Genomic DNA, 56489 nt, shown 5'->3' on the forward strand with positions numbered 1-56489 from the left:
TTTGGTATAGTAGATGCAGAAAGGAGATAGGATGAAGTTACGAATCGAGATTGATAGTGAATTAACTGAGACAGAGATTGTCATCAAGGCTGCAGCCCTGACAGATGAAATAGCTGACTTGCAACGACTCTTGCAAGAAACCAAGGCTCCTAGGTTGATCTTTTACAAGGGGACGGGTGAGTATTACTTAGACTTGGCAGAAATCCTCTTCTTTGAGACGGAAGGTAGCAAGATTTACGCCCATACCCAGAAAGAGGCCTACGAGGTTCGACTTAAACTCTATGAGTTAGAGTCCATTCTGCCCCGCTATTTCAGTCGGGTATCCAAGTCGACTATTGCCAATATTCGGCAAGTCTACTCGGTGGACAAGTCCTTCTCAGGGACAGGCACTATTTCCTTTTATCAAACCCACAAGGAGGTTCACGTGTCACGGCACTACCAATCCCTCCTAAAAGAAAATCTAAGAAACATGAGGTAAGAACATGAAAAAGAAAGCATTTGGTATTGTGTTGCTAGTATTGGCAGCTTTAGTATTGTTACAGGGGAATTTTGGAATCCCTTCTCTTGGGGGGCACATTTGGCCCTTGATTGGTATTGGATTTTTTGCCTATCAATCAGTTGAGGCAATTCTTCGTCGTCATTTCACTTCAGCCTCCTTTACAGCCCTAGTAGCCTTCATGATTGCTAATCATTTTTATGACATTTTACCGATTCCCAATCAATCATTGTTCTGGGCGGGAGTGCTAATCGTTCTCGGAGTTGGCATGTTGACTAATTCGAACAAAACATGGAACGAGAAAAAATGGTGGTATGACGCTGAAAAGACCATTCTAACAGAAAAGGAAGTTTCCTTTGGTAGTGGAACTTTTTACAAACAGGACCAAGACTTGGTAGAAGACCAGTTTGAAGTTAGCTGTGGAAATGCTAAGATTTATTATGACAATGCAGAGATGTTAGGCGATAGTGCAACCTTGAAGGTAGAAGTTAGTTTAGGGAATGCAGTTATCTATGTGCCCCAACACTGGAGAGTGGACCTGAAGGTGGAGACTTCTTGTGGAGTAGCTAAGGCAGATGCTCCTGTAGCCCCAACCAGCAAAACCTTGATTATCCGTGGAGACGTAGCTTTCGGGAAACTTGGTGTCGTCTACGTCAAATAAAAAAAGTCTTCCAATTCCCTTGCCAAAATGGAGAAAGTGTGATAACATAGTACGGTATGTGGTGCTAGCACATCCGCTATATTAGATCTAATAGGAGGAAAACACAATGGCTAAAGTATGTTACTTTACAGGTCGTAAGACTGTATCAGGAAACAACCGTTCACACGCGATGAACCAAACTAAACGTGCCGTAAAACCAAACCTTCAAAAAGTTACTGTTCTTATCGATGGTAAACCTAAAAAAGTTTGGGCTTCAGCTCGTGCTTTGAAATCAGGAAAAGTAGAACGCGTTTAATAAACATGAAAAGACCTACAGGGTCTTTTTCTTTTGCTCGAAAGCTGAAATCATTTGAAAAATCAAGCAAATATCCGCCGATACATCATTCTGCTTTTACAGTTGGGCTGAAATATGATAAAATAGAGTATCAACTATTTGAGGTAAAAAAAATGACTGTAAAAATTAATACAAAAGATGGTCAAGTCGAACTGACAGATGATGTGATCGCTACTGTCGTAGGTGGTGCAGCAACTGAAATTTTTGGTGTAGTCGGTATGGCTAGTAAAAATGCCCTCAAAGATAATTTCCAAGCCCTTCTTGGTAAGGAAAATTATTCAAAAGGTGTAGTCGTTAAAGCAGCTGAAGACGGTAGTATTGCAGTTGATGTATATACTGTATTGAGCTACGGTACAAAAATCAGTGAAGTTTCAAAAAACATCCAAGAACGTGTTCGCTTTAGCCTAGAGAACCAACTTGGAATCACTGCTCAAACTGTGAATGTCTACATTCAAAATATCAAAGTTGTAGGAGAATAATCGTGTCAAATATTACTACAAGCTTATTTCAAGAAATGGTACAGGCTGCTTCAACTCGTTTGAACAAGCAAGCCGAATATGTCAATTCATTGAACGTCTTCCCAGTTCCAGACGGAGATACAGGAACAAACATGGGAATGACGATCGAAAATGGTGCTAAAGAAGTCGCAGACAAACCAGCTTCAACAGTTGGTGAGGCTGCAAGTATCTTGGCTAAAGGTCTTTTGATGGGTGCGCGTGGAAACTCAGGAGTTATCACTTCACAGCTCTTCCGTGGGTTCTCACAAGCCATCAAGACAAAAGAAGAGTTAACAGGGAAAGACCTAGCTCTTGCCTTCCAATCAGGTGTTGAAGTAGCCTACAAGGCTGTTATGAAGCCAGTTGAAGGAACAATCTTGACTGTATCACGTGGAGCTGCCATCGGTGCTAAGAAAAAAGCAGAACAGACAGATGACGCAGTTGAAGTTATGCGTGCAGCCTTGGAAGGAGCTAAAGCAGCCCTTGCGAAGACTCCAGAAATGCTTCCAGTATTGAAGGAAGTTGGCGTTGTGGACTCAGGTGGTCAAGGTTTGGTCTTCATCTATGAAGGATTCCTTTCAGCTCTTACTGGTGAATACAGTGCGTCTGAAGACTTTGTAGCGACTCCAGCCAATATGGGTGAGATGATCAATGCAGAACACCACAAATCTGTAGCTGGACATGTGGCAACTGAAGACATTACCTTTGGTTACTGTACTGAGATCATGGTTGCCCTTAAACAAGGTCCGACTTATGCTAAAGAGTTTGATTACGAAGAGTTCCGTAACTACTTGAACAATCTTGGGGACTCTCTACTTGTTGTCAATGACGATGAAATCGTTAAAGTTCACGTCCATACAGAAGACCCAGGACTTGTTATGCAAGAAGGTCTCAAGTATGGTAGCTTGGTTAAGGTTAAAGTAGATAACATGCGTAACCAACACGAAGCGCAAGTAGAAAAAGAAGCTCAAGTCAGCAAGCCAGCTGAAGAAAAAGAATATGCTCTTATCGCAGTAGTAGCTGGACAAGGCTTGGCAGACATCTTCCGTGCACAAGGTGTGGACTATGTCATCGAAGGTGGACAAACCATGAACCCTTCGACAGAAGACTTTGTCAAGGCTGTTGAGAAAGTTAATGCTCGTAACATCATTTTCTTGCCAAACAACAAAAACATCTTCATGGCAGCTCAATCTGCAGCTGAAGTATTGGAACAACCAGCCGTTGTAGTAGAAGCTCGTACAATTCCTCAAGGATTGACTAGTCTTCTTGCCTTTGATCCAAGCAAATCAATCGAAGAAAACCAAGAACGCATGACTGCAGCTCTTGGGGACGTTGTCAGCGGTAGTGTAACAACAGCTGTTCGTGACACGACTATCGATGGTCTAGAAATCCATGAAAATGACAATCTTGGTATGGTGGATGGTAAGATTCTCGTATCAAACCCTGATATGCACCAAACCTTGACTGAAACCTTGAAACATATGTTGGACGAAGACAGTGAAATCGTAACTTTCTATGTCGGAGAAGACGGAAGTGAAGAATTGGCAAATGAAATTGCTCAAGAAATCGCGGAAGAATTCGAAGATGTCGAAGTAGAAATTCACCAAGGACAACAACCAGTTTACCCATACCTTTTCAGTGTGGAATAGGAGATTCAAATTGAAGAAAATTTTGGGATTAGTACTTGTATCGGTATCTCTACTTGCAGGTTGTAGCAAGTTGTTACCTCATCGCGCAAATGACAAGAGTAAAGCGAGTGATACAGCTACAAGTCAAACGACAACCAATCAAGCAAAAGAAGAAAAAACAAAAGTCCTTAAAGGGAAAATGGATGAATTTGATGTCACTATGACCTTTGTTTATACGGATGTTGTTAAAAACTTCAAGATGGAGATGCTCGGAAAAATGAACGTGGAGATTCCTGATGGAGTTACTCCAGAAGAATTCCAAGCAATCTTCCGTGAAGCTATGGAAGATAGTCCAGAATATCTTGAAATTAAGGACGAGCCTGGTGTTAATGTAGAATATTTTATCACCGAGGACAAAAAGATGAGAGTCGTTATGGAACTCGATCTTGAAAAAGCAGACTTGAATAAAGTAAAAAACACATATTTCTTTAAATCACTAGCGGATGGTATAGAAGACTTTAAAAAGCCTAATGCACTATTCGCTGCATTAAAATTACAGGGATTTAAAGAAGAATAAAAAGAAAGGTTGGGATTTTCCCGACCTTTTTTGATTTTCAGAGAATTCTATTTTCATAGCGATTAGACTTTTTGTGACATTTGTCATATCTCCTCATGACAGAAGCTTCTAGTGATACAACCATCAAAGAATTATAATAGATGTATCAAATGGAGGAAGAAAAAAATGAAACATAAAGTAATTGTCGCAATGAGTTTAGTAGCAGCAGGAGTCATGACTTATCTCATGTTTTCAGGATTGGACGAAGGCTTCTATCATTTTCCTTGGGAGTTATTTGCAGGATTTGGCATGATGTCTTGGTTGATCCGGGAAGGTTTGAAATTGGTTTCAGATGTGAAAAAGGAGTTTGAAAAATGAAAAAAGCGATTCTCTATCTCTTTATTGGATTGTCACTAGTGGTATGGTTGGTCGAAATGTTTACAGGTTGGTTTGATCAAGCCTTCCTTCACCAAGCCATTCGTGGTGCCTGGGGACTAGGATTTATGATTTTTATCGCCTTTCCGATGGGGAAGGAGTGGCTGAAAGGAGAATATCATGAACATGATTAAGGTAGAAAGCCTAAATAAAAGCATCAAGGGCAAGGCTATTTTGAAGGATATTTCCTTTGAGGTAGCTGAAGGTGAATGCGTCGCCTTGATTGGGCCAAATGGTGCTGGAAAGACAACGCTATTGGACTGTTTGCTTGGGGATAAGCTAGTCACCAGAGGTCAAGTATCCATCCAAGGTTTGCCAGTGACGAGTTCTCAGTTAGACTATATTAGAGGCTACCTCCCTCAAGAAAATGTCATTGTTCAGAAATTAAAAGTTAAAGAGTTGATTGCTTTCTTTCAAAGCATTTATCCAAATCCCTTGAGCAACCAGGAAATCGATCAACTATTACAGTTTGACAAGCAACAAAAAGAACAATTGGCAGAAAAATTGTCAGGTGGGCAAAAGCGTCTCTTCTCTTTTGTCTTGACCTTGATTGGGCGACCAAAGCTTGTTTTTTTAGATGAGCCAACTTCGGCCATGGATACTTCAACCCGTCAACGTTTTTGGGAAATTGTCCAAGATCTAAAATCCCAAGGAGTTACCATTCTCTATTCGTCCCATTATATTGAGGAAGTAGAGCATACAGCGGACCGAATTTTGGTCTTAAATAAGGGAGAGTTGATTCGTGATACAACACCTCTAGCCATGCGCAGTGAGGAGATTGAAAAGCACTTTATCCTACCTCTGGCTTACAAGGAAGTTGTCGAACAGTCTAACTTGGTTGAAAACTGGTCACAAAAACAAGATGCTTTGCAAGTAGTTACACGTGAAGCGGATGCTTTTTGGCAACTGTTAGTGCAAGCAGGATGTAGGATTCAAGAAATTGAAGTCAATAACCGTAGCTTGCTGGATACAATTTTTGAAGAAACACAAAAGGGAGATGACTAAGATGAAACGATTGATCGCACTAAACAAGATAGAATTTCTATTGACCAAACGACAACTAGTCTATTATCTATTATCCGTAGGGATGCCGACAGCCTTCTATCTATTCTTTTCAGGCATGTACCAGGATACACCAGATGGACCAGTTAATTTTATGCGCGACTACCTCATCTCCATGACGGCCTTTTCCATGATGTCGACAGCTATCTTTTCATTCCCAGTTGTTTTACATACCGATAAAATCAACAACTGGCAGAAAACATTACGCCATACTCCAGTAAATATGGTAGAATATTATCTATCAAAGATAACAAGTATGATAGTTGATTATTTGGTTTCAATTCTGGTTGTTTTCTCAGTTGGGCATTTTGTAAGAGGTGTGGATATGTCTCTTGGAAACTGGATTGGGGCTGCGCTCTTGCTGATAGTAGGAAGTGTTGCCTTTGTAGCACTTGGCTTGACCTTGACTCTCTTGCCGTCCAGTCAGTTGATGTCTGTCGTAGGCAATCTTCTTTACTTTGGCTTGGCTGTGTTAGGCGGACTCTGGATGCCTGTCTCTTTATTTCCAGACTGGATGCAAGCAATCGGGAAGCGTCTACCAAGCTATCAGTTGATGGAATTGATCAAGACCTTCTTAAACGAGGGTGGCATCAATTTATCAGCCACAATTTATCTACTTGTTTTTTCAGCAGTTTTATTTGGTTTGACTATTTACCTTCAAGGTCATAAGGAGAATGCTTAATGCTTGAAAGACTAAAAAGCATACACTATATGTTTTGGGTCAGTTTAATTTTTATGATTTTCCCCATCCTACCTGTAGTGACTGGGTGGCTTTCTGTCTGGCATTTATTGATTGATATTCTATTTGTAGTGGCGTATTTGGGTATTTTAACAACCAAGAGCCAGCGCCTATCTTGGCTTTTCTGGGGGATCATGCTGACTTATGTAGTTGGTTATACTGCCTTTGTTGCTGTTAATTATATCTGGTTTTTCTTTTACCTTTCTAATCTCTTAATTTATCATTTCAGGGTGCGGAGTCTTCGTTCTCTGCATGTCTGGACTTTTCTCCTTGCTCAAGTTCTTGTTGTTGGACAACTCATGATGTTTCAGTCAGTCGAAACTGAGGCTGTAGCCTTTGAGCTTGGGATTCTTACTTTTGTCGATTTGATGACATTGGGCTTGGTTCGGATTCGCATTGTCGAGGATTTGAAAGAAGCTCAGGCTAAGCAAAATGCCCAGATAAATCTATTGCTTGCTGAAAATGAACGTAGTCGTATCGGTCAGGATTTGCATGATAGTCTGGGACATACCTTTGCTATGCTCAGTGTCAAGACAGATTTAGCCTTGCAGTTGTTTCAGATGGAGGCTTATCCACAGGTGGAAAAGGAATTAAAAGAAATTCACCAGATCAGCAAGGATTCCATGAATGAAGTGCGAACCATTGTGGAAAATCTGAAATCACGGACCCTAGCTTCAGAGCTTGAGACTGTCAAAAAGATGCTAGAGATTGCTGGGATTGAGGTTGAGGTTGATAATCAGTTGGACAAGGCTAGCTTGACCCAGGATGTAGAGTCGACAGCTGCCATGATTTTGCTAGAACTGGCGACCAATATTATCAAGCATGCCAGAGCTGAAAAAGCCTATCTAAAACTGGAACGTACAGATCAGGAATTGGTCCTGACAGTTAGAGATGACGGGAAAGGTTTTGCAACTGTAAAAGGAAATGAACTCCATACAGTCCGTGACCGTGCAGCAGCCTTTTCAGGTCAAGTAGAGCTAGTCAGTTTGAAACATCCAACAGAGGTGCGCGTGCATCTGCCTTATAAGGAGAGAAAGTAGATGAAAGTATTAGTCGCAGAAGATCAAAGTATGCTGAGAGACGCCATGTGCCAGCTCTTAAGTTTTCAACCAGATGTGGAGACTGTTCTGCAGGCGAAAAATGGAGCCGAGGCTATCGAGGTTTTGGAGAAAGAAGCAGTCGATATTGCCATCCTTGACGTCGAAATGCCAGTAAAGACGGGACTAGAAGCACTTGAGTGGATCAAACAAGAAGTGCCTGAAACCAAGGTGGTTATCGTTACGACCTTTAAACGGCCAGGTTATTTTGAACGAGCGGTCAAAGCAGGAGTCGATGCCTATGTCTTGAAAGAACGGAGCATCGCTGAGCTCATGCAAACCCTACATACGGTGTTAGAGGGACGCAAGGAATATTCTCCAGAGCTCATGGAGGTCATGATGACCCATCCCAATCCCTTGACCGAGCAAGAAGTCGCTGTTCTACATGGAGTTGCTCAGGGCCTCTCCAACCAAGAAATTGCTGACAAGCTCTACCTCTCAAACGGCACCGTCCGTAATTACATGACCAACATCCTCTCCAAACTAGGCGCCAGCAACCGAACCGAAGCAGCCAAAACTGCCGAAGAAGAAGGCTGGTTGTGAGGGGAGAGAAAGAAAAAAATCTCTTAGAAATGAATCTAAGAGATTTTTTGTATTATTCAAGTCTATTTTGCTACCCAGCCGATGGCATCGCTAGGTGGGGTTTCGGTATCAATCCAGATGAATTCAATCCCGATTTCGCCATTTGTAAATTTGGTCAATCGAATACCGTTGATTTCTAGTTCATTGAGTCGTTGGCCTGTCAATACTTCTCGTTCTTTCAACTGGAAAACACCACGCAAGATCCAATTTCCAAGGATTTCTTGCTTATCAGTTGACTGAATCGCCTTGCCAGCTTCTTGGTTGATATAGGCATTGATGACATCACCAGAAGATAAGAAACGTAATTTAAAAGTTCTTTCCTCTTTTGGTAGAGCTAGTTTTTTAGTGCCGGGTTCAAAAGTCCCAAATCCAGGACCAAAGAAATCAGGTCTTTCATCGTGGAAATTCTTGGAGTCGGGTAGAGGAATGTAAACTTCACTAACTGGACGATACACTAATTGTTCGATTTCTTTAATGAGTTTTTCATTGCCAGTATTGTGAGCAAAGTTAATCAAGTCCTCACGAATAGCCTTCATCTTAGCTTTTTCTTCCCTGCTGGTCCATTTCTTCAAGAGGATTTCTTCAAGAGAGAAGGTCACAAAAGCTAGTTCTTCTGGAGCTAAACTGTCCTTAAATTTATCCTGAATCTTTAAAATCCGTGGCAGACGATCTTTTTTGGCTAATTTTGAACCACCATTAAAGGCATTGAAACCAGAGTTTTCTTCCACATTTCCATGTTTGTCTGTGATAACCCAAGACACTGTTTCTAAGATATCGGATTGTTCCTTTTCAGCTGTTAGTAAATGAAGATTTTCAAAGAGAGAAAAAGGATCTTCGATGTAATGAACATCCCAAGTGTCTACCACAATGTCTTTATTATTAAAAGTCATGTGAAGCTGGCTGTCAGCCGCGGTATACTTGTAGTGGTGTTGTCCATCTGTAAAACGAAAGTTAGTTGGATTGTTTTTGGTGGTAGAGCCCTCAATGACCAGATTATCAATATCGACTGGTAAATAAGTCGTCTCCCCAACAAAAATTTTAGGATTTTCTCCCTTCGGTGTTGGCATCAGAACGTGATAAACAGCTTCAACGTTGATCGAATCCGAGTTGAAACCCTTGATTTGTGCCTTAGAGGACTCGATTCTCTGATTTCTAAGAGTCGCAATCTTTCGTGCCAACTCTTCATAGCGCTGATAGTTTTCCTTGTCTGCTGACTCTTTATCGGCAGCAATATCTGCATGAAACTTGATATCACCCAACAAATCCGTCCAAGATTGAGAATCTTTTTTAAACTGAGCGATTTTTTGGTCTCCAGAATTAATTCCAAAAGACTTGATACCCACTAGGTATTTATGATTTTCATCCACAACGACAGAAGCATCATAGGAAGTATTGGCGATATCTTCCCCTACGGCATTAAAAGCCTTCTGGAAAACAGTCTCCTGAAATTTGGAGTTAACAATCGGAGCCACATAATTCTCTGTTTGTCCCTCGTCTTCGGATTCTGCCTTTTGAGAGAAAGCTTGGCTCAAACTAGCGAAGTTAGTAATTAAGGTTTTGTATTTTTCTTTTTGTTCAGATTTTAGATGTTCCCACATAAGCACCCTCTTTTCTATTTTCAGTATATCAAAAGAAGATTAGTTTTTCACTAATCCTCTTATATATTCGTTAATTAATACTGTAAAATTCGAGTTTGCCTTGTTTTTTAACAAGTCTCAAATACTCTTCATCTGACAAAACGGCTAAACCATCGTCATAAGCCTTGATTTTTTCAAGAGCTTGGTCATAGCTATCCACAAATTCCTTGACATAGGATTGTCCTTCAAATTGACCGTTCATCTTAGTGTAGATAATGGCGAATTTTCCTGAACGGTCAAGTTGAGATTGCCCTTGGCTTTCATTTAAGGCCTTAGCAACATTTTCCGCGATGCGTTTAATCACAGGAACAACTACGCTATTTCCTGCTTGCTTGTATAGCTGACCGTTAGAAACCCCTTCTGGGATTTTAAAGGATTTAGGGTAGCCTTGTACATTAAAGGTTTCTTTCGGTGTCAGCTTACGAATCTCACCGCTGTCTGTCAGGATCAATGGAACATTGTGTCCACCTGTTCCCATATTTGCTGTCAAAGTAGGAACAACTCCGTTTTTATTTTCACGGACATACTGACGGCGCCACTGGTAAACTGTATCTTGACTGGTGACTTCAAACTTCAACTGGTCATAGAAATTTTGCTTGCCTTCACGGTAATAGTAGACCTCATCAAGCTGATCGCCGAAGTTAATGACATCTTGAAGAGAAGTCGTGAGCTTGATTTCCTCTGGAAATTCAAACAAATCATAAGCTTCCTTGGTGTCAAAACCGACAATGTAAATCCGCTCACGGTTTTGTGGGATATTTCCGTAGTCTTTCCCGTTGAGAACCTTCCACTTAATAAAGTAGTTGTTCTCAGTCAAGGCTTCACGAATAACCTTGAAGGTGTTGCCATGGTCATGACCGACCATATTCTTGACGTTTTCGATGAAGATGGCACGAGGTTTACGCCCCTCAATCATGCGAAGCAATTCGAAGAAAAGGTCACCACGATCATCATCAAAGCCCTTACGATAACCCGCAATACTAAAGGCCTGGCAAGGGAAACCTCCCATAATCACATCCACGCGCTCAGCTGGAATGTCCTCTGGCTGAACATCGTGAATATCACGACCATCCAAATATGTATCTGGATGGTTTAACTGATAAGTCTGACGTGCATACTTATCAAATTCATTGGCATACACCACTCTGAACTCGTTGGTCTGTTCAAATCCCAACTCAATTCCCCCAACACCTGAGAAGAAAGCTGCAATGTTGTACTTCTCAGGTCGGTTCGAACTTACAGAATTTGTCATGTAGTAACCTGCTTTCTAAAAATTTATCTTTTGTCATATTATAGACATATCTCGTGAAACGAAATATTTAAATGATAAACTGACAATTATATGTCGTAATTATAAATAATTAATTCGCTCGCTGGAACTCGACAAGATCCATTTCTATTAATTTTTCTAGGGACATTAATTTTTTTTATTTTAAATATACTATCATCACTATATAAATCCAAAATTTCATCAGTAAATGAGTTAGATACTAAAAATCTAATTCCTCTTTTATGAAGTTTAATACAAATATCTCTTAACTCTCTTTGTTTTTCGATCGGAAATCCTAATTCTGTGTATCCAGTGAATGACGAGGAATTGAGCGGTAAATAAGGAGGGTCAAAATACACAAAACTCCCTTTCCTTAAATACTTTAATGCTAACTTGTAATCTCCTGTCATCATTTTCAAATTAGCTGTATTAAAGTAATAAGAAATATCACTAATCATTTCCTCATTTATTATTTGCGGATTCTTATGTCTGCCATATGGGGTATTAAATTGACCCAGTTGATTCACTCTAAATAGACCATTATAGCATGTCTTGTTTAGGTAAATAATTCGAGAAGCTCTTTCGACAGCCGTTAAGTTACTAAAAGATTCCAATCTATCTAATTCTCGAATATTGTAAAAATAGTCTTGCGAATTATTAATTTTGTGATTATAAAGAGAATCAATGAGAGCTTGAGGATCTTCTTTTACAACTTTATAAACATTCATTAATTCTGAATTGTAATCATTGATAATTGCACGCTGAGGCTGTAAGTCAAATAGAACAGCACCGCCACCCAGAAAAGGCTCAACATAGACAGTAATATCAGTAGGTAAATGTTCTCTAATTACATCTAGTAACTGTCTTTTGCCTCCCGCCCATTTTAAAATTGGTTTTAAACGGACTTTTTCCATTATTAAAACACCTCATCAGAATAGAAAAATGAATTAACTTTTTCTAAAAGCCACTCTTTATTCATTCTGTTTCGATCTATATTTTGAGACAGTTCACTTTTCATTTCCCCTTCTGGATAATGTATATTGTGATAGGAGATAAATTCTTTAGTTAAATCTATCAGATTTCCCTTTTCACGTTTACTAGATAAAAACTTAACAAATTCTTGCTCTCTTTCAAGAAAATCTCTGGAAGTTTTTTTTAATGTTTCAATCAGAAGACTTTCATCAAATACCATATCTTCAATTTCTTTATTGTTGTCAAGAATATAAACTTCTATTTCAAAATTTTTAAATTTCCCTTTATCTTTATTTATCTTTTTTTTCGCCTTTTTGCCCGCTTCATCACCATCTAGTAAAATAAAAATTTTTCTATGAACCTGACTTACTTTATCCAGATATAACAAGATTGGTAAGACTGATTCTGTTCCTTTTGCAATAAAATCAAAACTTAAATCAGCTTCATCATTCTGATATTTCTCATATCTTATTTGCGGTCTGTAAGGTTTCGAATCTAATATATATTCAATATAATTTTTATCCGTCTTCCCTTCACATATTATAATTTCGCTATGATCATCGACTTCATCTAATAAACCATAATTTTTTAACACTTGATTTTTTATCTCATTAGTGAACTTACTAACTACAGAATTTTTCACAATATCAAATTCATTCTTACTTCGTTGATAAGATTGTTCTCTTTTACTCTGACTAATGTTATAAAATCTAAAGATAGGATTATTCACTTCCTTTAAAAATTCTCTTGAGTGAGTAGTTATGAATAACTGAGACTTATTATTTTCATTATTCACTAGTTCTAAAATTGAATCTTTTAAACCCGTTGTCAAAAGTGGATATAAAAATGCTTCAGGTTCATCTAATAAAATTATTTTATTATGTTTTTGAAAAATCTCGTTTAATAAAAAGAATGTTAATAAAATAACAGATGTCCGTTGTACCCCTGCTCCTTTAGCATCAATAATTTGAGCATAATCATCATCTAGCTTCAAAGAAATATTCTTCAATAAAAATTCCGTAATCTTTGCTTTATCATCAATTACTAACTTTGGCTTTATTTCAATATGATTTTCTCTAAATAATTCAAACTCGTTATCTAAATCCGACTCTATATCATTAATATGTTCTTTAAAAGTCCCCAATAACAAATCATATTGTCTTTCAAACTCTTCTACAGTTTGTTTAATTTTTTTATGTTTTTTCTTAAAATACTCTAGTACCATATCATTTAGCAAAGAAAATGCCTGACTTGACAAGTCTTGGTCTGTTGTACTTAGATACACACATTTAAATTTAGTATTTAGATATTTTTTTATTTTGCTACTCGAGTTTAGTTTTGCATGTTTTGAATTAGTCTTGTAGATTTCAGCCTCTTCTTTATTTAGATTACAATAAATCTGATACTTACTTTCTATACCAATTTCTAATTCATCATCAATAAAGTCTACTGTAATAACAGGATCTTTACTTGCCCCTTTAGTAATTTCCTTAATAGCATTTCTATCAATACTTGGATTGTAGGATTTTGGGTTAAAAAACAAATTAATAGCTCTTAAAACGTTTGTTTTTCCAACATTATTGCGACCCGCAAAAATATTTAAAACATCAAGTTCCTTAATAATATTTTCTTTATTAGTAAATGATCTAAAATTACTAATTTTTATTTGAGAAATTTTTATCATATCTTATTTTCCTATATACCCTAACTAATGTCAATTACGATGCCCTAAACCAACTTCTTCATCTCATCAATACGTGCGACTGTCGCATCGTATTTCGCTTGGTAGTCGGCTTGTTTGTCGCGTTCTTTTTGGACGACTTCTGGTTTGGCATTGGCTACGAAGCGTTCGTTAGAGAGCTTCTTACCGACCATGTCCAATTCTTTTTGCCATTTAGCTAATTCCTTGTCGAGGCGAGCTAGTTCTTCTTCGACATTGAGGAGGTCTGCGAGAGGCAAGTAGATTTCTGCTCCTGTGATGACGCTTGACATAGCGAGTTCAGGTGCAGGGATGGTTGACGCGATTTCTAGGTGTTCTGGATTTGTGAATCGTTTGATGTAGTTGACATTACTGTTAAAGAAGGCTTCCAAGTCGCTATCGCTTGTCTTAACAAGGATGGTAATAGGCTTGCTTGGAGCTACGTTTACTTCCGCACGCGCATTACGAACAGCACGGATTAAGTCTTTGAGGCTTTCTACACCTGTGTGAGCTGCAAGGTCTTCAAAGGCTGGGTTAACAGTTGGATATTCTGCTGTGACGATAGAGCCTTCTGAGATTTGTCCAAAGATTTCCTCTGTCACGAATGGCATGATTGGGTGAAGGAGACGAAGGATCTTGTCCAAGGTGTAAAGGAGAACAGAACGTGTGATGACTTTTTCATCTTCGTTATCGCTATAAAGGACTTCCTTGGTCAACTCAACATACCAGTCCGCAAACTCGTCCCAGATGAAGTTGTAGAGGATGTGTCCAGCTACACCAAACTCAAACTTGTCAAAGTTTTCAGTAACTTTGCCGATCGTTTCATTGAGGTTGTGGAGAATCCAGCGGTCAGTGACATTTCCAGCTTCCTTGTTGACAACTTTTTCGACATTGGCAGTTGCTTGCTCGAGGGTCAAGCCTTCATTGTTCATGAGGATGTAGCGAGAGATGTTCCAGATTTTGTTAATGAAGTTCCATGACGCATCCATTTTCTCGTAAGAGAAGCGCACGTCTTGCCCTGGTGCAGAACCGTTTGAAAGGAACCAACGAAGGCTATCTGTTCCGTACTTATCAATAACATCCATTGGATCAATCCCATTACCGAGAGATTTCGACATCTTGCGTCCTTGCTCATCACGAATGAGACCATGAATCAAGGCATTTTTGAATGGTGACTTGCCAGTAAATTCCAAACCTTGGAAAATCATCCGAGACACCCAAAACGGAATAATATCATAACCAGTCACCAAAGTTGATGTTGGATAATAACGTTTGAAGTCTTCTGAGTCGACATCAGGCCAGCCCATGGTTGAGAATGGCCAAAGAGCAGAACTGAACCACGTATCCAAGACGTCTTCGTCTTGAGTCCAACCGTCACCTTCTGGCGCTTCTTCGCCGACATATATTTCACCCTCAGCATTGTACCAAGCAGGGATTTGGTGCCCCCACCAGAGCTGACGAGAGATAACCCAGTCGTGGACATTTTCCATCCATTGGAGGAAGGTATCGTTGAAACGAGGTGGGTAGAATTCTACCTTGTCGTCTGTGTCTTGGTTGGCAATGGCATTCTTAGCCAATTGGTCCATCTTGACGAACCATTGAGTAGACAAGCGTGGCTCAACCACAACACCTGTACGCTCTGAGTGACCAACACTGTGGACACGTTTTTCGATTTTAACAAGGGCACCGATTTCTTCCAATTTAGCAACGACTGCCTTACGAGCTTCAAAACGGTCCATGCCTGCAAATTCGAAAGCCAAGTCGTTCATAGTTCCGTCGTCGTTCATGACATTGACTTGTGGCAAGTTATGGCGTTGACCAACCAAGAAGTCGTTTGGATCATGGGCAGGCGTGATTTTCACGACACCAGTACCAAACTCAGGATCTGCGTGCTCATCTCCAACGATTGGGATTAATTTATTAGCGATTGGAAGGATGACGTTTTTACCGATCAAGTCCTTGTAGCGTGGGTCTTCTGGATTGACCGCAACAGCAACGTCCCCAAACATGGTCTCAGGACGAGTTGTCGCCACTTCAAGAGCGCGTGAACCATCTTCCAGCATGTAGTTCATGTGGTAGAAGGCACCTTCCACATCCTTGTGGATCACCTCGATATCAGAAAGGGCAGTGCGAGCTGCTGGGTCCCAGTTGATGATAAACTCACCACGGTAGATCCAACCTTTCTTGTAAAGTTCGACAAAGACCTTACGAACGGCTTTTGACAAACCTTCGTCAAGCGTGAAACGCTCACGAGAGTAGTCTACAGAAAGCCCCATCTTGCCCCATTGTTCCTTGATAGTAGTGGCATATTCGTCTTTCCATTCCCAAACCTTTTCGAGGAATTTTTCACGACCGAGGTCATAACGTGTAATGCCCTCACCACGCAAGCGCTCCTCAACCTTAGCCTGAGTCGCAATACCCGCGTGGTCCATCCCTGGAAGCCAAAGAGTATCAAAGCCTTGCATGCGTTTTTGACGGATGATGATATCTTGCAAAGTTGTATCCCAAGCGTGACCAAGGTGGAGTTTCCCTGTAACGTTTGGTGGTGGAATCACGATCGAATAAGGCTTAGCCTTTTGATCGCCTGAAGGCTTGAAAACATCCGCGTCAAGCCATTTTTGGTAACGACCAGCCTCAACCTCGGCTGGATTGTATTTAGGTGAAAGTTCTTTAGACATGTGTGTGTCCTTTCTCTATTGTTTTCATTTTTTCTTGAATCTGCTTTGCGACTTCTTCTGCAGACAGATTCGTATTATCAATTTTAAGGTAGTAGTGAAGACCACTCGGTTGCTTTTGAGAATTAAGTTGATTTGTTTTATCAGTCTCTAAAATTTCTCTTTCAGATATCTCAAAATTCCGTTTCAAGGGTTTGTATTTCAACCGATTCTCCGTCCGATTGCGACGTAAGCGCTCCTCAAGAGACGTTTCTAATTCAACAAAGAGAATCTCTTGATGATACTCATTTAATAAATCTTGAATATTCTTCAAATACATCAGACGATATTGATTTGAAAAGTCAATTACATCTGTTAAAATCACCGACCGATGATTCCTGGCGCTTGTTCCAAGAAAAGAAAAGTTAACGCTACGAACAAATTCCCACATTTCTTCCGTAAAATCCTGATAAATTTCGAGTGCGAAATCAATTGGTTGATGGTTGAAAAAGAGAGTCGCACCGGTGAGTTTCGAAAGTTCCTGACCAATGGTCATTTTACCTGAGGCTGGAGCTCCAATGATGAAAACATGCATCAATCCGCCTCCCACTCACTCTTCAGCAAGCCATACCTCAAATCATCACAGCGGTTGCCTTGGGCATCTTTGCGATCCCTTATGCGAGCTTCAAGGGTAAAACCAAGTTTCTCAGCGACTCGTTGACTTTGGACATTGTAGCTAAAGCAAGACAATTCAATCTTGTGTAGGTTTAGTTCTTTAAAAGCTAAATCAATCAAGGAACGTGCTGCTTCTGGCACATAACCTCGACCCCAATAGTCTGGGTGCAAGGTATAGCCAATCTCCAGCACATCGTCTTCGTGGCGGTGATTGAAGTCAACAGAACCGATAACCCTATCAGTCCCTTTAACAACAATTCCATAACCAACTGGAAGATTTTCCTTTTGATTGCGTTCAGGAAGGATATGCTCTAGATAATAAATCTCATCTTCCAAGGTCTTAACGGGCGGAAAGCCCGCTGGATAAGAGACTTCTGGCAGACTAGCGTAGGCATGGATATCCTCGGCATCAGCCACGGTACGGACTCGTAAGACAAGTCGGTCAGTCTCTATTCGTTCTGGCAGTTCAGCTCTTGTCATCCTTCTACCTCGCTTTCTACAAAAAAATCGCCCCTGTCATCAATCTGACAGGGACGAATGTGTTTATCCGCGGTACCACCCAATTTCGGGCAGAGCCCGCATCTTTAATCTTCTTGTTTCTCTTTTATGACGTCGTTAGCTCGTCTTGGCGTACTTGAGTACAGCCTGCAACTCGCTGCCTAGTCCTAAAAGGAAACAAAAAGATTTATATTTCAATTTTTAATTTCAACTCACTAGCAACCAGTTTTGACACATTTGTGGACTTCTCAGCACCGCCACTTCCTGTAAAATGTGGGACTCAAAACACCTCTAATGGCTTTATTTTAACAAGTTTTTCACGGAAATGCAAGGGACAAGAAAGATTACTTGAACTTGATGCCGTTTTCTTTTAATTTCTTGATAGTAGCTGGACCGATTCCTTTCAAGGCAAGGAGTTCTTTTTCTGTCCAGTTTTTGAAGTCAGCAGCAGACTTGATCCCTTCATCGTAGAAAGTTTTAGCACGGTCAAGTGGAAGTCCGCCTAGGTCAGCTGCGAAATCTTCAACAGAAGTTGTAAGCTTGTGGGCTTGCTCTTTAGTTGCTTCTACAGCTTTTTCTACTTGCTTAGAGACAGCTTTTCCTGCCTCACTTGCTGCTTTTTCAGCATGCTTCACAACTTTTTTTGTTTCTTCGACAACCTTGTTTACAGCATTTGAAAGTGCACCTGAGCGACGAAGGCTGTTTCTTAATTGTTTTTTACGTTGTAGCTTTTTTGACATGATAAGATCCTTTCAATAAAAAACCCCTGTGATTGAACAAGGACTAATCTTTATGTTTTTATTGTATCAACTTTCTTTGGGAAATGCAAGGCTTGTTAGTTTAGAAAGATAGGAGTCCTATAGGGAATTCCGCCCTAGAATAAGAGAATATGATAGAAGAAAAGCGAAAAATATGGTATAATGAAACGATAGATTTTTGAATAGGAATACAATCATGTTTGGATTTTTAAAAAAAGATAAAGTTACAGAAACACCAGCAGTGGTCCCAGCACATATCGGAGTTATCATGGATGGCAATGGTCGTTGGGCTAAAAAACGGATGCAGCCACGTGTCTTTGGGCATAAGGCTGGGATGGATGCTCTGAGAACGGTAGCCATTGCTGCTAGTGATATGGGTGTCAAGGCTATGACTGTCTATGCCTTCTCTACTGAAAATTGGACACGTCCAGACCAGGAAGTCAAGTTTATCATGAACTTGCCTGTTGAATTTTATGATAAGTATGTCCCCGAATTGCACCAAAAGAACATGAAGATTCAAATGATTGGGGAAACTGATCGTTTACCTAAACAGACTTTTGAAGCTTTGAAAAAGGCAGAAGAGTTGACCAAGTTGAATACTGGTTTGATTCTTAACTTTGCCCTTAATTACGGTGGACGAGCTGAGATTACACAAGCGGTCAAGTTGATTGCGCAGGATGTTTTGGATGCTAAGGTGAATCCAGGCGATATTACAGAAGAGTTGATTGGGGAGTACCTCTTCACTGGACATTTGCCGAAAACGTTGCGCGACCCGGACTTAATTATCCGAACTAGTGGCGAGCTTCGTTTGAGCAATTTCTTGCCTTGGCAAGCAGCTTATAGTGAACTTTATTTCACAGATGTTTTGTGGCCTGACTTTGATGAGGAAGCCTTGAAGGAGGCTATTGCAGAGTTTAACCGCCGCAATCGTCGATTTGGAGGAGTATAGGAAAATTATGAAAAAGGACTTAATAAAGAGGACTATATTTGCCGCTCTGGCATTAGCAATCTTTATCCCACTCTTGGTGATTGGTGGGCTTTGGTTACAGATTGCTATGGGACTTCTAGCTATGCTAGGGGTGCACGAATTGCTTCAGATGAAAGGGTTAAACACCATGACACCTGAGGGCTTGCTGACCTTGTTAGCAACTTTTGCACTGACAATCCCCCTAGAAAACTATCTGACCTTTTTACCTGTAGATGGGAATGTTGTCGCATACGGTGTTGTGATTTTTATCATGTTGGGTTGCACTGTTTTTAGCAAGAATTACACGATTGAGGATGCCGCCTTCCCAATTGCTATGAGCTTCTATGTTGGTTTTGGATTCAACGCTTTAGTCGATGCTCGAATCGCTGGCTTGGATAAAGCACTCTTGGCCCTCTGTATCGTATGGGCGACAGATAGTGGGGCTTATCTCGTAGGAATGAATTTCGGAAAGAGAAGATTGGCTCCGAGAGTCTCTCCGAACAAATCAATCGAGGGAGCTTTTGGTGGAATTATCGCTGCCATGCTTGTCACGATTATCTTTATGTTAGTGGATAGTACAGTTGCTCTTCCTTACGGCATTTACAAAATGACGCTCTTTGCTATTTTCTTTAGTATTGCAGGTCAGTTGGGTGACTTGATTGAGAGTGCTATGAAACGCCATTTTGGAGTCAAGGATTCGGGGAAATTTATCCCTGGACATGGTGGGGTGTTGGATCGTTTTGACTCTATGTTAGCCGTTTTCCCTATTATGCACCTCTTCGGCTTATTTTAAGGAAAGGTGAACAAATATTAAATGTTAGGATTATTAACCTTTATCCTTGTTTTTGGAATTATCGTGGTGGTTCACGAGTTCGGCCATTTCTACTTTGCTAAGAAGTCTGGAATTCTGGTTCGTGAATTTGCCATTGGTATGGGTCCGAAAATCTTTGCCCATATCGGGAAAGACGGGACTGCTTACACGATTCGTCTCCTACCGCTTGGTGGTTATGTCCGCATGGCAGGTTGGAGTGAGGATACTACAGAGATAAAGACAGGAACTCCTGTTAGTTTGACTTTGGCTGAAGATGGCAAGGTTAAGCGCATCAATCTTTCTGGTAAGAAGGTTGACCAAACGGCTCTTCCTATGCAGGTAACCCAGTTCGACTTTGAGGATAAGCTCTTTATCACAGGTCTGGTTTTGGAAGAGGAAAAAACTTTCTCTGTAGACCATGATGCAACTATCGTGGAAGCTGATGGGACGGAAGTTCGTATCGCTCCGCTAGATGTTCAATATCAGAATGCGACTGTCTGGGGTAAATTGATTACTAACTTTGCCGGGCCGATGAACAACTTTATCTTGGGAATCATTGTCTTTTGGATTTTAATTTTCATGCAAGGTGGCGTTCGTGATACGCAAACGAATAACTTCAGTATTATTCCCAACAGTGCATTAGCTAAGGCCGGTGTTGAAAATACAGCACAAATCACTAAAGTCGGTTCACACGAAATTAGTAACTGGCAAGATTTGATTCAGGCTGTTGAAGCAGAGACCAAAGACAAAACAGCACCGGTATTGGATGTAACAGTCTCTGAAAATGGAACTGAAAAACAAGTCAGTGTGACCCCTGAGGAAAACCAAGGTCGCTATATTCTAGGTGTTCAACCGAGACTCAAATCAGATATCTGGTCTATGTTTGTAGGTGGATTTACTAGTGCGGCTGACTCGGCCTTGCGCATTCTCAATGCCTTGAAGAGCTTGATTTTTCAGCCTGACTTGAATAAATTGGGTGGACCTGTTGCTATCTTTAAGGCAAGTAGTGATGCTGCTAAAAATGGTCTTGAGAATGTCTTGTTCTTCTTGGCTATGATTTCCATCAATATCGGGATTTTTAACTTGATTCCTATCCCGGCACTAGACGGTGGAAAAATCGTGCTCAACATCATCGAAGCCATTCGCCGTAAACCGCTGAAACAAGAAATTGAAACCTATGTTACTCTAGTTGGAGTTGTGATTATGGTTGTCTTGATGATCGCCGTGACTTGGAACGACATCATGCGTACCTTCTTTTAAGAATTAGAGGAAAAATATGAAACAAAGTAAAATGCTTATTCCAACGCTTCGCGAAATGCCAAGCGATGCTCAAGTTATCAGCCACGCCCTTATGTTGCGTGCTGGTTATGTTCGTCAAGTATCAGCAGGAGTCTACTCTTACCTGCCACTTGCTAACCGTGTTATCGAAAAAGCCAAGAACATCATGCGTCAAGAGTTTGATAAGATGGGTGCTGTTGAAATGTTGGCTCCTGCCCTTCTCAGTGCTGACCTTTGGCGTGAATCTGGCCGTTATGAAACCTACGGTGAAGACTTGTACAAATTGAAAAATCGTGAGAAGTCAGACTTTATCTTGGGTCCAACTCACGAAGAAACTTTTACGGCTATTGTCCGTGATTCTGTCAAGTCATACAAGCAATTGCCTTTGAACTTGTACCAAATCCAGCCTAAGTATCGTGATGAAAAACGTCCACGTAATGGACTTCTTCGTACGCGTGAATTTATCATGAAAGATGGTTATAGCTTCCACGCTAACTACGATAGCTTGGATGTAACCTATGATGAGTACAAGGCAGCTTACGAGCGTATCTTCACTCGTAGTGGTTTAGACTTCAAAGCAATCATCGGTGATGGTGGAGCCATGGGTGGTAAGGATAGCCAAGAGTTTATGGCCATCACACCTGCTCGTACAGACCTTGACCGTTGGGTTGTTTTAGACAAGTCTGTCGCATCATTTGATGAGATTCCTGTAGATGTACAGAAAGAAATCAAGGCAGAATTGCTCAAATGGATGGTTTCTGGTGAAGATACTATTGCCTACTCAAGTGAGTCAAGCTATGCAGCTAACTTGGAAATGGCAACAAACGCCTACAAACCAAGCAACCGTGTTGTGACTGAAGACCAAGTAGCACGTGTGGAAACACCAGGTGTCAAATCGATTGATGAAGTTGCTGCTTTCTTGAATGTCTCTGAAGAGCAAACAATCAAGACCTTGGTTTATATCGCAGACGAGGAGCCAGTTGTTGCCCTACTCGTTGGCAATGACCAACTCAATGAAGTCAAATTGAAAAACTACCTTGGTGCAGACTTCTTAGAACCTGCAACCGAAGCGGAAGTGAAAGAATTATTGGGAGCGGACTTTGGTTCACTTGGCCCAGTCAATCTTCCAGAAAATGTCAAGATTATCGCAGACCGCAAGGTGCAAGATAGTCGCAATGCTGTTGTAGGTGCTAACGAAGATGGTTACCACTTAACTGGTGTGAACCCTGGTCGTGACTTCACTGCTGAGTATGTTGATATCCGTGAAGTTCGTGAGGGTGAAATCTCTCCAGATGGACAAGGTGTGCTCAACTTTGCGCGTGGTATCGAAATTGGTCACATCTTTAAACTCGGAACTCGCTACTCAGCAAGTATGGGAGCAGATGTCTTGGACGAAAACGGTCGTGCAGTTCCAATCATCATGGGATGTTATGGTATCGGTGTTAGTCGTCTCCTTTCAGCAGTTATGGAGCAACACGCTCGCCTCTTTGTTAACAAAACTCCAAAAGGTGAATACCGTTACGCTTGGGGAATCAACTTCCCTAAAGAATTGGCACCATTTGATGTACATTTGATTCCAGTTAATGTCAAGGATGAAGCAAGTCTTGCATTGACAGATCGTATCGAAGAAGCTTTGGTCAATAAAGGCTACGAAGTCTTGACGGATGACCGTAACGAACGTGTCGGTGTTAAATTTAGCGATAGCGACTTGATTGGTCTTCCAATCCGTATCACTGTCGGTAAAAAAGCAGCTGATGGTATCGTAGAAGTTAAGATTAAGGCTACTGGAGATACTATCGAAGTTCACGCAGATAGCTTGCTTGAAACCCTTGAAATCCTAACAAATAAATAAAATCTATAATCAGAAGAAAAACAAGACAAAAATGTAACTAGTTTTTGGCTTGTTTTTTCTCTATAATGAGATAAAATAAACATAAAAAGAGTAAATAAAGAGGTAGAGCTATGCTAAAATTTCCAAAGGATTTTGTCTGGGGTTCCTCAACTTCTGGGCCACAGACAGAAGGGCGAGTGCCTGGTGACGGCAAGGGAGATAATCTCTGGGATTATTGGTACCAAGTAGAGCCGAATCGCTACTACAATGGCATTGGACCAGACAAAACATCGACCTTTTATGAAAATTGGGAAAAAGATATCGAACTATTGTTAGAAACAGGGCATACAGCCTTCCGGACTTCTATCCAGTGGTCTCGTATTTTTCCACAGGGTCGTGGAGAAGTCAATCCTCAAGGTGTGGCTTTCTACCGTCAGGTCTTTGAAGCTATTAAGGCCAAGGGAATCCGTCTCTTAGTCAATCTTTATCACTTTGATCTGCCTTTTGCCCTTCAAGAAGATGGGGATGGTTGGGAAAATAAGGCGACCATCAAAGCTTATGAAGACTATGCTCGTTTCTGTTTTGAGACCTATGGAGACTTGGTGGACCAATGGATTACCTTCAATGAGCCTATCGTTCCTGTTGAGTTTGGCTATTTCTATGATGCCCATTATCCACATAAGGTGGATGCCAAAGCTGCGGTTCAGGTAGCTTATAACACTCAACTGGCTAGTAGTCTTGCGGTTAAGGCTTGTCATGAGGTTTTGCCTGATTCTAAGATTGGGATTGTCCTCAACTTGACACCAGCATATCCACGTAGTCAACATCCTGCGGATGTCAAAGCTGCACGCATAGCTGATCTATTTCAAGCTCAATCTTTTCTAGATCCATCTGTCTTGGGAACTTATCCAGAAGAATTAGTGGAAATTTTAGCTGAGCATGATTTGCTGCCAGATTCTACGGCTGAGGAGTTGAACCTCATTCGTGAACATACAGTAGATTTTCTTGGAGTCAACTACTATCAACCCTTGCGTGTCATGGCGCCACGTTTTGCTAAGCATCCTGATAGTCCGCTCTTACCAGAACATTTCTATGAACCTTATGTCATGCCTGGTCGTAAGATTAATCCGCACCGTGGCTGGGAAATCTATGAACAAGGGATTTACCATATCGCTCAAAACATCAAGGAAAACTATGGCAATATCGAGTGGATGTTGACAGAGAATGGGATGGGCGTTGAAGGTGAAGATAAATTCCGTGAAAATGGAATGATTCAGGATGATTATCGTATTGACTTTGTCAAAGATCACCTTCGTGAACTTCATCGTGCCATTGAAGCCGGTGCTAATTGTAAAGGCTACTTGATCTGGACATTTATCGATTGCTGGTCATGGCTCAACAGCTATAAAAACCGCTATGGTTTGGTCGAGCTTGACTTAGAAACACAAGAACGCCGCTTGAAAAAATCAGGGCACTGGTTCAAAGAACTCAGTGACAATAATGGATTTTAAGCAATTTTTCAAATAGATTCAAAAAAACCATTGGAAATGAACTTCTCAATTTGAGAACTTCCAATGGTTTTTCTTGTTCTTATAATAGTCCGATAAAAAGTAGTAGAGCTGATAAAGCAATAAAGGCTAGGGTTGCTAGACCACGTTGGCCTGGGCTGTAAATCTTTCGTTCTCCTCGAACTGGGAAGACGATAGCCAGTAATGCACCCCCGACAGCACCCCCAACATGCCCAGCAAGGCTGATACCAGGCATTAAAATACTACCTACTAGATTGATGACTAAGAGGGAGAGGTAGGATTGACCAAGTTGTTGGAGATAGGGATTGCGTGAAGCATATCGGAGAACAACAATTGAGGCAAACATACCGTAGAGGGCAGTTGAAGCACCTGCAGTAATAGCATTGGGACTAAAAACTAGGACAAAGAGATTTCCCATCATACCTGATAGAAGGTAGATAAAGAAAAACTGTTTGGAGCCAAAGATTTGCTCCATCTGACGTCCCAAAAAGTAGAGGGATAGCATATTGACTAAAAAGTGCTGCAAGCCAATGTGGACAAAGGTTGCGGAGAATAAGCGCCAGATTTGTTCAGGCATGGCCTTGATAGCAGGGGGATACACAGCTCCGAATTTATACAAGGTGGCTGCGCTGGTATAGTTGAAACCACTGGTTAGAAACATGAGTATAAAAACCAGGGTTGTCACGAGTAGAAAGAAGCTCGTGACAGGATACCGACGATCAAAAATTTCTTTCATAGATGAGTACCTCCTCAACATGAATATCGTAGTGCTCAGGTTGAAAATTCTGAATCTGACATGGATAAATCGTACTAATAGTATGACCTGGGAAACGCTCTAAGTAGCGGTCGTAATAGCCACCTCCATAGCCAACCCGATAGCCAGAAGTGTTGAAAGCCAAACCAGGAACATGAATCAGGTCAATCTGAGAGGGTTCAAGGATTGTGAAGTCTCCTTGAGGTTCAAGAAGTCCAAAAGAATTTCTTTCGAGTTTCTCTGGTTCATATAGAACAAAGTCCATTTTTCCATGTGGATAGGTTTTGGGAATGAGGAGTGTCTTCCCATCTTTTTGAGCCTGTTCAATGAGTCTAGCTGTCTGAAATTCATGAGGGAAAGACAGGTAAGTGGCGATGGTTTTTGCTTCCTTGTAGAAGGGATGTAGAAGTAGTTGCTCATTCAACCAAGCGTCCATGACTTCCTTTTCTTCGGCTGATAGAGATTTGAGTTCTTGCAAGACCTGCTTGCGTAGGGCTTTTTTCATTGTTTACTCCGCAGCTTTCTTTGCTAAAAAGCTTGATACAGCCTCGACTCCAATTGCCAGAGCTTCTTCCTTAGGACTCATCTTTGGATGGTGAAGAGCATAGGGACTATCAATTCCAAGCCAGAACATGACACCGGGAACCTTGGAGAGAAGATAACCAAAGTCTTCTCCTGTCATGGCAGGTTCGATGTCGATTAGTTCAATTCCCTCTTTTTCATCAAAGAAGGTCATCAATTCTCGAGCTAATTCAGGGTTGTTTTCGACAGGTAGGTAACCTCCCTGCTTGAGTTCAACTTCCACATCCATATCAAAAGCAGCTGCGACACCTTCAGCGATGGCTTTGACACGTTTTTGAACTAAGAGGCTCATGCTATGTGTGAGAGCTCGAATGGTTCCATGCAAGAAAGCTGTATCAGCGATGACATTATTGGTTGTTCCAGCTTGAAAGACACCGAAAGTGACGACAGCTCCCTCGATAGGATCAACATTACGGCTAACGACTGACTGAACTTGAGTGACAAAATAGCTAGCTGCAACCAGAGCGTCGTTTGCTTGATGTGGAAAGGCTGCGTGACCACCTTTACCCTTGAAGCGAATCTTGACTTCGCAAGTTCCTGCAAAGAGTGTATGGGTATTGGTCGCAATCTGTCCAACTTTTAGGTCTGGACGAACATGAAGCCCATAGAATTGGTCAGGCAACCAGTCGTCAAAGGCCCCGTCTTCATACATGAGCATGCCACCTGCTTCGTTTTCCTCGGCAGGTTGGAAGAGAAAGAGGAGATTATTTTTAGGTTGGTTTTCTAGAGCGCGTTCGAGACTTCCTAGGGCAATGGTCATGTGAAAGTCATGCCCACAAGCATGCATACGGTCTGGGTGTTGAGAGGCAAAGGCAAGACCTGTTTGTTCAACGATTGGGAGTCCGTCGATATCTGTCCGCCAACCGATGGTACGTTCTGGCTGACTTCCCTGTAAATACACTAAAATACCTGTTCGCCAAGTGCGAATTTGAACAAAATCTTTACCAACTGTTAATTTCTCAATGACATTGAGCAAATAAGCTTGAGTCTTGACTTCTTCTAAACCGATCTCAGGAATTTGGTGAAGATCACGTCGAGTCTGAATCAAATCTAACATAGTTAATTTCCTTCTGCTGATACGATAAAGAGGCTGGAAGAGTTTCCGCCTCTGTTACTATTTACAAGGTGCGAAGCGCATCTTCTAGCGCTGTTTTTTGTTGGGTTTGGCTATCGATTTCTTTGATAACACGAGCTGGGACACCGGCAACCACAACATTTTCTGGAACATCTTGAGTGACGATGGCACCTGCTGCAACAACAGAACCGCTACCGATTTGAACACCTTCGATAACCACAGCGTTAGCACCGATGAGTACATTATCACCGACACGGACAGGCTCTGCACTAGCTGGTTCGACAACACCTGCAAGAACAGCACCGGCACCTACGTGACTATTTTTACCGACAATAGCACGTCCACCTAGAATAGCACCCATGTCAATCATAGTGCCAGCACCGATTTCAGCACCAATATTGATCACAGCTCCCATCATGATAACAGCGTTATCGCCAATCTCAACCTGGTCACGGATGATAGCCCCTGGTTCGATACGAGCATTGATGTCGCGTTTATCAAGGAGAGGTACAGCTGAGTTGCGAGCGTCTTGCTCAACAACATAATCTTTATTTTCTGTTAGTCCTTCAAGAAGAGGTGCGATATCCTTCCAGTCTCCAAAGAGAACATTTCCAAGCTTGGTAACAGAAGCAGGGATAGATCCAGTAAGTTGCCCCTCAAAGGTCACTTTTACACTTGTCTTTTTCTCAGCATTTGCGATAAATTGGATAATTTCTTGTGCATTCATTTTTGTAGCAGTCATAGATGTCTCCTCACTCTTTGTAATGCTTACTATTCTACCAAAAAAGGCTTCAAAATTGAAGCCTTAAGTGTTAAAAGAAGATTCTTTTAGTTTGTCCTTTGATTCTTCGATGGATAAGAAGATCATGGGAATAATAATCAAAATCATAGCTAATAGCAGGTAGCCGTCCAAGACAAGACCTAGAAATAGAACGCTTAGAATAGCAGAGGATAGCGGTTCACTTGCACTGACCACTGACACCACCAATGGGGATACGAGTGATACAGCCTTCATAGATAGGAAAAAGGCAAAAGCTGTTCCCAAAAAGGCAATGGTCAAACAAATCAAGATGCTCACCCAATCCAGCTGAAAACTAATTCTATAAACAGGATAGAGAAAATTACTAAAGAGTCCAGCCAGCATCATTCCCCAACCAACAGTGGGAACAAAACCATATTTTCGAGCAAATGGCTGGGGCAAAATGACATTAAACATGACGCCCAGCGCACTGAGAAGTCCAGTTAATAAAGCGATAGGAGTGATGGATAACTTAGAGAGATCGCCTTTGGTAGCCATCAAAAAGACCCCAAGCATGGCAGTTAAAACATAGAAGATTGCTTTTTTAGAAGCTTTTTTCTTGTAGATGATACGGTTGTATATGAGAATGAAGACAGGACTGATAAATTGTAGGATGGTTGCAGTTGTCGCATTAGAGTGTTCTACACAGAGATAGAAGAAATACTGAACAGAGAAGATTCCTAAGATGGCATAAGCCAGAAAAGGCAGGTAGTTTTTGCGCTTTCTCCATATATCGAATAGCTGTGAGCGGAACTTAAAGCTAGAAAAGATAAGTACGAAACCACCTGCAAGGCTTAGTCGCATGGAAGTAATCCAGCCAGATGATACTTGATAATGCGTAAAGAAGAATTCTCCTAAAATGCCACAAATACCCCATATTAATCCAGATAGGAGGGAGTAAATGGTTCCCTTAAAAATATTCTTTTGATACTGATTCATATAGAAAGGTTAGCGTTGGGATCTATTCGAAGAAGAGTTGTTGCTCTCACTGGTAGTATTATTGTTAGTATTACCATTATTATTGCTGTTGCTACTGTTATTACTTCGATTATTATTGTTGCTATTGTTATTGTTATCTTTGTCTTTTTTATCTTTGTCTTTGTTATCTTGTTTTATTAAATTTCCAACAATTGTATTCCAAGCATTTCGATAGTCAGCCTCACTACCACCAATTGCAAAGTGGAATGTCGTAGTTGGGGCACCAGCTTGGTTGGCCCAGTAACTTGTAACAGTCTCTCCGCCAATTTCGTAATCTTTTCCGTTGAGATTAACTCGTCCTGGCTTTTGACCAGTTGATTTAAGAACTTGAGAAGAAGTTACACTTGAATCAAGGCTGAAACGCTCAGTTCCCCAAGCAGAAGGAGAAGCTTGTTGAATAGCATTTACCAGATTAGCCATGTACTTAGCATTACGGAAGTATGCGCCGTTAGCTAGGGGACTATTATCATCGTGACCAACCCAGCCTCCAAGAGTCAATTTTGGAGTTGAAAGCATGAGCCACATATCACCTTCTTCGTTGGTTGTACCAGTTTTACCAATCCAATCAGCACCTGCTAACTTAGAATTGATGGAAGCAAGATCGCTTTGAAAGCTCGTGGTTACTCGTGATGAAAGTACGTCTCTCAATAGACTTTGCATAATGGTTGCAGTAGCTTTAGAGTAGACCTGAACAGGTTCGTCTTTATGCTCATATATGACCTCGCCATTGCTTTTTTCGATTTTCGAAATCATGTATTTTTTATGGTAAACTCCATTATTAGCAAGTGTTTGATATCCATTTGTATGTTGAGCTACAGTAACTTCAATTCCTCCTCCCATAGGAAGACTTTCAATACCATATTCTGGGATTTCATAACCCATTTTTTCCATGTAGGAGCGGACATCAACTCCTTTTTCACGGAGCATACGATAGGTCCAGTAGGCAGGGATGTTCCATGAATAATTGAGGGCTTCCTTAAGGTTTATCATAGCTGTTCCTGGACTGTTGACGTGCATGATAGGGGTTCCGTTAGCAAAGTTGGTAGGATAGTTTGATAGGATACTAGCACTTCCCATCAATCCTTGGTCAATAGCAATACCATAAGCTAATAGTGGCTTAGTAGTAGAGGCAGGAGAGCGTTTAGTATCAAAAGCATGATTATTTTGATTGTTTTGGTAATCTCGTCCTCCTACAAATCCTATGATGGCTCCTGTTTTATTATCCATTAAGACATTTCCGACTTCAGGTTGACCACTACTATCATTTAAAAGGTAGCCATAATTTGCCACAGCATCTTGCATGGCAGCGTGGATCGTTTTGTCGATTGTAGTAGTGATACGGTAACCACCATTTTGAATTTCTTTTTCAGCTAATTCACGATAGGATTTTTGGATAGACTCGTTTTTGAGTTCTTGGGCAGAGACGTTGTCTTTTTGTACCAAGTAGTCATACATGAGATTAGTTGCTTCATCGAGAGCAGTAAAGTAGAGATAGCCCCTAGAAGTTACGTCTACACTTTCAGCTGGTAAGAAATCTTGCTTAATGTCATATGCCTTATAGGTTTCGTAGTCTTCTTGACTGAGCACTCCAGTTCTGTACATATTGTAAAGGACATCTTTTGAACGTTTGATACCTAGTTCCATATCCTCTTCGCTCTTCATTTCCCCAGTTGATTCATAAGGTGAGTAGGAGATAGGACTTTGTGGCAATCCTGCTATGAAGGCTGCTTGAGGAATCGTTAGCTGATTGGCGTCAACCCCGAAAATACCCTTGGCTGCTTGTTGAGCTCCTGCGATGTTTTGACCTTTATTGTTACGACCAAAAGGAGCAACATTGAGATAGGTTGTTAGGATTTCGTCCTTGCTCATAGCTCTTTCTAAGGCCAAGGCATCCACGATTTCACTGGCTTTACGAGCAAGTGTAGGAGCATCACCAACCACTTGTTGTTTGATGAGCTGTTGTGTTAGGGTAGATCCTCCACTGGAAGAACCAAGTCCGATGAATTTTCCTAGACTGGCGCGAATAACCGCTTTAGGAACGACACCGTTGTGCTCTGCAAAGTGTTCATCCTCGGTTGCAACGATAGCTTGCTTGAGATTATCTGAAATGGCGTCTGATGACACAGAAGTGCGAAGTAGATCGCTTTCGATAGCGCTAATCATGGAACCATCTGCATAGCGAATTTCAGAGATGGATGAAATATCGTTCACTTGTTTGACTAAATCTTCTGTTTGAGGGACACTTACTTTATCAAACAGGGAAACTGCATAACCGAAAACAACTCCAGTACCTAAAAGTCCACCAAGAAAGGCGATAATGAATAGGGTATTAAAGGTTGCCTTGATTCCCAGTAAGATATTGGCAAAGATAGTCCAAATATTCGTTTTGGTTTGCTTTTTCTTTTTAGATTTTTTAGGACCACTTTTTCCTAAATGTATATTTTTTAACTTTGTTTTTAGGGACTGAAGGAAAGCCAGTCCTTTTTCTTTAAGTTCTAACAATTTATTCTTCATTTCTTTCCTCACTCTTATTATTATACCATAAAAGCAATGATTGCAAGAAATTAGTCTTGGACGAGCTTTAGAGGGGTTAGGCAACAAAAAAACCAGGTAAATTCAACCTGGTTTTAAGGGTTTGTTATTCACCTGAAAGTTCTTTTCCAAGATCAATCAAGTAGTCTTTCAAGTGGTCTTTAACTTGTGGGTGTTTGAGAGCATATTCGATGGAAGTTTTCATAAATCCAAACTTATCTCCGACATCGTAACGTGCACCTTTAAACTCGCGAGCAAATACTCGTTGGGTTTTATTGAGGGTATCGATAGCATCTGTTAGTTGGATTTCATTTCCGGCGCCAGGTTTTTGATTTTCAAGAATACCAAAAATCTCAGGTGTGAGAAGGTAACGACCGATGATGGCTAAATCACTAGGAGCATCCTCAGGTGCTGGTTTTTCAACGAAGGTTTCAACGCTGTAAAGTCCGTCTTTTCCTTCACCTTGAGGTGCGATAACACCATAGGCAGAGACTTCTTCGTGTGGTACAGGCATCACAGCAATGGTAGAAGCGTGAGTCTCTTCGTAATCATTCATGAGCTGTTTGGTCAATGGGACAGCACTGTCATCAGTGATATCCATGAGGTCATCTCCCAGCATTACCACAAAAGGTTCGTTCCCGACGAAAGCTTTGGCTTGTAAAACGGCATCTCCGAGTCCACGTGGGTGTGTTTGACGGATGAAGTGAAGGCGCATGCCTGTTGTTTCATCAACTAATTTTAAGAGATCTGTTTTTCCTTTTTCCCTGAGGTTGTATTCTAGTTCAAAGTTTGAGTCAAAGTGATCTTCGATAGAACGTTTTGACTTCCCTGTTACAACAAGAATATCCTCAATTCCAGACTTTAGAGCTTCTTCAACGATGAATTGAATAGTTGGCTTATCCACGATTGGCAACATTTCTTTGGCCAAGGCTTTGGTTGCCGGGAGGAAGCGAGTTCCAAGCCCCGCGGCAGGGATAACAGCTTTTCTAACTTTTTGCTTCATGAGCTTCCTTTCTAACGGTGATTATGACCACTCGTTTTCTGCTTTGAACTCGTTACTCATGAGTTCAGAAACAGCATCCTTAATATTAACATTTTCATAAATAACTTGGTAGATAGCCTGGGTGATAGGCATATAGACTCCAAGCTCTTGCGCTAATTCGTAAGCAGCTTTGGTAGTTGAAATTCCTTCGATGACCATTCCCATGTTGGCTTCGATATCTGCCAAGGCTTCACCACGCCCAAGAGCATCACCTGCTCGCCAGTTGCGTGAGTGGACAGAAGTTCCGGTGACGATTAAATCCCCAACACCTGAAAGTCCGCTATAAGTCAGTGGATTTGCTCCAAGTTTGACTCCTAGACGAGTGATTTCCGCAAGCCCGCGCGTGATAATAGCTGCTTTGGCATTATCTCCAAATCCAAGTCCATGAAGGGCTCCTGCACCAACCGCGATGATATTTTTAAGAGCACCAGCTGTTTCCACTCCGATCACATCTGTATTGGTATAAAGACGGAAGTAGTGGTTACTAAAGAGTGCTTGAACATACTGAGCTGTCTCTAAATCCTTAGATGCAGCAGTAATCAAGGTAATATCACGGACGATTGTTTCTTCTGCGTGACTAGGACCAGATACAACCACAATTTCACTGCGGAACTCTTCAGGGATTTCTTCTTCAAGAATGGTTGAAAGACGTTTGTGACTATTTGGCTCGAGACCTTTTGAAGCATGCATAATAACCACTTTATGATCAAGAACAGCAGCTACCTGTTGAGCTACCAATCTTGTCACCTTAGTTGGAACTACGAACAAGACAGCGTCAACGCCCTTCAAGACTTCTGCCAAATCATGGTAGGCAACAATCTTTTCGTCTAAAACAGTATCCTTAAAATAGCGTTTGTTGGTATGTTGTGTATTGATTTCGTCAATTTGGTCAGGAATATTTCCCCAGATACGTACTTCATGTCCATTGTCATTTAAAACTTGTGACAGAGCAGTACCCCAAGAACCAGGCCCTAAAACAGCGATGGTTTGTTTGTTCATTTTCCCCTCCTTCTGAGAAAGCACTTTCCTATATTCTACCATAAAAAGCCCTATCTTGCATCTATATTATTTATGAAGAATTAACTTAGTAAGAGAGTATAAATAAAAAAACAGCCAATAAGAAATTTGGCTGTTTTTAGGAGACAAACTAGAGTGTAATACTATTGTTTTTAGAAATTTTCATAAATAGTAACAATGAAGTAACTGTCAAGACAGTGAGGATAGTTGACAAAGCAGCTGCCACGCCATAATTTCCACGAAGTACTTCAGTGTAGATAGCTACGGTCATTGTTCTAGTCTTAACATTGTACAAGAGAATCGAAGTAGAAAGTTCTGAAATCATTGTTACCCATGATAGGATTGCACCTGAGATGATACCTGAAAGCATCATTGGGGTAGTGATTTTAGTAAAGGTATTGAGACGGCTACTTCCCAAACTTTCGGCAGCTTCTTCGATACTAGGAGCAATTTGTTGCAAACTAGCAACTGAAGAGCGAATAGTATAAGGAAGTCTTCTGACAGATAGGGACATGATCAAGATGAAGGCTGTTCCTGTAATCATAAGGAAGCCACTTCCGAAGATACCTGTATTGAATGAAGAGATAAAGGCAATACCGAGAACTGTTCCTGGTACGATATAAGGTACCATACTAAGACTATCGATTAGATTCGTAAATAGGTTGCGCTTACGAACTGCAAGGTATGAGATGAAGGTCGCAAAGACAACAACTAGAATCAAGGCAAGTAGAGGAATGCGAATGGTATTGAAAATAGCAGATCCCATACGGTTAAAGGCTGTCTTATAGCTATTTAATGAGTATCCTTTAACAAATACCATACCTGATGTCTTAAGGAATGATGTGTAAATCAAGTAAACTTGAGGTAATACAGAGAATAAGATAATGCCATAAACAGTCACATAAATAGCAGCCATCTTTCCTTTTGTCGTTTTCTTAGGTTCGATTGGATGAAGCGAGTTCATACTAAAGCTGAAACGATTTGAAATGTACTTTTGAATGAGGAAGATAGCAAGTGCGATTGTAATAGCCATGATTGCTAGAGCAGATGCGAATGCTGAGTTGCCTCCAACCTCACTGATAAACTGAGTATAGATTAATACCGGGAAGGTACGATATCCCTCACCAATCAGCATCGGAGTACCAAAGTCTGAGAAAGCTCTCATAAAGACTAGGAGTGCCGCTGCGAGTAAAGTTGGAACTAAGAGTGGCAAAACGACTGTTAGAATTCGTTTAAAGCCGAAAGATCCCATGCTTTCAGCAGCTTCCAAGAGGGAGTTGTCGATACTCTTCATAGTTCCAGCTACGTATAGGAATACGAGAGGGAAAAGTTGGAGTGTAAAGACAAGTACAATACCTTTAAAGCCGTAGATATCAAAACCTGGCAAATGTAGTGTGTTGGTTAGAAATTTTGTGATAACTCCGTTTCTACCAAGAAGTAGAATCCAAGAATAGGCACCTACAAAGGGAGCTGACATGGATGCGATGATAATCAAAATTTGTAAAAATTTCTTTCCCTTGAAGTCATACATTGAAAAAAGATAAGCTAGCAAGGTACCAACAACGACAGAAGTGATTGTGGCAGTTACAGAAACCTTAAAACTATTAATGAGTGTCTCAGAATAATAAGATTTGCTAAAGAATGTTACAAAATTTTCTAAAGAGAAACTACCTTCATGTATTAGCGCTTGTTTTAATACAGTCACGATTGGGTAGACTAAGAAAACTAAGTATGTAAGGAAAATGAAGAAGGAAGATGCAGTCCAGATATTTAGTTTTTTACGATCCATGGCTGACTCCTTTTATGAGATTCCGAGAACCATCTTCAGAGAAGACATTGAGTTTCTGAGTATTGATACGTAAACGAACATGATTTCCTTTTTCTAAATCTTCTTCGAATGTAGATTCTTCACTCACTTGAAGTTTTGGAGCAAATCCTGTTTCAATGAAGTATTCAGTATTTAATCCAAGGTAAACGCTGTCGGTAATTGTTCCATCGATTGGGCCATTTTCATCACGGATAAATTCTTCGGGACGAATGCTGACACGGATGTTTTGTTCGTCGACTTGGTCAAGAGCTGGCATACGAAGAGAATAACCATCTTCAAAGACTATGTAAGATCCATCAGCTTGTTTTTCTAAACGAGCAGGAATTATGTTTGTTCTACCAATAAAGGTTGCGACAAATTCATTCGCAGGTTTGTGGTAAAGTTCTTTTGGACGACCAATTTGTTGAATAACACCATCTTTCATAACGGCAATTTGGTCAGAAATAGCCATGGCTTCTTCTTGGTCATGAGTTACGTAGACAGTTGTAATACCAACTTCGTGTTGGATTTCGCGGATAGCTTGACGCATATCTAAGCGAAGTTTTGCATCTAGGTTACTGAGGGGCTCATCCATGAGGAGAACGCTAGGATTAACAGCCAAGGCACGTGCTAAGGCAACCCGTTGTTGCTGACCACCACTAAGTTTATCTGGTCTACGATCAGCGTATTGGGAGATCTGCATTAACTCAAGGTATTTATTCGTTTGTTTGATGAGTTCATCTTTTGGAACTTTCTTTTGCTTGAGTCCAAATGCTACGTTATCACGCACTGTCAAATGTGGGAAAATCGCATAGTTTTGGAAAACCATTCCAATGTTTCGCTTGCTAGGTTCCATATTGTTGATTTTAGTATCGTCGAAGTAGAATTCTCCTCCTTCGATGCTATTGAAACCTGCAATCATACGAAGCAAGGTTGTTTTTCCGCACCCTGAAGGCCCAAGGAGAGTGAAAAGGCTCCCCTTAGGAATGGTAACGTTTAAATTTTCGATAACAGGTACATCATTGTAGATTTTCTTAGCATTAATAATTTTAATCTCGCTCATAGTCGACCTCTTTTATTGTTTAGATTGGATATCTGTAAAGATTTCGTTGTATTTTTTAACAATATCTGATTTATTTTTGATGACATAGTTATAATCTTCAGTTAGTGTTTTAATTTGTTCGATTGGTTTCATGTTTTCGCTAGTTTTAGCATTTTTACGAACTGGACGGTTAGTAGTTGTTGTACCAAGGGTATCTTGAACTTCTTGAGAAATGATAAAGTCGATAAATTTCTTAGCGTTTTCTTTATTTTTCGCGTTTTTTATAATAGCAGCACTTGCTGGTAAGAAGACAGTTCCTTCTTTTGGATAAACAACTTTAATGTTGGCACCATCGTTTAGAAGTTTAACTGCAGGATCTTCGTATGAAAGACCAACAGCCATTTCTCCATCTGCTACAGCCTTGTAAACACCAGATGAACTTGAGCCAATTTTGCCGTCGATCAAAGTAAAGAGGTCTTTGACATATGTCCAAGCTTTATCATCTGTATACCCACCTTGTGCTTGTAGCATGTTTGTTAGTTGTGCAAAAGCACTAGAAGAGTTAGCTGGGTCAGCAGTTGCAATTTTACCTTTGAGTTCTGGTTTGATAAGATCACTATATCCTTCGATATTCATCCCCTTAGTTAAATCAGGGTTTACAATTAAAACACTTCCGTCTAATGTATAAGGAGTTGAGTAACCAGTTGTATTTTGATATTCTTTGATGACATTTTCATTTTCAGGAGAAACGTAGTTTTCAAAAAGCTCCCCATGAGTAGCATATTGAGTATAAGAACCACCAAATATGATATCTGCAACAGGTGCTTCTTTTTCAGATTCCAATTTTTTAAAGAGTTCGCCAGTTCCTGCTTGAATGAGTTCAACTTTAATGCCATATTTTTCTTCAAAAGCAGGGATTGTTGCACCAATTAGTCCTTCTGAGTTTGGCGAATAGACTACAAGAGTATCGCTACCTCCGTTTTCAGTAGCTTTATCTCCTGAAGCCTCGTCAGAAGAACAGGCGGTCAGCCCCAAAATAGCAAGTCCACAAGCAGCAAAATACATCCATTTCTTTTTCATGATGGATACCTCCAAAGTTTTTGTTATATCTATTTTAAAAAAATGTAAGCGCTTTTAAAACCCAAAATTCTATCCTATTAGGGGAAAATTCTCTACAAAAAAGAAGAATAATTTCTAAACTATCCTTCCTATGTTTTTTAATTCTTTTGGAGAAATATGAAAGTATTTCTTAAAAACTTTTCCAAAATACTTATAGTCTGAGAAGCCGACTTCTTCAGCGATTTGACTAAGAGGAGAGTCAGGATGTTGACTCATCTTTTCAACGGCTTGTTTTAAACGATATTGAAGGATGTATTCGTTCAAGGTGATAGGGAAATCTTCTTTGATAACCTTGTAGAGATAACTTTCGCTATAGCCTAGATTCTCTGCAATGGTAGAAATGGTAAAGTGTAGGTAGTAGTGTTGGTGTACAAATTCGAGAATTTGTTGAATCAGTTGATTTTGAGGATTGATTTTTTGAAGAGAGGTAACAAAGGTTTGATAGTCTTGTAAAAATGGATTGGATTGGTGTTGGGTCATTTTGAGACGAAGTGTTATTTTTTCTAGACACTCTGTTAGTTCTGTGACGTTTATAGGCTTAGATAGGAAGTCTACAGCTCCAAATTGCATAGCTTTTTTAGCATTTTGGAAATCGTCATAGCCAGATAAGATCACTTTTTCATAGGAAATAGACTTTGTGGCTTCAAACATCATAAAAGCATCCATGATGGGCATGGTGATATCCGATAGTACAATATGTGGTTTTAGTTTTTGAATCAGTTCCATTCCTTCTTGTCCATGGCTAGCAGTTCCTACAATTTGAATACCTAAAGCAGAGTAATCGACAGCAATCTCAAGCCATTTTCGAATAAGGTGTTCGTCTTCAACAATGATTAGCTTAAACATGTGTTCTTCCTTTCGTGACAAATTTCACCCAAGTTTCACCTTTGGGATTTACTCCTAAATCCAACTCGACATTTTCAAAAAAGTTATTCAATCGTTTGTAACTATTGACAATACCGTGCTGCGTATGTGGACTATTCAGAGATTCTAAGATATGGAAACATTCTTGTTTAGTTAAACCACCTGCATTATCCAAAACGATAAAAGTCAGTGTTTCTTGCTCTTCAGTGATTTGGATAGAGATAGCAAGGTCAATACGATACTGTCTTCCATATTTTAGAGCATTTTCTACAAGCGGTAATAGGAAAAGTTTCGGAACGGTTTGGGAATATAGACTTTGAGAACAGTTAATTTGATAAGAAAATTGTTCAAAACGAATTTGATGAATCTTTAAGTAAGCTTCAATAATCTCTAAATCTTGTCCAAGAGTCGTTTCTTTCTCTAATTCAGTCACACTGTATCGCAAGATGCGCGTGAGATTTTGAATCAGTTCTTGAGTAATACTCGCATCAATCATACTCGTGATTTTAATGGTTTCCAAGGTATTGTATAGGAAGTGAGGATTGAACTGAGCTTCTAGCATCTTTCTTTCAAAGACCCATTTTTCCTTCTCGATAGTTAACATCTTTTGATGAAGCTCGTCCAACTCCTGTAGCATATCGTTAATTTTCTCGGCTATCAGTTCAAATTCATCCTCAGTATGGAGAGTAAGTTTCTTTTCTTTTTTCTTAGGAATTTCATGTAATTGAAAGACTAAACTTTCAATAGGACCAGCATTATGGGTTGCGATTTTATGGGCGATTCTCCTAGCCTGCCAAAAATATAATAGAAAGATACAAAGTGTTAGTATGGAAGCAAGGCTAAGTAAGCTAGGAATAGGAAAGAATGATTGGAAAGTGTAAATTGAAAAAATTGAATCAACTTTACGTTTTTCAATCAAAATTGGATTTTCAACGAACCAATGTGTTTTTGAACGGAGCGATTTCTCATCAAATTTTTCCAGAGTTGATTGTGTAAATTGATTAGTATTACTAGAGTATATATTACCAAAGGAATCTGTGATGATGTATTTTGAATTAATTAAGGGGATGCTTGATACGAAATCATTCTCATTCACAAAGGAAATACTATATGCTATTGCTCGTTGATTTTGAATTATAGGCATAATAAAGACAGCATAATGTTGCTTGTCCATCGATAGAGCAACTTTCTCTGAAATGGATCCTTGGGTAGTGTTTTGAATTAATAATTTTAAATAATAGGGAGCTAAAAGAGTTTCTTTATGATTGCGATTGGTGCTAAATAAAAGTTCGCCAGTCTCATCGAGAATGACAAAATCAGAACTGAGTTTTAGTTGAGCTTTTGTTTCATAAAATAGACTAAATAATTCTCTATCAGTGTGTTTACCTTCTATAAATTCTGGAACCATTTTTTTATTCATGGTTTCCAATAATTCATAATTTGCTTGTTTCATGTCTTGAACATGTTGAGTAATTTGTTGAGTATCCTTAGCTAGTTGCTGCTTTTGAAGGAAATAGGAAAAACCAAATAGAAGGATAAGGAGTAAGAGAGAAGTCGCTAGGGCAGCTAAAGAACTGCGGTGAAGAATCTCTTTTTGGAGAGAATTTTTGAAAGAATGGGGCATAATTCACCTCTTTGGGAAGAGTTTGTTAAAGTAAGTATAGCAGTATTAAAAATGGAAGGCAAGGTCAAAAAAGAAAAGAGTTAAGAATAAAGAGGCTAATTCCCTCTAAAAATGGTATAATAGGAACATCACGAAAATTGGAGAGACAGCATGAGTTTTTACAATCACAAAGAAATCGAGCCTAAGTGGCAGAAACACTGGGCTGACCATCACACCTTTAAGACAGGAACAGATGCTTCAAAACCTAAGTTTTATGCGCTTGACATGTTCCCTTACCCATCTGGAGCGGGTCTTCACGTAGGGCACCCAGAAGGCTATACAGCGACAGATATTCTCAGTCGTTTCAAACGTGCCCAAGGCTACAACGTCCTTCACCCAATGGGATGGGATGCCTTTGGCTTGCCTGCAGAGCAATACGCTATGGATACAGGGAATGACCCGGCGGAATTCACAGCGGAAAACATTGCCAACTTCAAACGCCAAATCAATGCGCTTGGATTCTCTTACGACTGGGACCGTGAAGTCAATACTACAGATCCAAACTACTACAAGTGGACGCAATGGATTTTCACTAAGCTTTACGAAAAAGGCTTGGCTTATGAAGCTGAAGTGCCAGTAAACTGGGTTGAAGAATTGGGAACAGCTATCGCCAACGAAGAAGTTCTTCCAGATGGAACATCTGAGCGTGGAGGCTATCCAGTTGTCCGCAAACCAATGCGCCAATGGATGCTCAAAATCACTGCCTATGCTGAGCGCTTGCTCAATGACTTGGATGATCTTGACTGGCCAGAGTCTATCAAGGATATGCAACGCAACTGGATTGGTAAATCAACTGGTGCCAATGTCACTTTCAAAGTGAAAGGAACAGACAAGGAATTCACCGTCTTTACCACTCGTCCTGATACCCTTTTCGGGGCGACCTTCACTGTTTTGGCGCCTGAGCATGAACTAGTAGATGCTATCGTAAGTGCGGAACAAGCTGAGGCTGTTGCTGAATACAAACACCAAGCTAGCTTGAAATCAGACTTGGCTCGTACAGACCTTGCCAAGGAAAAGACAGGGGTTTGGACTGGTGCTTATGCTATCAACCCTGTAAACGGCAAAGAAATTCCAATCTGGATTGCCGACTATGTTCTTGCTAGCTATGGAACAGGTGCCGTTATGGCCGTACCTGCCCATGATGAGCGTGACTGGGAATTTGCCAAACAGTTTGGACTTCCAATCGTAGAAGTGCTGGAAGGTGGAAATGTAGCAGAAGCTGCCTATACTGAAGATGGCCTTCACGTCAACTCTGACTTCTTGAACGGTCTCAACAAAGAAGAAGCGATTGCTAAAATCGTGGCTTGGTTGGAAGAAAAAGGCTGTGGCCAAGAGAAGGTGACTTACCGCCTCCGCGACTGGCTCTTTAGCCGTCAACGTTACTGGGGTGAACCAATCCCAATCATTCATTGGGAAGACGGGACTTCAACAGTTGTTCCTGAAAATGAATTGCCTCTTGTCTTGCCAGTTACTAAGGACATCCGCCCTTCAGGTACTGGGGAAAGCCCATTAGCTAACTTGACAGACTGGCTTGAAGTGATTCGTGAAGATGGGGTCAAAGGTCGTCGTGAAACCAACACTATGCCACAATGGGCCGGTTCAAGCTGGTACTACCTCCGCTATATCGATCCACACAACACTGAGAAATTGGCTGATGAGGACCTCCTCAAACAATGGTTGCCAGTCGATATCTACGTGGGTGGTGCAGAGCATGCCGTTCTTCACTTGCTTTACGCTCGTTTCTGGCATAAATTCCTCTATGATATCGGTGTTGTTCCAACTAAAGAACCATTCCAAAAACTCTTTAACCAAGGAATGATTTTGGGAACAAGCTACCGTGACCACCGTGGGGCTCTTGTGGCGACTGACAAGGTTGAAAAACGTGACGGCTCCTTCTTCCATGTGGAAACAGGAGAAGAATTGGAACAAGCACCAGCCAAGATGTCGAAATCCCTCAAGAACGTGGTCAACCCAGACGATGTGGTGGAACAATACGGTGCTGATACCCTTCGTGTCTATGAAATGTTCATGGGACCACTCGATGCTTCGATCGCTTGGTCTGAAGAAGGATTGGAAGGAAGCCGTAAGTTCCTTGACCGTGTGTACCGCTTGATTACAAGTAAGGAGATCGTTGCGGAAAACAATGGTGCTCTTGACAAGGTTTATAACGAAACTGTTAAGGCTGTCACTGAGCAAATCGAGTCGATGAAGTTCAACACAGCCATTGCCCAACTCATGGTCTTTGTCAACGCTGCTAATAAGGAAGACAAACTCTATGTGGATTACGCTAAAGGCTTTATCCAATTGATCGCCCCATTTGCACCTCACTTGGCAGAAGAACTCTGGCAAACAGTCGCAGCGACGGGTGAGTCAATCTCTTACGTAGCTTGGCCAACATGGGATGAAAGCAAATTGGTTGAAGACGAAATCGAAATCGTCGTTCAAATCAAAGGAAAAGTCCGTGCTAAACTCATGGTCGCTAAAGATCTATCACGCGAAGAGCTGCAAGAAGTTGCTCTCTCTGACGAAAAAGTCAAAGCAGAGATCGAAGGTAAAGAAATTGTGAAAGTGATTAGTGTACCTAACAAGCTTGTAAATATCGTAACGAAATAAATTTAAAAGTCCTTCAGAGTAGAATCTGGAGGATTTTTTGTAGATTACCTGTGAGATGTGATATACTATTCACATCTTTAAACTTATAAGTGTGAGACAAGGAGAAAGCTATGCCAGTAAATGAATACGGTCAGATGATTGGTGAACCTGTAGATGATACACCTGGAGTTTTGCCTTCACTTGTACGGATAGAAGGGCGATATACGATTATAGAAGCTCTATCGGTGGAAAAGCATGCAGAGGATTTATTAGCTGTATATGGCCCAGATAGTCCTCGTGAGATGTGGACCTACCTTTTTCAACCACCTGTGGCTAATCTAGAAGAGTTAATGGTAGCCTTAAAGCAGATGATTGAGCGCAAGGATCGCTTTTACTACGCGATTATCGATAAAGCAACTGGTAAAGCACTGGGGACTTTTTCTCTCATGCGTATTGACCAAGCCAATCGCACCATTGAAGTTGGCGCGGTGACCTTTTCTCCGGCTCTCAAACAGACCAGGATGGGAACAGAAGCTCACTATTTGCTAGCTCGTTATGTTTTTGAAGAACTCAACTATCGCCGCTATGAGTGGAAGTGCGACGCCCTCAATCTTCCATCTAGAAAAGCAGCAGAACGTTTGGGCTTTGTCTATGAAGGCACCTTCCGCCAAGCTGTTATCTATAAAGGTCGCACCAGAGATACGGATTGGTTGTCCATGATCGATAAGGACTGGCCACAAGTCAAAGCTCGTTTGGAAACATGGTTGGCTCCTAAAAACTTTGATAAAAATGGGCAGCAGATAAAATCGCTTAGGCAATGTTAGAAAGGTTCTACTATGATAAAATTTACAAAAGAATCCTCTGTTTCAATTGATGACGTTTTACATCTCTATCAGGCAGTTGGTTGGACAAACTATACCAATCAGCCACAGATGTTGGAGCAGGCCTTGTCTCATTCGCTAACGACTTATCTTGCCCGTGATGGTGAGGAAATCGTTGGTTTAATGCGTCTGGTTGGAGACGGTTTTTCATCCGTTTTTGTCCAGGATTTGATTGTTTTGCCTAGCTATCAGCGCCAAGGAATTGGTAGTAATTTGATGAAAGAAGCCTTAGCTGACTATAAGGATGCCTACCAAATACAACTAGCGACTGAACAGACAGAAAAAAACTTGGGTTTTTACCGTTCTCTGGGGTTTGAAACCTTATCTACTTATGATTGTACAGGAATGATTTGGGTGGATCGAAAAAAATTTAAATAATTCTTTTATCTTAAGTTAACTTTAAGTTTACTCATGTATCATGTAATCATTAAGTAAAGACCTCCTAACTTTATTTAATAGAAATCCTAAACTTTTCTTTTTCATAATAATCTCCCTAAAGAAGCCACCAAATCAGGTGGCTTTTTTTATGTTCAAATGCAGAAGTTTTAAGGTAGAATTGACCACATAATCATCCATTTCGACCACATAGCACCAAACTATATTTTTTCTTTTTCCTTTTTGTTAAACTGAAGGTGTAAAAAGGAGGAAGGAAATATGATTTTACAAGTAAAAGGCCTCACTAAGAACTATGGAGACTATACAGCAGTAAAAGATATAAATTTAGAGTTTAAAAAAGGAAGTTTTAACGCAATCTTAGGACCTAATGGGGCTGGCAAATCGACCACGATTTCAATGTTAATCGGACTTAAAAGAGCAACTAATGGTCAAATCATCTATGCGCCCAATACTCGGATTGGAGTTGTTTTTCAAGCAAGTGTATTGGATGAAAAGTTGACGGTCAAAGAAAACCTAGCCATTCGCGCTCAGCAGTATAAGGGGATTAAAGGTGGTCGTGTGGAAGATTTAATCAATCAACTAGGGTTGACTGCTTTTCAGAAACAACTTTATGGAACTTTATCAGGAGGACAGAAACGTCGAGTTGACATTGCTCGGGCTCTCCTAGCCAATCCCGATATTTTATTTCTAGATGAGCCTACGACTGGACTAGATATTCAGACTCGCAAATCCATTTGGGATTTATTGTATCGTCTACAAAGAGATGAAGGGATGACTATTATCTTAACGACTCATTATCTGGATGAAGCAGATGAGGCAGATCAACTTTATATTATAGATCATGGAAAGGTTATTGCCCAAGGTTCTGCTGCTGAAATTAAAAGTGAGTACGCTTCCAATCTTTTAAAAATTTGTTTTAAAGACAAGCAGGTGGAGAAATTCTTACCTAAAAATATGCCTGTGGAAAAGGAAAATGAGTTTGAGTATAGTCTTTATCCTAAGAGCCAATTGGAAGCTATTGATTATTTGACCCAAGTTCGTGAGAAGATTGCTAGCTTTGAATTTCGTCCAGGAACTATGGATGATGCCTTCATAGCCCTTACAGGAAGAGAGGTGCGCTAATGTTAGCTTTGTTAAAACGTGATTTTTTGTTGTATTTTCGTAATCGTTCAGGAGTCTTTTTCTCATTACTGGGAGCTTTGATTTCCTTTCTACTCTATATCATTTTTTTGCAGAAAAATCTGATGGATGCCTGGTCTCAACTTCCTGATAATAAGAGCCTTTTAAATAACTGGCTGATGGGTGGAACATTGGCTGTGACTGGGATTACAACCAGTTTTACAGCTTTGACCCAGATGGTACAAGATCGTGAAAATCAAGTGGATCAGGATCTCTTTTTGACAGATTTAGGGAGCTGGGGCTTGCAACTGTCTTATCTTATTAGTAGCCTTATCATTTCCTTTGTTATGCAAGCCTTTATGCTTGTTGTTATGAGCCTTTATTTTCAAGAAATTCCAGCTATGAGTAAGCTATTTGAAATTAGTTTAATCATGCTGCTAAGTAGTCTCCTTTCAACATTGGTAAATGTACTCTTGATTTATCATTTCCAGTCAGTAGATAGTCTGGGTAAATTGGCTACAATTGTAGGTACAGCTTCAGGATTTTTAGTGGGAACTTATGTACCAATGGGAATTCTTCCTAACTTCGCTAAAGTTCTCATGAAGTGCACACCGGCTACCTATCTTGCTTCTCTCTATAGACAGGTCTTAATGAAGGAGCAATTAGAAACTACATTTATGGGGAATAGTAGCTTATTAGAAGAGTTTCAAGAAAAATTAGGAATCCGGCTTAATTGGCAGAACCTTTTAACAAAGGAAGAAACATACTTAATAGTGGTGAGTATCTGCCTCCTAACTTTTCTGCTTTGGCTGGTAGTAGTTAAAATCTCTAGCAAAAAAATAAAATTTATAGGTTAAGCTAACTTTAAGTCTTCTACTGTATCATGTAATCATTAAGTAAAGACCTCCTAACTTTATTTAATAGAAATCCTAAACTTTTCTTTTTCATAATAATCTCCCTTAACTCCACCCAATCAGGTGGAGTTTTTTTGCTTTATTTAAAGGCTTTTTGGAATTTCCTAAACATCATTTTCCGATAAATTTCGGTAGTTTTTGGAATATGGTCGGGGAGTTGTCGGGAAGTTTTTGAGGGATTGGCGGGGACTTTTTAGCGAATATGGCTCAGGAATAAATCTGTCGTTGCTTCCGCAAGTTCGTCCTCAACTTGGTTATAACGATCTGTCATATAAACCTTTGTATGGCCTAGCGCCTGACTCAATTGCTCAAGCGGGACTCCTGCAATGATACTTTGAGTCGTGAAGAAGTGGCGCATCATGTGAGGTGTTACATGCAATCCTGTTGCTTCATTGACTAGATTAAAATTCCTATTTAGCTGATTAGGATTGATGAGCGTTCCTTTTTCGTTGATCGTAATGTAATCTTTTTGCTGATCTTTGATAATCCCTAATCTCCTTTTAACCTTAGCAGCTTCATCTATCAGATAATAGATAAGGTCTGTCCCGATATCATCAAGGCAGACGTAGCGCTCCGATTCCTTCGTTTTAAGTCCTCCTTTCCCTTTCAAAGTCTGATTGCTTCGACTGTCTCTAAGATGCAGTATAGCCCGTCCACTATCATTCTGAGTCACGTCTATTGGACGCAACCCAAAGACTTCCCCTCTCCTCAATCCAAAAATGGTAAGATAGGTAAGAGCGTAAAATTCTTTTGGCATGATTTCTTCAGCTTTAGAAATCCAAGACTTGAACTCTTTCAGTGAAATTTTCTTATTTGTGGCAGGGATATCACTTTGTCCTATAAAGACACCTTTCAAGCGATTTGAGGGAAGATTCCCATTTTTCACAGCATCGTTTAGCAATGCCATGAAGCTGGAATTGAGAGTTTGAACAGTGTATCTGGTGTGATTCTTTAATTTTTCAGAAATGAATAGTTCATACTCATTTCTATCCAAATTTTTAAGCAGAACAGAACCAAACTTTGGTTTGATGTGGTTCTTATAAAGATTGTCATTGAGGTAGTAGGAAGTGTCATTCCAGCGCCCTGTTGACAATCTCTTTTCCGAATAAATATCCCAATACTGATCGAGAGTAAGATTCGTATTGATACCTAATTCTTGTTCTTGGATTTGTTGCTCAATCTCTGTCAAGGCTGCACGAGCTTGTGGAAGTGTTGTGAGACCGCTCTTAGTTATCTCTTTCTTTTTCCCTCTGAAATAGAAAGAGCGTCTGATATAGTAACGCTTGCCTTTGGCAGTCTCGTAGTAATAGATATTTGGGTATTTTGTCTTAATGTATTTCATTGTATTCTCCTTGTTTATTAGCTTCTGGACAAGGTCTAAACGTTGAGAATATTGACATCACCCCTTTCATGGTGTAAAATAGGGTATAGAAAAGAGGCCTTTTTAATGGCTGATTTTTATCTAAGGTAAGCTTCACAATCAAACTTTGGCGAGGGCGATTGTGGGGCTTTTTTGTTATTTCTTGACTTTATCTTTTAAAGCTTTTTCAATAGCTTGTTTTAATTCTAAAATAGCTGCTTTATCTTCTTTAAGGAATGTCACAGTATTTTCATCTTTTACTGCATCGAAAACACCACCTTTTACATCAGACGAACCAGGGTAAACAAGCTGAAGATACCCAACAGTCGCACCAGGCTCTTTTAACTGATAAGCAGTGATTTCTGATAACAAAATTGATTTTTCACCATCTAATCCATGCAGTAAAACATTCGAAACATTTGATTTTCTGGCAATTCTGATGAAGTAGTCATCAACTCTTACTACTGTTTTTGATTTTTTGAACTCAAAAACTCTTTCATTCGGTTCTTCTGTAAAAAGTTCAACTTCTTGAACATCGTTTTGTTTCTTCCCAAATAATGCCATTTCTATTCACCTTTCTTTTTGTAAAATTTATTAACTACCTGTCAATCTATAAAATTCTTCCTGAATCATTTGTTCACCCCAAGTTGTTGCAATCCTATGCCTTTCAGCAAATCTCAACCAATTAAACTCTGATGGTTCACATTGAGACAATTCTTCAGATATAAGATGACGAACCATGAAGCGGTCTGCTTCATTTTCGTATTTATAGAGTAATCTTTTGTAATGCGCTGGGTTATGGTTTATATGCCCTAATTCATGCAGGATGACCTCTTCTCGTTCTTCCTGACTAAGATTTCTATTCACATAGATAGTTCGTTCATCTGGGAAATAGAAACCTCTACGTTCCCACATGGTTTCAGGAAAAAGATAGAGTGTGACCTGATACTCTTCTAAGAGCTCACTCACTTTCAATTTCAGACACCCCCAAAGAAAGCTTAATAATTTGCGCAATCTTATCAACATCTTCGTCTGATAGCGGTTTACCATCAAAAAGAACCACACGTTCACGAAGATTAGACAAATCAACAACACGACCATCAGCAGTAGTGACAATATCACTAGCTACATTAGGATTATCAGTACGACCTAATAGATAATCAGTCGAAACATTAAAATATTCAGCAATTTCTTGAAGTCGCTCAGAGTTAGGCGCCTTCTTTTTTAATGAATAAAAATAATTTGTACTATAACCCAAAGTTTCTTCTAGTTTTGACAAAGCAATTCCTCGCTTTTTAGCAAGTTCTTTGATTTTTTCAAACGTTGAAAACATTGTTAAATCAACCTTTCTACGCTTTACAAAAAATATTCTAGAAAAAAGTATAGAAAAGTGTTGACAAGTTCTATAAAAAAGTATAGAATATATATTGTAAAGCGAAATATAAAGCGAAAACGAAAGAGAAAAGACAAACTAAAAATAAAAGCTTTGGCGAGCGTTGTGATTGGTTTAGAAAGTCCTTTGTTTATGTTTTTCTTATACTTTGATTATAGACTTTAGTCTAGAAAAAGTCAAGAAATTCTATAAAAAAGTTTTCGCTTTGTGTTTCTCTAAAAAAAGAAAGGAGCTACACATGAGCACTCAACACCAAAAATGGAACGAACTGGTAAAACAAAAAATGGCTGAGCGCAATTGGAATAACGCTGACTTGGCTCAAACGATTGGATTCAAGCGAACATCAAGCGTTATTACAGAATTATTCAACATAGGTAAGGGTTCTGATGATTTGAAATTAAAGATTTCAAAAAAACTAGGAATATCAGAATCATGGGAGAAATTCGAGGAGTAAGAAATGAACGAAATATTTAATTTTCATGGACAAGATGTCCGTACTTTAACAATTGATGACGAGCCTTGGTTTGTAGGAAAAGATGTCGCTGACATTTTAGGATATGCTAAACCACTAGACGCAATTTCTCGGCACGTTGACGAAGATGACTCCGTGAAATACGGACTCACCGACAATCTAGGTCGAACACAAAATACTATCATCATCAACGAGTCAGGTTTGTATTCTCTAATCTTATCAAGCAAACTGCCACAGGCAAAAGAATTCAAGCGCTGGGTAACATCAGAGGTATTGCCAGCTATTCGCAGACAAGGTGGCTTCATTCGTGAAGACTTAGACGAAGATGCCTTCATTGCCCTATTTACTGGACAGAAAAAATTGCGTGAGCAACAAGCTAGCATGATTGAAGATATCGACTACCTCAAGAATGAACAACCAATCCATCCAAGCTACGCTCAATCGCTATTGAAGAAGCGTAAGGCTAGGGTTGTGGCTTGCTTGGGTGGGATTGATAGTCCTGCTTATGCTGATAAGATTTTTGCTCAATCGGTATTTAGACAAGCTGAGATTGATTTCAAGGATCACTTCAATATTAGTCGCTATGACTTGCTACCGAAAAAATTTGCAGAAGCCGCATTGGCCTATTGGATGACTTGGGAGCCAAGCACCAATACCAAGATGAAAATCATGAAAATGAACGCATTTGACGAAATTTAGAAAGGGTAAAAGATGGATAATGTTCTACTTTCATTAACGGACTGGATCAAATCCATTATCAAGGACACGATCACAAGGTTGGTTGAAATAGAAAAAGATAGTGACCACTATCCTGAATTGATGGATGTAGGTACTACCTGCGAATTTCTAGGAATCAACTATGACACATTTTCAAATAATTATCGTTACATGAAGGGATTTCCGAAAGAACTCCCTGGTAAGAAATGGTCAAAAAGAGCCATCAAGGAATGGCTCTCGAATCAACTATAATAACTTTACTAAAAGGCTTCTGGACAAGGTCTTAGCAAAATTATTTGACTATATTATAGCACAAAAAGAGGATAAAAAACATGAACAATTTACAAATTATCGCAGTAGGCACAGTAGTATCAGTAGTATTGATTGAATCGCTGATGATGAATATCAAGCTAAAAATGGCCATGAGACAGAAAAAGAAGACTCAATTTCAATCGCCACAATTTGAAAAAGGGTTTATCGACTTTAAAACAGGTCGACGTGTGGATATTGATCCCGTTACTCGAAAAGAAACATTTGCGGATTAGCAAGGAGAAGAGATGAATGATTTCAAAATACCACCTCATGATTTAGCGGCTGAACAATCTGTTCTGGGAGCGGTATTTATCGCACCTGACACAATCATTTCGCTGGCAGACGAATTGGTCCCTGAGGATTTTTACAAACCTGCAAACAAGATTGTATTTAAGACAATGCTGTCGTTGCTTGAAAAAGGTGAGCCAATCGATGCTACGACAATGGCTTCTGCTCTTACCAATCAAGGTGACATCTTAAATATCGGTGGTATAAACTACGTTGTCGAGTTGGTAAATTCAACACCAACTTCAAAAAATGTGGAGCACTACGCTAAGCTCGTAAAAGAAAAGGCTACGCTTCGGAAAGTAATTGCTGACTTGTCAGATTCGTTATCTAGTGCTTATCAAGGTGATATATCAATTGATGACATCATTGCTAAAACTGAAAAATCTCTACTGGATATTAGTAATCAAAATGCAGGGACAGGATTTCGTAATGTGGCCGATATTCTTGATACACACATGCAGATAGTCGAGACTCGCTCACAGACAGATGGATTCGTGACTGGTCTATCTACTGGCTTTGTCGGATTGGATAAGATTACAACAGGCCTTCATGAAGGGAATCTTATCATCCTTGCTGCTCGTCCAGCTATGGGGAAGACGGCATTGGCTCTTAATATCGCTAAGCATGTGGCTACGATGGAAAGAAATCCTGCTGTCATCTTCTCACTTGAAATGGGAGCAGAGGAATTGATTGAGCGTATGGTGGCATCTGAGGGTATGGTTCCAGGTTATCATTTGAAGACTGGGAATCTTAGTACCGATGAGTGGAAAAGACTTGTACATGCACAAAATAATCTCTATGATGCGCCTATTTTCGTGGACGATACTGCTGGTATTCGTATTTCAGAGATACGGTCAAAGGCTCGGAAACTTGCCCAAGAAATGGGTGGTCTTGGTGTCATCATCATTGACTATTTGCAGTTGATCACTGGTTCAAAGGGTGAGAATCGTCAGCAGGTAGTTTCTGAAATTTCAAGGGAATTGAAGATACTTGCAAAGGATTTGAGGGTTCCTGTCATAGCCTTGTCGCAGTTGAGTCGGTCGGTTGAGCAGAGACAGGACAAGCGCCCGATGCTATCAGATTTGCGAGAATCTGGTTCGATTGAGCAAGATGCAGACATTGTAGCTTTCTTGTATCGTGATGCCTACTACCAGAAGGAACATGCAGACAGTCAAGAAGCGAATAACGTGACCGAGCTGATCCTAGAAAAGAATAGACATGGGAGTCTAGGGACAGTGAAGTTGTATTTTCATAAGGAATACACAAAATTTTCAAGTGTGGAGGGGTAGATGGCAGAAAGAAGAATGGTCAGCAAGACCATAATGCAAACACAAAAATTTTTAAGACTACCACTTGAAACTCAGGCATTGTATGTTCATTTAGTCATCAATTCAGATGATGACGGAATTGTCGAAGCATTTCCAGTCGTTAGAATGATTGGTGCCAGTGAGGACAGTTTAGGCCTATTAGTTATCAAGCAGTTTATAAAACCACTTAATCAAGACATGGTCTATTTCATTACGGATTTCAACGAACAAAATAAAATTAGACCAGATAGACACAAGCCTAGTATACATAGGAATTTAGCTATTCAACAACTTGGATTAGAAGTTGATGGAAGTAGATTGGTTGAGCCTGGAAAGGCAGTTCTAGAGCTTACTGAAGAAGGTCAGGCAGTTGACGGACAAGTGACGGACGAATGTCCGCATAGTATAGGTCAGGGTAGTATAGGTCAGGGTAGTATAGATAATATCCCTTACAAAGAAATTATCGATTATCTAAATTCAAAGACTGGAAAGAAATATAGAGATAATGTTCAGAAGAACAAATCTCTAATTAAAGCTAGATGGTCTGAAGGATATAGACTAGAAGACTTTAAACAAGTGATCGATAATATGGTTAAGGATTGGTCAGGTACGAAGTATGCGAAATACTTGCGACCAGAGACTCTCTTCGGAACGAAGTTCGATGGTTATTTGAATCAAGGGAATATTGTTAATCGTGAAAAGAAAACAGACGAAAGGCTAGGGTTTTAGATGAAACAGTTTAAACAATTTAGAACTAGAACGGTTCTTGATGATGTCTGTGAAATCCATGGATGCCATCTTTGGTCTGTTAAGATTCCTGTTAAGGGTAAGGTTGAGGAAATCAGTCAATGTCCTGAGTGTGAGAAAGAGAACATTCGTCTCTTTGAAAAGCAACTGAATATGGAATCTGAAGTTAAAAGCAAACTATCGGACACTTACGAGGTCTTTGCTCGTGACAGTATCGTTTCAAGTAAGCTGGCCAGTAAGTCACTACATGACTATGAGATTCAGGTTGATATTGATGAAAAGGCTATGAATTTTGTGAAGCGATTGGAACGTGAGTATGCCAAAGGTACGGTTGGAAATGCCATCATCACAGGACCTTCTGGTGTTGGTAAGAGTCATCTGACCTATGGATTAGCTCGGTTTCTCAATGATCAGTTCAAGTCTTATGATGAACCTAAAAGCGTGCTCTTTGTGTCAGTCGTTACTTTATTTGATAAGATTCGTGAAAGCTTTGAGTTTGATAATGGCTATTCAGAAGCGAAGATGGTTAAGTTATTGTCTGAGGTTGACTTTCTCTTCTTGGACGACCTTGGGAAAGAGAGTCGTAAAGCTGATACAAAGCGAAACGAATGGGCTCATCAGATATTGTTCAAGATCTTGGATAATCGAACAAATACCATTATCAATACGAATTTGAGCAGTGAAGAGATTAAAGAGCTTTATTCTGATGATTTTGGGAATGGTGCTCTCTCTAGTCGAATTTTTGAAGGAGCAACTGGCAGATGCTTTGTGTATCCGTCTGGGATGAAGGATAGGAGGTATTGATTATCAAAAAAATGACAGTCTGGGCACTTTTTGATAGTGGGAATGGTTCTTACTTCAAGGGTGCTAACTCTCTGAATAGTTCGGGGGGGGGCGAATATTGAAATCTATTCAGTCGGAATAGATATAGAAAACAAGAACAATCATTTTATAAATCTGGACCTTGCTGATTACAAACGTTTATTTGGAGATAACACGCTCTTTGACGTGTTAGACAAATTACCAAAACCTGACCTTGTAATAGCTAGTCCACCATGTGAATCATGGTCAAATGCTTCTGCAATGGAAAATGGAAATGCGTGTTGGAAACGCAATGATGTTTCTGATAGCTTGTTCGCTCCACAAGTAAGACCTTCACCGTTCACGATCAGGGCAAATCAGGATTATGAGTCAGCCTATATAAATTATCAGTACGACAGGCAATTTTTAAAAAGGGTCAATGGCGAGCTAACAGCTTTCAACACAATAGAAATCATAAAAAGATATAGACCACAATTTTGGGTTATTGAGAATCCAGCTGCTGACAGATTGTGGCCTTACATTGAGGATATTATCGGATTCAGAATTCCATACAAAAATCTAGCTAGATACAATAATTATGATTATCCTTTACAAAAACGGACGATTTTTGGAAGCAATATTGAACTTAATCTTAAAAATAAAATTATCAAGCAGGATATTGAGTGGAAAAACTTCTCAAAATCATACAACGAGAGATCTAATATACCTGAAAAATTGGTGTCAGAAATATTCAAAAAAATTTACAAGGAGTTTAGTAAAGATGATTGAACTCTATTTCATTTATAACGGTCACCGCAAGATACTCATTGGGAGTTTTGGGCACATACATAGTGCAATCAATGAATTAAAGCAACATCAAGCCAGCTACTCTGCTGTTAACAATCCACGCTTTCGGAAAAGCATGAGTGGAGAAAATATCAGGATTGACTACGGAGCAGTTGACTGCTACTACTTGATTACGAAGAAAACGGAGGAAAAATAAGATGAATACAAAAATGAATTTGGAAGAAAAAGTACAACAATGGTTTGTTGACCGAAATTTACATGAAGCAAATCCTGTCAAACAGTTCTTGAAGTTGATGGAAGAGTCAGGAGAATTGTTTGAAGGGATTGCCAAGGATAAATCTGAACTGATTTACGATGCGCTTGGTGATATCCAGGTAGTAATGATTGGACTTGATCAACAGATCAAGAACGGTGCTCAGATTTCGGCTAATCAACAGGAACTCGAATTGCTGCTGATGGTTTCCAGTCTTGGTAACATTGCTCAGAAACTATACTCTCATGTTTGTCATAATAAGACACAGACTCCACTGATCAAGTCAGACTTGATGTTTCTTGATAGTGTTGTTAGTACGGTTTCATTTTGCAATGGCACTACAGCTGAAAGTTGCTTAGAAGAAGCTTATGAAGTCATAAAGGACCGCAAAGGTAAGATGATTGACGGGGTGTTTGTGAAAGAGGAGGATTTATAAAATGAAAAAACTAGGAATTTTTATTGCTGTATTACTCGTAACAATTATCTCACCGTTTGTTGTTCAATTTGGTTGGAATGAGATTGTAACGACAATCCTCCCTGTCGGAAAGATTTCGTTTTGGCAAGCTTTGGGAGTAGATGCTTTACTAAGCTTCATAAATCCAACAATCTATAGCGATGAAGATATTTCAAAAAAACTTACTCAGGCCATTTCAAAGATTATATATTTTGCATTTATTCTGTGGCTAGCTAGTTTGTTTTTGTGAGGATTTAGAATGAGATATTTTAAAATTCTATGTGTTGTTTTATTCGCATCCTTACTCATAGCATGTCACCAGATTTCAAGTGGGACGGTGGTAGATAAGTACATTGATGAACCTCACACAACGTTCATACCTGTTATGACAGGAAAAAGTTCGGTACTTGTGCCAACAAGAACAAAAAGAAGATATATTCTGGTCATTTCTGGATATGTAGGAAATGAGCACGTTGAAGAAACATTTGAAGTGACAGCTGAAGAATACAAGCACTATGAAATTGGCAATACTTTTATACAGGATGCCGTTTTAGAAAACAAGGAAGGGGATGAATAATGAAACCTGAAAAAAATGACAACGTAAACAAACCAAGCCACTATCAAGGTAGGTATGGCATGGAGTCTATCGATGCTTTAAGAAATTTCATGACACCTGAACAACTGAAAGGCTTCTACTTAGGGAATGCCTTGAAGTATCTACTACGTCATCAGAAGAAAAACGGCCTTGAGGATTTGAAGAAGGCACGCAAGAACCTGGATTGGCTGATTGAGGAAGTAGAAAAGGAGTTAAACAATGATCAATAATGTTGTGTTAGTAGGTCGCTTGACTCGTGACCCTGAGTTGCGATACACACCATCAAACGTGGCTGTTGCAACTTTCAGTTTGGCAGTGAATCGCAATTTTAAGAATCAGGCAGGTGATCGTGAAGCCGATTTTATCAGTTGCATCATGTGGCGTCAGCAAGCTGAAAACTTTGCAAATTGGCTTAAAAAGGGTGCTCTTGTAGGGATTACAGGTCGCATTCAGACTCGTAGCTACGATAACCAGCAAGGACAACGTGTCTATGTGACTGAAGTTGTAGCTGAAAGTTTTCAAATCCTTGAAAAAAAGGATAATTCTGCAAATCAGGCAAGTATGGAAAATCAGATGCCACCAAGTTTTGGAGCAAGTGATCCGATGGATATTCCAGATGATGGATTGCCGTTTTAAGGAGGTGGAGTGATGGAATCATTTGCACACTATTTTAACAAACACATTGCTAAAAAAATCGAATTAGATGATATCACAATTATTGATTATTATAGTCCAGAATATAATCAAATGTATAATCTAAGATATATTTTCGATAAGAAAAATTCATCATTAGCTATCACAGGGGATTTTGGAGAGCTGGTTGCAGTAAATTTTAACAATATGGGTAATTGGGAAGACTTCTATAAGGATTTCACAAATAACCCTGGATATTTTATCGAAAAAATCAAAGCATCTAGTCGAAATCTTTTTGTTTATGATGAAGATAAAGCTAAAAAAATTATTCTTGAGTGTTTCTTTGATAATAAGCGATATGAAGACTTAGACGAAGATGATCAATATTATTTTGATGAACTATTTGAATATTTCAATGATAGTTATGGATTCCAACACATTACTGATACTGTTCGAGAATTCCTGAGTGAACAAGATTCAGAATACTATGAGATTCTTGAAATCGCTG

61 protein-coding genes and 1 pseudogene (1 of these 62 cut by a window edge) are annotated in these 56489 nt (G+C 39.9%); 37 read left to right on the top strand and 25 right to left on the bottom strand.

Annotated features, from left to right (window positions below):
- Positions 1 to 31 precede the first annotated feature (31 nt).
- The 12 genes from HMPREF2957_RS06990 to HMPREF2957_RS07045 all read left to right on the top strand — a co-directional run bounded on the left by HMPREF2957_RS06990 (position 32) and on the right by HMPREF2957_RS07045 (position 8048).
- On the top strand, positions 32 to 478 hold the full coding sequence (locus HMPREF2957_RS06990; protein ID WP_004250544.1) for a LytTR family DNA-binding domain-containing protein: 447 nt from the start codon (positions 32 to 34) through the stop codon (positions 476 to 478).
- A 4-nt stretch (positions 479 to 482) separates the two neighbouring features.
- Complete coding sequence (locus tag HMPREF2957_RS06995; protein ID WP_070678426.1) at positions 483 to 1157, top strand: LiaF transmembrane domain-containing protein; 675 nt, start codon at positions 483 to 485, stop codon at positions 1155 to 1157.
- A gap of 106 nt (positions 1158 to 1263) precedes the next feature.
- Entirely contained in the window at positions 1264 to 1452 is a 189-nt protein-coding gene (gene rpmB / locus HMPREF2957_RS07000) for a 50S ribosomal protein L28 (RefSeq protein ID WP_001140948.1), read from the top strand.
- 152 nt (positions 1453 to 1604) lie between these two features.
- Positions 1605 to 1970: an Asp23/Gls24 family envelope stress response protein gene (locus tag HMPREF2957_RS07005; RefSeq protein ID WP_000216443.1), complete on the top strand. Its 366-nt coding sequence runs from the start codon at positions 1605 to 1607 to the stop codon at positions 1968 to 1970.
- 2 nt (positions 1971 to 1972) lie between these two features.
- Complete coding sequence (locus tag HMPREF2957_RS07010; protein ID WP_070678429.1) at positions 1973 to 3637, top strand: DAK2 domain-containing protein; 1665 nt, start codon at positions 1973 to 1975, stop codon at positions 3635 to 3637.
- A gap of 10 nt (positions 3638 to 3647) precedes the next feature.
- Positions 3648 to 4193: an SP0191 family lipoprotein gene (locus HMPREF2957_RS07015; RefSeq protein WP_070678432.1), complete on the top strand. Its 546-nt coding sequence runs from the start codon at positions 3648 to 3650 to the stop codon at positions 4191 to 4193.
- Between the two features lie 165 nt (positions 4194 to 4358).
- Positions 4359 to 4550 (top strand): hypothetical protein, encoded by a 192-nt coding sequence (locus HMPREF2957_RS07020; RefSeq protein WP_000681201.1) that lies wholly within the window; start codon positions 4359 to 4361, stop codon positions 4548 to 4550.
- On the top strand, positions 4547 to 4741 hold the full coding sequence (locus tag HMPREF2957_RS07025; RefSeq protein ID WP_006154913.1) for a hypothetical protein: 195 nt from the start codon (positions 4547 to 4549) through the stop codon (positions 4739 to 4741). The genes HMPREF2957_RS07020 and HMPREF2957_RS07025 overlap by 4 nt, the downstream gene beginning before the upstream one ends.
- Positions 4728 to 5612: an ABC transporter ATP-binding protein gene (locus HMPREF2957_RS07030; RefSeq protein WP_070678435.1), complete on the top strand. Its 885-nt coding sequence runs from the start codon at positions 4728 to 4730 to the stop codon at positions 5610 to 5612. The genes HMPREF2957_RS07025 and HMPREF2957_RS07030 overlap by 14 nt, the downstream gene beginning before the upstream one ends.
- Position 5613: 1 nt before the next feature.
- Positions 5614 to 6351 (top strand): ABC transporter permease, encoded by a 738-nt coding sequence (locus tag HMPREF2957_RS07035; RefSeq protein WP_070678438.1) that lies wholly within the window; start codon positions 5614 to 5616, stop codon positions 6349 to 6351.
- Positions 6351 to 7448 carry a sensor histidine kinase gene (locus HMPREF2957_RS07040; RefSeq protein ID WP_070678440.1) on the top strand — a complete coding sequence of 366 codons (1098 nt, stop codon included), beginning with the start codon at positions 6351 to 6353 and terminating at the stop codon, positions 7446 to 7448. The genes HMPREF2957_RS07035 and HMPREF2957_RS07040 overlap by 1 nt, the downstream gene beginning before the upstream one ends.
- Positions 7449 to 8048 (top strand): response regulator transcription factor, encoded by a 600-nt coding sequence (locus HMPREF2957_RS07045; RefSeq protein WP_000866708.1) that lies wholly within the window; start codon positions 7449 to 7451, stop codon positions 8046 to 8048.
- Between the two features lie 62 nt (positions 8049 to 8110).
- On the opposite strand, the gene HMPREF2957_RS07050 is transcribed toward HMPREF2957_RS07045, so the two are convergent.
- From HMPREF2957_RS07050 to HMPREF2957_RS07085, 8 genes are all read right to left on the bottom strand, one after another.
- Positions 8111 to 9685, bottom strand: coding sequence for a hypothetical protein (locus HMPREF2957_RS07050; RefSeq protein ID WP_070678443.1), 1575 nt, complete (start codon positions 9683 to 9685; stop codon positions 8111 to 8113).
- Between the two features lie 70 nt (positions 9686 to 9755).
- Positions 9756 to 10976, bottom strand: coding sequence for a DNA cytosine methyltransferase (locus HMPREF2957_RS07055; RefSeq protein ID WP_070678446.1), 1221 nt, complete (start codon positions 10974 to 10976; stop codon positions 9756 to 9758).
- 86 nt (positions 10977 to 11062) lie between these two features.
- Positions 11063 to 11908 carry a DNA adenine methylase gene (locus HMPREF2957_RS07060; RefSeq protein ID WP_070678449.1) on the bottom strand — a complete coding sequence of 282 codons (846 nt, stop codon included), beginning with the start codon at positions 11906 to 11908 and terminating at the stop codon, positions 11063 to 11065.
- A gap of 2 nt (positions 11909 to 11910) precedes the next feature.
- Positions 11911 to 13650 (bottom strand): ATP-dependent nuclease, encoded by a 1740-nt coding sequence (locus tag HMPREF2957_RS07065; RefSeq protein ID WP_061421707.1) that lies wholly within the window; start codon positions 13648 to 13650, stop codon positions 11911 to 11913.
- A gap of 44 nt (positions 13651 to 13694) precedes the next feature.
- Entirely contained in the window at positions 13695 to 16343 is a 2649-nt protein-coding gene (locus tag HMPREF2957_RS07070; RefSeq protein ID WP_070678452.1) for a valine--tRNA ligase, read from the bottom strand.
- Positions 16336 to 16914 carry an AAA family ATPase gene (locus tag HMPREF2957_RS07075; protein ID WP_036758101.1) on the bottom strand — a complete coding sequence of 193 codons (579 nt, stop codon included), beginning with the start codon at positions 16912 to 16914 and terminating at the stop codon, positions 16336 to 16338. The genes HMPREF2957_RS07070 and HMPREF2957_RS07075 overlap by 8 nt, the downstream gene beginning before the upstream one ends.
- On the bottom strand, positions 16914 to 17474 hold the full coding sequence (locus HMPREF2957_RS07080) for a GNAT family N-acetyltransferase (protein WP_036758099.1): 561 nt from the start codon (positions 17472 to 17474) through the stop codon (positions 16914 to 16916). The genes HMPREF2957_RS07075 and HMPREF2957_RS07080 overlap by 1 nt, the downstream gene beginning before the upstream one ends.
- Positions 17475 to 17836: 362 nt before the next feature.
- Positions 17837 to 18232, bottom strand: a complete 396-nt coding sequence (locus tag HMPREF2957_RS07085) for a helix-hairpin-helix domain-containing protein (protein WP_004250587.1) — start codon at positions 18230 to 18232, stop codon at positions 17837 to 17839.
- A 214-nt stretch (positions 18233 to 18446) separates the two neighbouring features.
- On the opposite strand from HMPREF2957_RS07085, the gene HMPREF2957_RS07090 reads away from it, so the two are divergent.
- The 5 genes from HMPREF2957_RS07090 (at position 18447) to HMPREF2957_RS07110 (ending at position 24648) form a co-directional block, all read left to right on the top strand.
- Positions 18447 to 19199, top strand: coding sequence for an isoprenyl transferase (locus HMPREF2957_RS07090; RefSeq protein ID WP_016466323.1), 753 nt, complete (start codon positions 18447 to 18449; stop codon positions 19197 to 19199).
- A gap of 7 nt (positions 19200 to 19206) precedes the next feature.
- Positions 19207 to 20010: a phosphatidate cytidylyltransferase gene (locus tag HMPREF2957_RS07095; protein WP_070678454.1), complete on the top strand. Its 804-nt coding sequence runs from the start codon at positions 19207 to 19209 to the stop codon at positions 20008 to 20010.
- 21 nt (positions 20011 to 20031) lie between these two features.
- Positions 20032 to 21288, top strand: a complete 1257-nt coding sequence (rseP, locus tag HMPREF2957_RS07100; RefSeq protein WP_036758094.1) for an RIP metalloprotease RseP — start codon at positions 20032 to 20034, stop codon at positions 21286 to 21288.
- Between the two features lie 16 nt (positions 21289 to 21304).
- Positions 21305 to 23158 (top strand): proline--tRNA ligase, encoded by a 1854-nt coding sequence (locus tag HMPREF2957_RS07105; protein WP_070678458.1) that lies wholly within the window; start codon positions 21305 to 21307, stop codon positions 23156 to 23158.
- Positions 23159 to 23268: 110 nt separating this feature from the next.
- On the top strand, positions 23269 to 24648 hold the full coding sequence (locus HMPREF2957_RS07110) for a glycoside hydrolase family 1 protein (RefSeq protein ID WP_070678461.1): 1380 nt from the start codon (positions 23269 to 23271) through the stop codon (positions 24646 to 24648).
- Between the two features lie 79 nt (positions 24649 to 24727).
- Here HMPREF2957_RS07110 and HMPREF2957_RS07115 read toward each other — a convergent pair whose 3' ends face one another.
- The 13 genes from HMPREF2957_RS07115 to HMPREF2957_RS07175 form a co-directional block, all read right to left on the bottom strand.
- Entirely contained in the window at positions 24728 to 25402 is a 675-nt protein-coding gene (locus HMPREF2957_RS07115) for a rhomboid family intramembrane serine protease (protein WP_070678464.1), read from the bottom strand.
- The gene (locus tag HMPREF2957_RS07120) at positions 25386 to 25925 is read right to left on the bottom strand and encodes a 5-formyltetrahydrofolate cyclo-ligase (protein WP_070678467.1); all 540 of its coding nucleotides are present in this window, start codon (positions 25923 to 25925) and stop codon (positions 25386 to 25388) included. Before HMPREF2957_RS07120 ends, HMPREF2957_RS07115 begins: the two co-directional genes overlap by 17 nt.
- 3 nt (positions 25926 to 25928) lie before the next feature.
- Positions 25929 to 27059 (bottom strand): N-acetyldiaminopimelate deacetylase, encoded by a 1131-nt coding sequence (locus HMPREF2957_RS07125; protein ID WP_070678470.1) that lies wholly within the window; start codon positions 27057 to 27059, stop codon positions 25929 to 25931.
- A gap of 61 nt (positions 27060 to 27120) precedes the next feature.
- Entirely contained in the window at positions 27121 to 27819 is a 699-nt protein-coding gene (gene dapD / locus HMPREF2957_RS07130) for a 2,3,4,5-tetrahydropyridine-2,6-dicarboxylate N-acetyltransferase (protein WP_070678473.1), read from the bottom strand.
- A 63-nt stretch (positions 27820 to 27882) separates the two neighbouring features.
- On the bottom strand, positions 27883 to 28815 hold the full coding sequence (locus HMPREF2957_RS07135) for a DMT family transporter (RefSeq protein ID WP_070678476.1): 933 nt from the start codon (positions 28813 to 28815) through the stop codon (positions 27883 to 27885).
- A 9-nt stretch (positions 28816 to 28824) separates the two neighbouring features.
- Positions 28825 to 31368, bottom strand: coding sequence for a penicillin-binding protein PBP1B (gene pbp1b / locus HMPREF2957_RS07140; protein ID WP_070678479.1), 2544 nt, complete (start codon positions 31366 to 31368; stop codon positions 28825 to 28827).
- A 124-nt stretch (positions 31369 to 31492) separates the two neighbouring features.
- On the bottom strand, positions 31493 to 32389 hold the full coding sequence (galU, locus tag HMPREF2957_RS07145) for a UTP--glucose-1-phosphate uridylyltransferase GalU (RefSeq protein WP_070678482.1): 897 nt from the start codon (positions 32387 to 32389) through the stop codon (positions 31493 to 31495).
- 21 nt (positions 32390 to 32410) lie between these two features.
- Positions 32411 to 33427, bottom strand: coding sequence for an NAD(P)H-dependent glycerol-3-phosphate dehydrogenase (locus tag HMPREF2957_RS07150; protein ID WP_070678485.1), 1017 nt, complete (start codon positions 33425 to 33427; stop codon positions 32411 to 32413).
- Positions 33428 to 33575: 148 nt separating this feature from the next.
- Positions 33576 to 35234 (bottom strand): ABC transporter permease, encoded by a 1659-nt coding sequence (locus HMPREF2957_RS07155; protein WP_070678488.1) that lies wholly within the window; start codon positions 35232 to 35234, stop codon positions 33576 to 33578.
- On the bottom strand, positions 35224 to 36315 hold the full coding sequence (locus HMPREF2957_RS07160; protein WP_070678491.1) for an ABC transporter ATP-binding protein: 1092 nt from the start codon (positions 36313 to 36315) through the stop codon (positions 35224 to 35226). Before HMPREF2957_RS07160 ends, HMPREF2957_RS07155 begins: the two co-directional genes overlap by 11 nt.
- Before the next feature lie 12 nt (positions 36316 to 36327).
- Entirely contained in the window at positions 36328 to 37374 is a 1047-nt protein-coding gene (locus HMPREF2957_RS07165) for an ABC transporter substrate-binding protein (RefSeq protein ID WP_070678494.1), read from the bottom strand.
- A gap of 114 nt (positions 37375 to 37488) precedes the next feature.
- A complete protein-coding gene (locus HMPREF2957_RS07170; RefSeq protein ID WP_070678496.1) occupies positions 37489 to 38259 on the bottom strand; it encodes a response regulator transcription factor in 771 nt (256 codons plus the stop codon).
- Positions 38252 to 39901: a sensor histidine kinase gene (locus HMPREF2957_RS07175; RefSeq protein ID WP_070678500.1), complete on the bottom strand. Its 1650-nt coding sequence runs from the start codon at positions 39899 to 39901 to the stop codon at positions 38252 to 38254. Before HMPREF2957_RS07175 ends, HMPREF2957_RS07170 begins: the two co-directional genes overlap by 8 nt.
- 150 nt (positions 39902 to 40051) lie before the next feature.
- On the opposite strand from HMPREF2957_RS07175, the gene leuS reads away from it, so the two are divergent.
- From leuS to HMPREF2957_RS07200, 5 genes are all read left to right on the top strand, one after another.
- The gene (leuS, locus tag HMPREF2957_RS07180; RefSeq protein ID WP_070678503.1) at positions 40052 to 42553 is read left to right on the top strand and encodes a leucine--tRNA ligase; all 2502 of its coding nucleotides are present in this window, start codon (positions 40052 to 40054) and stop codon (positions 42551 to 42553) included.
- A gap of 110 nt (positions 42554 to 42663) precedes the next feature.
- A complete protein-coding gene (locus HMPREF2957_RS07185; RefSeq protein ID WP_070678506.1) occupies positions 42664 to 43356 on the top strand; it encodes a GNAT family N-acetyltransferase in 693 nt (230 codons plus the stop codon).
- A 12-nt stretch (positions 43357 to 43368) separates the two neighbouring features.
- A complete protein-coding gene (locus tag HMPREF2957_RS07190; protein WP_004250626.1) occupies positions 43369 to 43791 on the top strand; it encodes a GNAT family N-acetyltransferase in 423 nt (140 codons plus the stop codon).
- Between the two features lie 276 nt (positions 43792 to 44067).
- A complete protein-coding gene (locus tag HMPREF2957_RS07195) occupies positions 44068 to 44931 on the top strand; it encodes an ABC transporter ATP-binding protein (protein ID WP_004250628.1) in 864 nt (287 codons plus the stop codon).
- A complete protein-coding gene (locus HMPREF2957_RS07200) occupies positions 44931 to 45785 on the top strand; it encodes an ABC transporter permease (RefSeq protein WP_004250630.1) in 855 nt (284 codons plus the stop codon). Before HMPREF2957_RS07195 ends, HMPREF2957_RS07200 begins: the two co-directional genes overlap by 1 nt.
- Before the next feature lie 250 nt (positions 45786 to 46035).
- On the opposite strand, the gene HMPREF2957_RS07205 is transcribed toward HMPREF2957_RS07200, so the two are convergent.
- From HMPREF2957_RS07205 to HMPREF2957_RS07220, 4 genes are all read right to left on the bottom strand, one after another.
- Positions 46036 to 47184, bottom strand: a complete 1149-nt coding sequence (locus tag HMPREF2957_RS07205) for a tyrosine-type recombinase/integrase (RefSeq protein WP_070678509.1) — start codon at positions 47182 to 47184, stop codon at positions 46036 to 46038.
- Positions 47185 to 47358: 174 nt separating this feature from the next.
- On the bottom strand, positions 47359 to 47766 hold the full coding sequence (locus HMPREF2957_RS07210) for a DUF4429 domain-containing protein (protein ID WP_070678512.1): 408 nt from the start codon (positions 47764 to 47766) through the stop codon (positions 47359 to 47361).
- Between the two features lie 30 nt (positions 47767 to 47796).
- The gene (locus tag HMPREF2957_RS07215) at positions 47797 to 48117 is read right to left on the bottom strand and encodes an ImmA/IrrE family metallo-endopeptidase (protein ID WP_261674157.1); all 321 of its coding nucleotides are present in this window, start codon (positions 48115 to 48117) and stop codon (positions 47797 to 47799) included.
- 46 nt (positions 48118 to 48163) lie between these two features.
- On the bottom strand, positions 48164 to 48535 hold the full coding sequence (locus HMPREF2957_RS07220; protein ID WP_070678518.1) for a helix-turn-helix domain-containing protein: 372 nt from the start codon (positions 48533 to 48535) through the stop codon (positions 48164 to 48166).
- Positions 48536 to 48833: 298 nt separating this feature from the next.
- On the opposite strand from HMPREF2957_RS07220, the gene HMPREF2957_RS07225 reads away from it, so the two are divergent.
- The 15 genes and pseudogenes from HMPREF2957_RS07225 to HMPREF2957_RS07295 form a co-directional block, all read left to right on the top strand.
- Entirely contained in the window at positions 48834 to 49049 is a 216-nt protein-coding gene (locus HMPREF2957_RS07225) for a transcriptional regulator (RefSeq protein WP_070678521.1), read from the top strand.
- A 3-nt stretch (positions 49050 to 49052) separates the two neighbouring features.
- A complete protein-coding gene (locus HMPREF2957_RS07230; RefSeq protein WP_070678524.1) occupies positions 49053 to 49766 on the top strand; it encodes an ORF6C domain-containing protein in 714 nt (237 codons plus the stop codon).
- A 12-nt stretch (positions 49767 to 49778) separates the two neighbouring features.
- Entirely contained in the window at positions 49779 to 50036 is a 258-nt protein-coding gene (locus HMPREF2957_RS07235; RefSeq protein ID WP_007519052.1) for a hypothetical protein, read from the top strand.
- 80 nt (positions 50037 to 50116) lie between these two features.
- Entirely contained in the window at positions 50117 to 50329 is a 213-nt protein-coding gene (locus HMPREF2957_RS07240; RefSeq protein WP_070678527.1) for a hypothetical protein, read from the top strand.
- A gap of 12 nt (positions 50330 to 50341) precedes the next feature.
- Positions 50342 to 51673, top strand: coding sequence for a replicative DNA helicase (gene dnaB, locus HMPREF2957_RS07245; RefSeq protein ID WP_070678530.1), 1332 nt, complete (start codon positions 50342 to 50344; stop codon positions 51671 to 51673).
- Entirely contained in the window at positions 51674 to 52420 is a 747-nt protein-coding gene (locus HMPREF2957_RS07250; RefSeq protein WP_070678532.1) for a conserved phage C-terminal domain-containing protein, read from the top strand.
- Positions 52421 to 53242, top strand: coding sequence for an ATP-binding protein (locus tag HMPREF2957_RS07255; RefSeq protein ID WP_070678535.1), 822 nt, complete (start codon positions 52421 to 52423; stop codon positions 53240 to 53242). It begins immediately after the preceding gene.
- Between the two features lie 11 nt (positions 53243 to 53253).
- A pseudogene (locus HMPREF2957_RS07260) lies at positions 53254 to 54028 on the top strand (DNA methyltransferase).
- Positions 54021 to 54242, top strand: a complete 222-nt coding sequence (locus HMPREF2957_RS07265; RefSeq protein WP_054368739.1) for a hypothetical protein — start codon at positions 54021 to 54023, stop codon at positions 54240 to 54242. The pseudogene HMPREF2957_RS07260 and the gene HMPREF2957_RS07265 overlap by 8 nt, the downstream one beginning before the upstream one ends.
- 1 nt (position 54243) lies before the next feature.
- Positions 54244 to 54735: a MazG-like family protein gene (locus HMPREF2957_RS07270; protein WP_070678540.1), complete on the top strand. Its 492-nt coding sequence runs from the start codon at positions 54244 to 54246 to the stop codon at positions 54733 to 54735.
- Between the two features lies 1 nt (position 54736).
- Positions 54737 to 55003 (top strand): hypothetical protein, encoded by a 267-nt coding sequence (locus HMPREF2957_RS07275; RefSeq protein WP_070678543.1) that lies wholly within the window; start codon positions 54737 to 54739, stop codon positions 55001 to 55003.
- 9 nt (positions 55004 to 55012) lie between these two features.
- Positions 55013 to 55330 carry a 3-dehydroquinate synthase gene (locus HMPREF2957_RS07280; RefSeq protein ID WP_070678547.1) on the top strand — a complete coding sequence of 106 codons (318 nt, stop codon included), beginning with the start codon at positions 55013 to 55015 and terminating at the stop codon, positions 55328 to 55330.
- Positions 55330 to 55578 carry a DUF3310 domain-containing protein gene (locus HMPREF2957_RS07285; RefSeq protein WP_070678549.1) on the top strand — a complete coding sequence of 83 codons (249 nt, stop codon included), beginning with the start codon at positions 55330 to 55332 and terminating at the stop codon, positions 55576 to 55578. The genes HMPREF2957_RS07280 and HMPREF2957_RS07285 overlap by 1 nt, the downstream gene beginning before the upstream one ends.
- Positions 55568 to 55984 carry a single-stranded DNA-binding protein gene (gene ssb / locus HMPREF2957_RS07290; RefSeq protein ID WP_070678552.1) on the top strand — a complete coding sequence of 139 codons (417 nt, stop codon included), beginning with the start codon at positions 55568 to 55570 and terminating at the stop codon, positions 55982 to 55984. Before HMPREF2957_RS07285 ends, ssb begins: the two co-directional genes overlap by 11 nt.
- A 12-nt stretch (positions 55985 to 55996) precedes the next feature.
- A protein-coding gene (locus HMPREF2957_RS07295; RefSeq protein ID WP_070678555.1) for a hypothetical protein crosses the window boundary here: on the top strand, positions 55997 to 56489 show its 5' portion. It continues 86 nt past the right edge of the window; 493 of the gene's 579 nt are visible here — the first part of the coding sequence; the start codon lies at positions 55997 to 55999; its stop codon lies beyond the right edge, outside the window.

Source organism: Streptococcus sp. HMSC062D07, from assembly GCF_001814215.1.
Lineage (GTDB): Bacteria > Bacillota > Bacilli > Lactobacillales > Streptococcaceae > Streptococcus > Streptococcus infantis_I.

Coding starts and splice junctions, on each gene's coding strand:
- HMPREF2957_RS07030 (WP_070678435.1), top strand. CDS start 4,728: ATGAACATGATTAAGGTAGAAAGCCTAAATAAAAGCATCAAGGGCAAG.
- HMPREF2957_RS07095 (WP_070678454.1), top strand. CDS start 19,207: ATGAAAAAGGACTTAATAAAGAGGACTATATTTGCCGCTCTGGCATTA.
- HMPREF2957_RS07060 (WP_070678449.1), bottom strand. CDS start 11,908: ATGGAAAAAGTCCGTTTAAAACCAATTTTAAAATGGGCGGGAGGCAAA.
- rpmB (WP_001140948.1), top strand. CDS start 1,264: ATGGCTAAAGTATGTTACTTTACAGGTCGTAAGACTGTATCAGGAAAC.
- HMPREF2957_RS07050 (WP_070678443.1), bottom strand. CDS start 9,685: ATGTGGGAACATCTAAAATCTGAACAAAAAGAAAAATACAAAACCTTA.
- HMPREF2957_RS07115 (WP_070678464.1), bottom strand. CDS start 25,402: ATGAAAGAAATTTTTGATCGTCGGTATCCTGTCACGAGCTTCTTTCTA.
- HMPREF2957_RS07110 (WP_070678461.1), top strand. CDS start 23,269: ATGCTAAAATTTCCAAAGGATTTTGTCTGGGGTTCCTCAACTTCTGGG.
- HMPREF2957_RS07275 (WP_070678543.1), top strand. CDS start 54,737: ATGAAAAAACTAGGAATTTTTATTGCTGTATTACTCGTAACAATTATC.
- HMPREF2957_RS07285 (WP_070678549.1), top strand. CDS start 55,330: ATGAAACCTGAAAAAAATGACAACGTAAACAAACCAAGCCACTATCAA.
- HMPREF2957_RS07265 (WP_054368739.1), top strand. CDS start 54,021: ATGATTGAACTCTATTTCATTTATAACGGTCACCGCAAGATACTCATT.
- HMPREF2957_RS07120 (WP_070678467.1), bottom strand. CDS start 25,925: ATGAAAAAAGCCCTACGCAAGCAGGTCTTGCAAGAACTCAAATCTCTA.
- pbp1b (WP_070678479.1), bottom strand. CDS start 31,368: ATGAAGAATAAATTGTTAGAACTTAAAGAAAAAGGACTGGCTTTCCTT.
- HMPREF2957_RS07105 (WP_070678458.1), top strand. CDS start 21,305: ATGAAACAAAGTAAAATGCTTATTCCAACGCTTCGCGAAATGCCAAGC.
- HMPREF2957_RS06995 (WP_070678426.1), top strand. CDS start 483: ATGAAAAAGAAAGCATTTGGTATTGTGTTGCTAGTATTGGCAGCTTTA.
- HMPREF2957_RS07070 (WP_070678452.1), bottom strand. CDS start 16,343: ATGTCTAAAGAACTTTCACCTAAATACAATCCAGCCGAGGTTGAGGCT.
- HMPREF2957_RS07250 (WP_070678532.1), top strand. CDS start 51,674: ATGGCAGAAAGAAGAATGGTCAGCAAGACCATAATGCAAACACAAAAA.
- HMPREF2957_RS07020 (WP_000681201.1), top strand. CDS start 4,359: ATGAAACATAAAGTAATTGTCGCAATGAGTTTAGTAGCAGCAGGAGTC.
- dnaB (WP_070678530.1), top strand. CDS start 50,342: ATGAATGATTTCAAAATACCACCTCATGATTTAGCGGCTGAACAATCT.
- HMPREF2957_RS07235 (WP_007519052.1), top strand. CDS start 49,779: ATGGATAATGTTCTACTTTCATTAACGGACTGGATCAAATCCATTATC.
- HMPREF2957_RS07025 (WP_006154913.1), top strand. CDS start 4,547: ATGAAAAAAGCGATTCTCTATCTCTTTATTGGATTGTCACTAGTGGTA.
- HMPREF2957_RS07230 (WP_070678524.1), top strand. CDS start 49,053: ATGAACGAAATATTTAATTTTCATGGACAAGATGTCCGTACTTTAACA.
- HMPREF2957_RS07220 (WP_070678518.1), bottom strand. CDS start 48,535: ATGTTTTCAACGTTTGAAAAAATCAAAGAACTTGCTAAAAAGCGAGGA.
- HMPREF2957_RS07075 (WP_036758101.1), bottom strand. CDS start 16,914: ATGCATGTTTTCATCATTGGAGCTCCAGCCTCAGGTAAAATGACCATT.
- HMPREF2957_RS07055 (WP_070678446.1), bottom strand. CDS start 10,976: ATGACAAATTCTGTAAGTTCGAACCGACCTGAGAAGTACAACATTGCA.
- HMPREF2957_RS07045 (WP_000866708.1), top strand. CDS start 7,449: ATGAAAGTATTAGTCGCAGAAGATCAAAGTATGCTGAGAGACGCCATG.
- HMPREF2957_RS07240 (WP_070678527.1), top strand. CDS start 50,117: ATGAACAATTTACAAATTATCGCAGTAGGCACAGTAGTATCAGTAGTA.
- HMPREF2957_RS07175 (WP_070678500.1), bottom strand. CDS start 39,901: ATGCCCCATTCTTTCAAAAATTCTCTCCAAAAAGAGATTCTTCACCGC.
- HMPREF2957_RS07005 (WP_000216443.1), top strand. CDS start 1,605: ATGACTGTAAAAATTAATACAAAAGATGGTCAAGTCGAACTGACAGAT.
- HMPREF2957_RS07170 (WP_070678496.1), bottom strand. CDS start 38,259: ATGTTTAAGCTAATCATTGTTGAAGACGAACACCTTATTCGAAAATGG.
- HMPREF2957_RS07035 (WP_070678438.1), top strand. CDS start 5,614: ATGAAACGATTGATCGCACTAAACAAGATAGAATTTCTATTGACCAAA.
- dapD (WP_070678473.1), bottom strand. CDS start 27,819: ATGACTGCTACAAAAATGAATGCACAAGAAATTATCCAATTTATCGCA.
- HMPREF2957_RS07150 (WP_070678485.1), bottom strand. CDS start 33,427: ATGAACAAACAAACCATCGCTGTTTTAGGGCCTGGTTCTTGGGGTACT.
- HMPREF2957_RS07135 (WP_070678476.1), bottom strand. CDS start 28,815: ATGAATCAGTATCAAAAGAATATTTTTAAGGGAACCATTTACTCCCTC.
- HMPREF2957_RS07085 (WP_004250587.1), bottom strand. CDS start 18,232: ATGTCAAAAAAGCTACAACGTAAAAAACAATTAAGAAACAGCCTTCGT.
- HMPREF2957_RS07280 (WP_070678547.1), top strand. CDS start 55,013: ATGAGATATTTTAAAATTCTATGTGTTGTTTTATTCGCATCCTTACTC.
- HMPREF2957_RS07195 (WP_004250628.1), top strand. CDS start 44,068: ATGATTTTACAAGTAAAAGGCCTCACTAAGAACTATGGAGACTATACA.
- HMPREF2957_RS07215 (WP_261674157.1), bottom strand. CDS start 48,117: ATGTGGGAACGTAGAGGTTTCTATTTCCCAGATGAACGAACTATCTAT.
- HMPREF2957_RS07210 (WP_070678512.1), bottom strand. CDS start 47,766: ATGGCATTATTTGGGAAGAAACAAAACGATGTTCAAGAAGTTGAACTT.
- HMPREF2957_RS07205 (WP_070678509.1), bottom strand. CDS start 47,184: ATGAAATACATTAAGACAAAATACCCAAATATCTATTACTACGAGACT.
- HMPREF2957_RS07255 (WP_070678535.1), top strand. CDS start 52,421: ATGAAACAGTTTAAACAATTTAGAACTAGAACGGTTCTTGATGATGTC.
- ssb (WP_070678552.1), top strand. CDS start 55,568: ATGATCAATAATGTTGTGTTAGTAGGTCGCTTGACTCGTGACCCTGAG.
- HMPREF2957_RS07185 (WP_070678506.1), top strand. CDS start 42,664: ATGCCAGTAAATGAATACGGTCAGATGATTGGTGAACCTGTAGATGAT.
- HMPREF2957_RS07160 (WP_070678491.1), bottom strand. CDS start 36,315: ATGAGCGAGATTAAAATTATTAATGCTAAGAAAATCTACAATGATGTA.
- HMPREF2957_RS07190 (WP_004250626.1), top strand. CDS start 43,369: ATGATAAAATTTACAAAAGAATCCTCTGTTTCAATTGATGACGTTTTA.
- HMPREF2957_RS07165 (WP_070678494.1), bottom strand. CDS start 37,374: ATGAAAAAGAAATGGATGTATTTTGCTGCTTGTGGACTTGCTATTTTG.
- HMPREF2957_RS07065 (WP_061421707.1), bottom strand. CDS start 13,650: ATGATAAAAATTTCTCAAATAAAAATTAGTAATTTTAGATCATTTACT.
- HMPREF2957_RS07225 (WP_070678521.1), top strand. CDS start 48,834: ATGAGCACTCAACACCAAAAATGGAACGAACTGGTAAAACAAAAAATG.
- HMPREF2957_RS07270 (WP_070678540.1), top strand. CDS start 54,244: ATGAATACAAAAATGAATTTGGAAGAAAAAGTACAACAATGGTTTGTT.
- HMPREF2957_RS07040 (WP_070678440.1), top strand. CDS start 6,351: ATGCTTGAAAGACTAAAAAGCATACACTATATGTTTTGGGTCAGTTTA.
- HMPREF2957_RS06990 (WP_004250544.1), top strand. CDS start 32: ATGAAGTTACGAATCGAGATTGATAGTGAATTAACTGAGACAGAGATT.
- HMPREF2957_RS07155 (WP_070678488.1), bottom strand. CDS start 35,234: ATGGATCGTAAAAAACTAAATATCTGGACTGCATCTTCCTTCTTCATT.
- leuS (WP_070678503.1), top strand. CDS start 40,052: ATGAGTTTTTACAATCACAAAGAAATCGAGCCTAAGTGGCAGAAACAC.
- HMPREF2957_RS07125 (WP_070678470.1), bottom strand. CDS start 27,059: ATGTTAGATTTGATTCAGACTCGACGTGATCTTCACCAAATTCCTGAG.
- HMPREF2957_RS07080 (WP_036758099.1), bottom strand. CDS start 17,474: ATGACAAGAGCTGAACTGCCAGAACGAATAGAGACTGACCGACTTGTC.
- HMPREF2957_RS07200 (WP_004250630.1), top strand. CDS start 44,931: ATGTTAGCTTTGTTAAAACGTGATTTTTTGTTGTATTTTCGTAATCGT.
- galU (WP_070678482.1), bottom strand. CDS start 32,389: ATGAAGCAAAAAGTTAGAAAAGCTGTTATCCCTGCCGCGGGGCTTGGA.
- rseP (WP_036758094.1), top strand. CDS start 20,032: ATGTTAGGATTATTAACCTTTATCCTTGTTTTTGGAATTATCGTGGTG.
- HMPREF2957_RS07090 (WP_016466323.1), top strand. CDS start 18,447: ATGTTTGGATTTTTAAAAAAAGATAAAGTTACAGAAACACCAGCAGTG.